47 protein-coding genes, 1 other RNA gene and 1 pseudogene (1 of these 49 running past the window's edge) are annotated in these 57,671 nt (G+C 65.4%); 16 read left to right on the top strand and 33 right to left on the bottom strand.

Annotation, left to right across the window (positions count from 1 at the left end; genetic code table 11):
- Both ettA and EO156_RS17245 read left to right on the top strand, forming a co-directional pair.
- Positions 1-413, top strand: partial view of an energy-dependent translational throttle protein EttA gene (gene ettA / locus EO156_RS17250; RefSeq protein WP_005910999.1) — the end only. It extends 1,249 nt beyond the left edge of the window; 413 of the gene's 1,662 nt are visible here — the last part of the coding sequence; its start codon lies off the left edge, out of view; its stop codon occupies positions 411-413.
- Between the two features lie 187 nt (positions 414-600).
- Positions 601-939: a hypothetical protein gene (locus tag EO156_RS17245; RefSeq protein WP_005925258.1), complete on the top strand. Its 339-nt coding sequence runs from the start codon at positions 601-603 to the stop codon at positions 937-939.
- 37 nt (positions 940-976) lie between these two features.
- On the opposite strand, the pseudogene EO156_RS17240 reads toward EO156_RS17245, so the two are convergent.
- Positions 977-1,887, bottom strand: a pseudogene (locus EO156_RS17240) (DMT family transporter).
- On the bottom strand, positions 1,884-2,675 hold the full coding sequence (locus EO156_RS17235; RefSeq protein WP_003490299.1) for a PhzF family phenazine biosynthesis protein: 792 nt from the start codon (positions 2,673-2,675) through the stop codon (positions 1,884-1,886). The pseudogene EO156_RS17240 and the gene EO156_RS17235 overlap by 4 nt, the downstream one beginning before the upstream one ends.
- 126 nt (positions 2,676-2,801) lie before the next feature.
- On the opposite strand from EO156_RS17235, the gene EO156_RS17230 reads away from it, so the two are divergent.
- Entirely contained in the window at positions 2,802-4,202 is a 1,401-nt protein-coding gene (locus EO156_RS17230) for a PLP-dependent aminotransferase family protein (protein WP_029828068.1), read from the top strand.
- Positions 4,203-4,278: 76 nt separating this feature from the next.
- Here the strand turns inward: EO156_RS17230 and EO156_RS17225 are convergent, their stop codons facing one another.
- The 7 genes from EO156_RS17225 to EO156_RS17195 form a co-directional block, all read right to left on the bottom strand.
- On the bottom strand, positions 4,279-4,692 hold the full coding sequence (locus EO156_RS17225; protein WP_016850123.1) for a hypothetical protein: 414 nt from the start codon (positions 4,690-4,692) through the stop codon (positions 4,279-4,281).
- A 49-nt stretch (positions 4,693-4,741) separates the two neighbouring features.
- Positions 4,742-5,572 carry an S-formylglutathione hydrolase gene (fghA, locus tag EO156_RS17220; protein ID WP_016850124.1) on the bottom strand — a complete coding sequence of 277 codons (831 nt, stop codon included), beginning with the start codon at positions 5,570-5,572 and terminating at the stop codon, positions 4,742-4,744.
- A gap of 58 nt (positions 5,573-5,630) precedes the next feature.
- Positions 5,631-6,206: an S-(hydroxymethyl)glutathione synthase gene (gfa, locus tag EO156_RS17215; RefSeq protein ID WP_005911015.1), complete on the bottom strand. Its 576-nt coding sequence runs from the start codon at positions 6,204-6,206 to the stop codon at positions 5,631-5,633.
- Between the two features lie 68 nt (positions 6,207-6,274).
- Positions 6,275-7,384, bottom strand: coding sequence for an S-(hydroxymethyl)glutathione dehydrogenase/class III alcohol dehydrogenase (locus EO156_RS17210; RefSeq protein WP_003482588.1), 1,110 nt, complete (start codon positions 7,382-7,384; stop codon positions 6,275-6,277).
- Between the two features lie 66 nt (positions 7,385-7,450).
- Entirely contained in the window at positions 7,451-7,726 is a 276-nt protein-coding gene (locus EO156_RS17205; protein WP_005911021.1) for a metal/formaldehyde-sensitive transcriptional repressor, read from the bottom strand.
- A gap of 334 nt (positions 7,727-8,060) precedes the next feature.
- A complete protein-coding gene (locus tag EO156_RS17200) occupies positions 8,061-8,459 on the bottom strand; it encodes a hypothetical protein (RefSeq protein WP_033482916.1) in 399 nt (132 codons plus the stop codon).
- Positions 8,460-8,897: 438 nt separating this feature from the next.
- Complete coding sequence (locus EO156_RS17195; RefSeq protein ID WP_005925236.1) at positions 8,898-9,998, bottom strand: glycosyltransferase; 1,101 nt, start codon at positions 9,996-9,998, stop codon at positions 8,898-8,900.
- 137 nt (positions 9,999-10,135) lie between these two features.
- Between EO156_RS17195 and EO156_RS17190 the strand changes: the two genes are divergently transcribed.
- On the top strand, positions 10,136-10,855 hold the full coding sequence (locus EO156_RS17190) for a response regulator transcription factor (protein WP_011050505.1): 720 nt from the start codon (positions 10,136-10,138) through the stop codon (positions 10,853-10,855).
- Positions 10,852-12,360: an ATP-binding protein gene (locus EO156_RS17185; protein ID WP_029996013.1), complete on the top strand. Its 1,509-nt coding sequence runs from the start codon at positions 10,852-10,854 to the stop codon at positions 12,358-12,360. Before EO156_RS17190 ends, EO156_RS17185 begins: the two co-directional genes overlap by 4 nt.
- A gap of 192 nt (positions 12,361-12,552) precedes the next feature.
- Here the strand turns inward: EO156_RS17185 and EO156_RS17180 are convergent, their stop codons facing one another.
- Complete coding sequence (locus EO156_RS17180) at positions 12,553-13,917, bottom strand: glutamate--cysteine ligase (protein WP_016850319.1); 1,365 nt, start codon at positions 13,915-13,917, stop codon at positions 12,553-12,555.
- 286 nt (positions 13,918-14,203) lie between these two features.
- On the opposite strand from EO156_RS17180, the gene EO156_RS17170 reads away from it, so the two are divergent.
- Entirely contained in the window at positions 14,204-15,052 is an 849-nt protein-coding gene (locus EO156_RS17170; RefSeq protein WP_016850320.1) for a helix-turn-helix transcriptional regulator, read from the top strand.
- A gap of 104 nt (positions 15,053-15,156) precedes the next feature.
- Positions 15,157-16,137, top strand: coding sequence for an MBL fold metallo-hydrolase (locus tag EO156_RS17165; RefSeq protein ID WP_015472584.1), 981 nt, complete (start codon positions 15,157-15,159; stop codon positions 16,135-16,137).
- Positions 16,138-16,379: 242 nt separating this feature from the next.
- Here the strand turns inward: EO156_RS17165 and yihA are convergent, their stop codons facing one another.
- Positions 16,380-17,024, bottom strand: coding sequence for a ribosome biogenesis GTP-binding protein YihA/YsxC (gene yihA / locus EO156_RS17160; RefSeq protein WP_016850321.1), 645 nt, complete (start codon positions 17,022-17,024; stop codon positions 16,380-16,382).
- Positions 17,025-17,167: 143 nt separating this feature from the next.
- On the opposite strand from yihA, the gene EO156_RS17155 reads away from it, so the two are divergent.
- The 9 genes from EO156_RS17155 (at position 17,168) to EO156_RS17115 (ending at position 27,359) form a co-directional block, all read left to right on the top strand.
- On the top strand, positions 17,168-17,965 hold the full coding sequence (locus EO156_RS17155; RefSeq protein WP_016850322.1) for a c-type cytochrome: 798 nt from the start codon (positions 17,168-17,170) through the stop codon (positions 17,963-17,965).
- 93 nt (positions 17,966-18,058) lie between these two features.
- Positions 18,059-18,709 carry a thiol:disulfide interchange protein DsbA/DsbL gene (locus tag EO156_RS17150; protein ID WP_016850323.1) on the top strand — a complete coding sequence of 217 codons (651 nt, stop codon included), beginning with the start codon at positions 18,059-18,061 and terminating at the stop codon, positions 18,707-18,709.
- 91 nt (positions 18,710-18,800) lie between these two features.
- Complete coding sequence (locus EO156_RS17145; RefSeq protein ID WP_003482613.1) at positions 18,801-19,619, top strand: thiol:disulfide interchange protein DsbA/DsbL; 819 nt, start codon at positions 18,801-18,803, stop codon at positions 19,617-19,619.
- A gap of 49 nt (positions 19,620-19,668) precedes the next feature.
- The gene (locus EO156_RS17140; RefSeq protein WP_003482614.1) at positions 19,669-20,406 is read left to right on the top strand and encodes an endonuclease/exonuclease/phosphatase family protein; all 738 of its coding nucleotides are present in this window, start codon (positions 19,669-19,671) and stop codon (positions 20,404-20,406) included.
- A 60-nt stretch (positions 20,407-20,466) separates the two neighbouring features.
- Positions 20,467-20,543, top strand: a non-coding RNA gene (locus tag EO156_RS17135) — sX9 sRNA.
- Positions 20,544-20,686: 143 nt separating this feature from the next.
- Positions 20,687-22,666: a choline BCCT transporter BetT gene (gene betT / locus EO156_RS17130; RefSeq protein WP_016849392.1), complete on the top strand. Its 1,980-nt coding sequence runs from the start codon at positions 20,687-20,689 to the stop codon at positions 22,664-22,666.
- 40 nt (positions 22,667-22,706) lie between these two features.
- Positions 22,707-24,179 carry a betaine-aldehyde dehydrogenase gene (betB, locus tag EO156_RS17125; protein ID WP_016849393.1) on the top strand — a complete coding sequence of 491 codons (1,473 nt, stop codon included), beginning with the start codon at positions 22,707-22,709 and terminating at the stop codon, positions 24,177-24,179.
- A 121-nt stretch (positions 24,180-24,300) separates the two neighbouring features.
- The gene (gene betA / locus EO156_RS17120; RefSeq protein ID WP_016849394.1) at positions 24,301-25,971 is read left to right on the top strand and encodes a choline dehydrogenase; all 1,671 of its coding nucleotides are present in this window, start codon (positions 24,301-24,303) and stop codon (positions 25,969-25,971) included.
- A gap of 155 nt (positions 25,972-26,126) precedes the next feature.
- The gene (locus EO156_RS17115) at positions 26,127-27,359 is read left to right on the top strand and encodes a multifunctional CCA addition/repair protein (protein WP_005911052.1); all 1,233 of its coding nucleotides are present in this window, start codon (positions 26,127-26,129) and stop codon (positions 27,357-27,359) included.
- Between the two features lie 180 nt (positions 27,360-27,539).
- On the opposite strand, the gene EO156_RS17110 is transcribed toward EO156_RS17115, so the two are convergent.
- The 22 genes from EO156_RS17110 to EO156_RS17005 all read right to left on the bottom strand — a co-directional run bounded on the left by EO156_RS17110 (position 27,540) and on the right by EO156_RS17005 (position 57,653).
- Positions 27,540-30,209, bottom strand: a complete 2,670-nt coding sequence (locus EO156_RS17110) for a TonB-dependent receptor (RefSeq protein ID WP_016849395.1) — start codon at positions 30,207-30,209, stop codon at positions 27,540-27,542.
- Between the two features lie 919 nt (positions 30,210-31,128).
- Positions 31,129-32,283 carry an N-acetylglucosamine-6-phosphate deacetylase gene (gene nagA, locus EO156_RS17105; RefSeq protein WP_011050497.1) on the bottom strand — a complete coding sequence of 385 codons (1,155 nt, stop codon included), beginning with the start codon at positions 32,281-32,283 and terminating at the stop codon, positions 31,129-31,131.
- 2 nt (positions 32,284-32,285) lie between these two features.
- The gene (locus EO156_RS17100) at positions 32,286-33,314 is read right to left on the bottom strand and encodes an SIS domain-containing protein (protein WP_003482628.1); all 1,029 of its coding nucleotides are present in this window, start codon (positions 33,312-33,314) and stop codon (positions 32,286-32,288) included.
- Positions 33,315-33,320: 6 nt separating this feature from the next.
- The gene (locus EO156_RS17095; protein ID WP_003482633.1) at positions 33,321-34,388 is read right to left on the bottom strand and encodes a LacI family DNA-binding transcriptional regulator; all 1,068 of its coding nucleotides are present in this window, start codon (positions 34,386-34,388) and stop codon (positions 33,321-33,323) included.
- A 40-nt stretch (positions 34,389-34,428) separates the two neighbouring features.
- Positions 34,429-35,706: a sugar MFS transporter gene (locus tag EO156_RS17090; RefSeq protein WP_016849396.1), complete on the bottom strand. Its 1,278-nt coding sequence runs from the start codon at positions 35,704-35,706 to the stop codon at positions 34,429-34,431.
- Positions 35,707-35,749: 43 nt separating this feature from the next.
- Entirely contained in the window at positions 35,750-36,472 is a 723-nt protein-coding gene (locus EO156_RS17085; protein ID WP_005925199.1) for a GntR family transcriptional regulator, read from the bottom strand.
- A gap of 256 nt (positions 36,473-36,728) precedes the next feature.
- Positions 36,729-37,895 carry a heparan-alpha-glucosaminide N-acetyltransferase domain-containing protein gene (locus EO156_RS17080; protein ID WP_026006899.1) on the bottom strand — a complete coding sequence of 389 codons (1,167 nt, stop codon included), beginning with the start codon at positions 37,893-37,895 and terminating at the stop codon, positions 36,729-36,731.
- A gap of 115 nt (positions 37,896-38,010) precedes the next feature.
- Positions 38,011-40,407, bottom strand: coding sequence for an alpha-N-acetylglucosaminidase (locus EO156_RS17075; RefSeq protein WP_016849398.1), 2,397 nt, complete (start codon positions 40,405-40,407; stop codon positions 38,011-38,013).
- Positions 40,404-43,298 (bottom strand): beta-galactosidase GalA, encoded by a 2,895-nt coding sequence (gene galA, locus EO156_RS17070; protein ID WP_016849399.1) that lies wholly within the window; start codon positions 43,296-43,298, stop codon positions 40,404-40,406. The genes EO156_RS17075 and galA overlap by 4 nt, the downstream gene beginning before the upstream one ends.
- A gap of 117 nt (positions 43,299-43,415) precedes the next feature.
- Entirely contained in the window at positions 43,416-46,124 is a 2,709-nt protein-coding gene (locus EO156_RS17065) for a TonB-dependent receptor (RefSeq protein WP_016849401.1), read from the bottom strand.
- A gap of 719 nt (positions 46,125-46,843) precedes the next feature.
- A complete protein-coding gene (gene gspN / locus EO156_RS17060) occupies positions 46,844-47,554 on the bottom strand; it encodes a type II secretion system protein N (protein ID WP_005911079.1) in 711 nt (236 codons plus the stop codon).
- 5 nt (positions 47,555-47,559) lie between these two features.
- Positions 47,560-48,036, bottom strand: a complete 477-nt coding sequence (gene gspM / locus EO156_RS17055; RefSeq protein WP_003482652.1) for a type II secretion system protein GspM — start codon at positions 48,034-48,036, stop codon at positions 47,560-47,562.
- Positions 48,033-49,121, bottom strand: a complete 1,089-nt coding sequence (gene gspL, locus EO156_RS17050) for a type II secretion system protein GspL (protein ID WP_005911083.1) — start codon at positions 49,119-49,121, stop codon at positions 48,033-48,035. The genes gspM and gspL overlap by 4 nt, the downstream gene beginning before the upstream one ends.
- Complete coding sequence (gene gspK / locus EO156_RS17045; RefSeq protein ID WP_016849402.1) at positions 49,118-50,107, bottom strand: type II secretion system minor pseudopilin GspK; 990 nt, start codon at positions 50,105-50,107, stop codon at positions 49,118-49,120. The genes gspL and gspK overlap by 4 nt, the downstream gene beginning before the upstream one ends.
- Positions 50,107-50,709 carry a type II secretion system minor pseudopilin GspJ gene (gspJ, locus tag EO156_RS17040; RefSeq protein WP_016849403.1) on the bottom strand — a complete coding sequence of 201 codons (603 nt, stop codon included), beginning with the start codon at positions 50,707-50,709 and terminating at the stop codon, positions 50,107-50,109. The genes gspK and gspJ overlap by 1 nt, the downstream gene beginning before the upstream one ends.
- Positions 50,706-51,086, bottom strand: coding sequence for a type II secretion system minor pseudopilin GspI (gspI, locus tag EO156_RS17035; RefSeq protein WP_016849404.1), 381 nt, complete (start codon positions 51,084-51,086; stop codon positions 50,706-50,708). The genes gspJ and gspI overlap by 4 nt, the downstream gene beginning before the upstream one ends.
- The gene (locus tag EO156_RS17030) at positions 51,070-51,540 is read right to left on the bottom strand and encodes a GspH/FimT family pseudopilin (RefSeq protein ID WP_087944845.1); all 471 of its coding nucleotides are present in this window, start codon (positions 51,538-51,540) and stop codon (positions 51,070-51,072) included. The genes gspI and EO156_RS17030 overlap by 17 nt, the downstream gene beginning before the upstream one ends.
- Positions 51,541-51,594: 54 nt before the next feature.
- Complete coding sequence (gene gspG, locus EO156_RS17025; protein ID WP_016849406.1) at positions 51,595-52,059, bottom strand: type II secretion system major pseudopilin GspG; 465 nt, start codon at positions 52,057-52,059, stop codon at positions 51,595-51,597.
- Positions 52,060-52,087: 28 nt separating this feature from the next.
- Complete coding sequence (gene gspF, locus EO156_RS17020; RefSeq protein WP_026006901.1) at positions 52,088-53,290, bottom strand: type II secretion system inner membrane protein GspF; 1,203 nt, start codon at positions 53,288-53,290, stop codon at positions 52,088-52,090.
- A complete protein-coding gene (gene gspE, locus EO156_RS17015; protein WP_026006902.1) occupies positions 53,277-54,824 on the bottom strand; it encodes a type II secretion system ATPase GspE in 1,548 nt (515 codons plus the stop codon). The genes gspF and gspE overlap by 14 nt, the downstream gene beginning before the upstream one ends.
- Positions 54,769-56,847 (bottom strand): type II secretion system secretin GspD, encoded by a 2,079-nt coding sequence (gene gspD, locus EO156_RS17010; RefSeq protein ID WP_016849408.1) that lies wholly within the window; start codon positions 56,845-56,847, stop codon positions 54,769-54,771. Before gspD ends, gspE begins: the two co-directional genes overlap by 56 nt.
- A complete protein-coding gene (locus EO156_RS17005) occupies positions 56,844-57,653 on the bottom strand; it encodes a type II secretion system protein N (protein ID WP_016849409.1) in 810 nt (269 codons plus the stop codon). Before EO156_RS17005 ends, gspD begins: the two co-directional genes overlap by 4 nt.
- Positions 57,654-57,671: the final 18 nt, after the last annotated feature.

The following is a 57,671-nucleotide window of genomic DNA, read 5'->3' as shown; positions in this document are numbered from 1 at the left end:
TCAACGGCATCGAGATCCAGTCGCGCGCCTACATCGGCCGCTTCAACTTCAAGGGCCAGGACCAGCAGAAGATGGTCGGTTCGCTGTCCGGTGGTGAGCGCGGTCGTCTGCACATGGCCAAGACCCTGCTGCAGGGCGGCAACGTACTGCTGCTCGACGAACCGTCAAACGACCTGGACATCGAAACCCTGCGTGCGCTGGAAGATGCGTTGCTGGAATTCCCTGGCAATACCTTCGTGATTTCGCATGACCGCTGGTTCCTGGACCGCATCGCCACGCACATCCTGGCCTTCGAAGGCGATTCGCACGTGGAGTTCTTCCAGGGCAACTATCGCGAGTATGAAGAAGACAAGCGCCGCCGCATGGGCGACGACGCCGGCCCCAAGCGCCTGCGCTTCAAGGCGTTGAAGTAAGTCGTCGTCGGAGTAGAAAAAAGGCGCCGAAAGGCGCCTTTTTTATCTGCGATGTCATCGGACGGATGCTTGGCTGTTGGTTGCTATCGCCGTCCACCTGCGCCGGTGCAGTCGCCTGTTCGCCCGTCGACGGCATGCTCACTTACGCTGCACTACCGTGCCGGCGTCATCCATCTGAGCCTTGCACATGCCTGTCAGCTATTCGATCAGCCTGCCCGATCCCAAGCTCGCCCGCGGTAGCGCGCCCTCGGTGAGCTTCACCGCCAATGGCGCCGAAGCCTTTGCCGAGCAACTGCAGGCGGCGCTGCGCGACCCGGCCTGGTTCGATCGTTGGCGCCAGCTGCAGGCTGACCCGGACGAGGTGGACCCCAGCCTGGGCATTACCGACCCGGCCGCCACGGTCACCGGCAAGCAGCACGATCTGCGCATCGACCTGGTCGCCACCACCAGTCTCCCGGGCGAGCTCTTCAAGCAGCGCATGCAGGCACTGGCTGGCTCGCACTGGCAAATGCGCGACGTTCGCTGAAGCTGCATCGCCACGCGCCCTGCGTGGCAGGCCGAGGTCATGCCGCCGTCCCTGCGCGGCGTGGCCATCGCCATTTCAGATTCACCGCCAGCGTGCCGACCACGATCAGCGTCAGCCCCAGCCACTGCACCGGTACCAAGGCGTGGCCGTAGAGCAGGTAATCCAGTAGCAGCGTGACCAACGGGTACACAAACGCCAACACGGCGATCGTGGCCACGTGCAGATGGCGATACGACGAATAGAACAGCACGTACACCACGCCGCTGTGGATCACGCCCAACCCGACCAGCCAGACCCAATGCAGCCCTGGATGCAGCGCTGCACTGCTGGAGAAGCCGGCCAACAGCAGCGGCCGACCCAGCACTGCACGGTCACGACCGCCAGCGGGCGCTCGCGGCTGATGCGACGCGACATCAGCAGCGATGCGCCGCACAGCAAGGCTGCCAGCAGGGTCAGCGCGATGCCGAGCAGATAGCCGCGATCGGCCGCCTGCCACAGCCGCGCCGGATCGGCGGAGCACGCCACCCCGACGAATGCCAGCAGCGTCCAGCCCAGATCCGCGCGCCGCGTACGCTCGCCCTGTAAGACCGCCGCCAGGATGAGCATGACGAACGGGAACACGTGATAAACCATCGTCGCCACGCCGATCGACGAGCGCGCCATGCCGGCGAACAATGCCACCCAGTTGAGCACCAGCAATACACCACTGATGGTCGCATCGCGCAGCAATGCGCGCTCGTGCCACAGACCCCGCAACTGGCCGCCGAACACACCGCACACGGTGAGAAACAGCGCACCGAACAGGCAGCGATAGAACACGGCGGTGACTGGATCCTGCCGGCTTTCATGCACGAACACACCGACCGAGCCGATCAGCACTTCGGCCACCAGCAATTGCCAGACGGCACGGCGCGCTACGCCGGTAGCAACGGCGACGGCCGCGCTCACAACGCGATCGTCCCATGCAGGTACTGCACCGCGCTGCCGCGCACATAGACATGCGGCCCCTCGACCCGACAGCCAAGCTCGCCGCCACGCGTTGAAGCTTGCAGCGCGGTCAGCTGCGCCTTGCCCAGGGTCTGCGCCCACAACGGCGCCAACGCCGCATGGATGGAGCCGGTCACCGGATCTTCGGCGCCGCCATTGGCCGGCCAGAAATAGCGCGATACGAAATCGTGGCCGCCGCCGGGCGCGGTCACCGCAACATCCCGCGGCGCCAACGCCAACATGCGCGTCAGATCCGGCACCACCTCGCGCACCTGGCGCTCGTCCGCGTACACCGCGATGTACGCCTGCCGGTTGGCGTAGACCGCCTGCGGCGCGATCGACAAGGCATCGAGCAGGGCCTGCGGTACCGCTGCCACCAAGGCCGGCGCCTGGTTCGGAAAGCGCATCTCGAAGCTGCCGTCGGCAAGCCGTTCCACACCCAGTTCGCCGACCGCGGCCGCACGCAAACGCAGCGGGAACGGTGCGAGTTGCTGGGTGGCGATCACGAACGCGCTGGCCAGCGTCGCGTGACCGCAGAAGCCGACCTCCTTCAGCGGCGAGAACCAGCGGATCGCGAACACGCCATCGGCATCGCGTACGAAGAATGCCGTCTCCGACAGGTTGTTTTCGCTGGCGATGGCCTGCATCAGCGCATCCGGCAACCAGGCCTGCAGCGGCACCACCGCAGCCGGATTGCCCTTGAAGCGGAGCGTGGTGAACGCATCGATGACGAACACGGAAAGCGGCATGACCGGCCTCGCACACAACGGGAACGCCGACACGCGGGCCGGCACAGCAGCAGTGTGCAGCGCTGCCCCCGACCAGTACAGATTCAGATACGCTACGAATCAACCAGTACAGATAAGGTGCCCTCAATGCTCTTGTACGAATCGCTCGCCATGCGGCTGCGCGAGCAGATCGAGCGTGGCACGTTGCGCGCCGGCGAGCGGCTGCCCTCGATCCGGCAGCTGGCCGCCAATCACGGCATCAGCGCGGCCACGGCGGTGCAGGCGTGTCTGCAACTCGAGCGCGAAGGACGCGTACAGGCGCGGCCGCGCGCGGGCTACTTCGTGCGCGCCACGGCCGTTGCATCGCCTGCCGCGCCACCTGCGCCGCGTCGACGCACGCCTGGTATGGTCGATCATCCGGCATTGCAGCGCGTGCTCGACACCGTGGCGCGCACCGACCTGTTGCCGCTGCACACCGCCACTCCTGCGCCGGCCCTGTTACCCGCCGCGCACCTGGCCGCCGCATTGTCGCGTCAGGTGCGGCGCCAGCGCACTGCCGCACTGGATTACGCGCCACCGCAAGGTCATGCCGCGCTGCGGCGGCAAATCGCACAACGCTACGCGCATTGCGCCACCAGCGTGGCTGCGGACGAAGTGGTAATCACCGCCGGCGCGATGGAGGCCATCAGCCTGGCATTGCGCACACTCACCATGCCCGGCGATGTCGTTCTGGTGGAAACTCCCACGTATCACGGCATTTTGCAGGCGATGGCCGCATTGCGTCTCAAGGTGCTGGAGGTGCCCAACCGCAGCGGCCAGGGGATCGATATCGCGCGCCTGGAGTCGCTACTGCAACGCACGAAGGTGCGCGCCGCCGTGCTGGTGCCCAATTTCAATAATCCCATTGGAAGCCTCACTCCCGACAGCGCCAAGCGCGCCCTGCTCGACAGCTGCGCGCGACATGGCACGGTGGTGATCGAAGACGATATCTACGGCGAGCTCGATTGGTCGGGTCAGCGCCCACGTCCGCTGCGCCACTTCGATACGCATGCCAACGTGATCACTTGCGGCTCGTTCTCCAAGGTGCTGGCCCCGGGCCTGCGCGTGGGCTGGTTGCTCGGAGGCGACTGGACCGACGCACTGGTGCGCGCCAAATATTTTTCCACAGTTGGCAGTGCCAGCCTGCCGCAACTGGCGCTGGCCGATTACCTGGCGCATCACGATCTGGAACGCCACCTGCGCAAGCTGCGGCGCACACTGGCCAACAACGGGCAACGCCTGCGCGATGCGATCGTGCGGTACTGGCCACACGGCACGCGCGTCGGCGACCCCGCTGGCGGATTGTCGCTCTGGCTGCAATTGCCCGCAGGCGGCAGCGGCCAGGCGTTGTTCGAAGCGGCACTGACCGAACGCATCGGCACCTCGCCAGGGCATTTGTATTCCAGCCGTGGCGACTACGCCGATCACCTGCGTCTGAGCTGCGGCCAGCCGTGGAGCGACACCCTGGAAGCGGCAATGCGCCGGCTGGGCAAACTGGCTACACGATGATCGCGTTGAAACGCCGCCCGCGGACGTTCACAGGCATCACGCAGATGGCTGGTTCGCACCGACACTGCGTTGTCCATCAAACTGCGTTTTCGATCAATACGCGACTGCTGCAAAGGGCCGCGCTCGGCGGACTGGCAGAACGACTGCGCTCGCCGCCAGGCGGCTGTGGCCGGCCCTCGGTGCGGCGTGCATCAAGCTTACATTCTGTCGCCCAAGCGCGGCCCATGCGGACGTAACGACGACTCGCAACGTTCTGGCAGCCGCTCCAAAACAGATCCACGTTGCAAAAACTCCTGGCATCCCAGCGCGCGCGATCGACGCTTTTGATCAGCGGCCACTGGCACGGCGTCGTTTCGCCAACCAGCACCGGCAACACAATGCCCGGCGTGATCATCGCAGCGAAACCCGGAGCCAGCAGTTCGGCGAACGCGGCGATGAGATAGCCCGGGTGCGGCAGCGTACAGGCGCAACCGATGTCTGTGTCATGCAACTCCCAGCTGCGCTGCGCGTCTTTAGGTCATGCACGCGAGCGCCTGCACTCACCCACGCACGGCCGCAGCGTGATACGCAATATGCTCGCCGATGAAGCTGGAAATGAAATAGTAGCTGTGGTCATAACCGGGCTGCAGCCGCACCGTCACCGGATAGCCCGCGGCCTTGGCGGCGCCTTCAAATAGCGCGGTTTTCAGCTGGTTTTGCAGAAATTCGTCCGCATCGCCCTGATCGATCAGCAGCGGCAAACGCTCCTGAGCGTCGGCAATCAATGCGGTGGCATCGTAGGCTTTCCAGGTCGCGCGGTCGTTGCCCAGATACTGGCCAAATGCTTTCTCGCCCCACGGCACCTGGCTGGGCGCCACGATCGGCGAAAACGCCGACACGCTGCGATAGCGGCCCGGGTTCTTCAGTGCGATGGTCAAGGCGCCGTGCCCACCCATCGAATGGCCACTGATCGCACGCGCACCGGTGGTGGCGAAAGTCGCTTCGATCAACGCCGGCAATTCGTTCACCACGTAATCGTACATGCGGTAATGCGCCGCCCATGGCGCTTGCGTGGCATCGACGTAGAAGCCGGCGCCCTTGCCGATGTCGTAACCGTCCGCATCCGCCACATCCTCGCCCCGTGGGCTGGTGTCGGGCGCAATTAGGATCACGCCATGTTCGGCCGCATAGCGCTGCGCGCCGGCCTTGCTGATGAAATTCTGTTCGGTGCAGGTCAAACCGCTCAACCAGTACAGCACCGGCAACGGGCCGTCCGCGGCTTGCGGCGGCAGGTAAACGCCCACCTGCATGCTGCAGTTCAAGGTGTGCGACTGATGCCGATAGACATCCTGCCAGCCGCCGAAGCAGGCGCGGTGTTCGATACGTTCCATGAGATTCCTTACGAAGAGAAAACCCTGCAGCCGGATCGCCGGTTGCAGGGTTGGACCATCAATGCAACAGACCCTTCTTGCGTGCCACATGGGCCGACAGGGCATCCATCAACGCTGGGGAGAGGCAGTCGTAGGGCGGCAACCCCAGTTCGGTCAGACGCGCGCGTACCTCATCCATCTGCTCCGGCGGCGTGCCGGTTTCGATGATCGACGAGACGAACGCGGCAAAGCCCGGTGCCGACCAGCCCTGTTGTTTCGACAACTCGGTGTGCACAAAATCCAGACCGTAGAACGCATGGTCCTTGTTTTCGATCCGCCCGTACAGGTGTACGCCGCAACCGGTGCACGCATGGCGCTGGATCGTCGCGCTTTCGTCGACGATCTTCAACTTTTCCTGGTGGGCGGTGACCTCGACGTTGTCGCGCGGAACCACCGCCACGACCGAGAACTTCGCGCCATCGGGTTTCCAGCATTTACTGCAACCGCAAGCATGGTTATGCGCGGTCTGCGCAGACACCTCGACGGTCACCTTGTCGCTGGCGCAGTGGCATTCAAGCGTGCCGCCTTGAAAATGTTCTGCACCATCTCGCGCAACACCATCATCTACCGAAGGATGAATCGACACGTTAGTCATTACGCTCCTCCCGGAGTGTCGGGTACCACGTGCGCGGAAGCGGCCGCGCGCCGCTCCTGGCCGCCTGGTCAGAAATGGATCACGGTGCGGATCGACTTGCCCTCGTGCATCAGGTGGAAGGCCTCGTTGATCTCTTCCAACGGCATGGTGTGGGTGATGAATGGGTCCAGGTCGATCTCGCCCTTCATCGACTGCTCCACCATGCCCGGCAATTGCGTACGTCCCTTGACGCCACCGAAGGCGCTGCCGCGCCATACGCGACCAGTCACCAGCTGGAAGGGACGCGTGCTGATTTCCTGGCCGGCGCCAGCCACGCCGATGATGACGCTCTCGCCCCAGCCCTTGTGGCAACACTCCAGCGCCGAACGCATCACATTGACGTTGCCGATGCATTCGAAGCTGAAGTCCACGCCGCCATCGGTCAACTCGACGATGACCTCCTGAATCGGCTTGTCGTAGTCCTTGGGGTTGATGCAGTCGGTGGCACCCATGCTGCGCGCCAGATCGAACTTGCCCGGATTGGTGTCGATGGCCAGGATGCGCCCAGCCTTGGCCTGTACCGCGCCCTGGATTACCGCAAGACCGATGCCGCCCAGGCCGAAAACGGCAACACTCTCGCCGGGCTTGACCTTGGCGGTGTTGTGCACCGCGCCGATACCGGTGGTGACGCCGCAGCCGAGCAGGCAGACCTTCTCCAGCGGTGCCTCCGGGTTGACCACGGCCAGCGAAATTTCCGGCACGACGGTGTATTCGCTGAAGGTGCTGCAGCCCATGTAGTGATAAATCGGCTCGCCGTTGTAGGAGAAGCGCGTGGTGCCGTCGGGCATCAGGCCCTTGCCCTGGGTGGCGCGCACGGCCTGGCACAGGTTGGTCTTGCCGGACAAACAGAATTTGCACTTGCGGCATTCGGCCGTGTACAGCGGGATCACGTGATCGCCGATCTTGACGCTGGTCACGCCTTCGCCGACCTGTTCGACGATGCCGCCGCCTTCATGCCCGAGCACCGACGGGAAGATGCCTTCCGGGTCGTCGCCAGACAGCGTGAAGGCATCGGTGTGGCACACGCCGGTGTGGGTGATGCGGACCAGCACTTCCCCGGCTTTCGGCGGCGCGACGTCGATTTCGACGATTTCCAGCGGCTTGCCGGGCCCAAATGCGACTGCTGCACGGGATTTCATGGGATGACGCTCCTGACGATGAGGTTCGAGGACGGGGGCGCGACCAGCGCCGACCCGGTGGGAGTTTTATTTGAGGTAGGACCGGACCAGACCGAGCAGGTCCTGCACCCGCTCGGCGCGTTGCGCATCGGATGCGGCGGCGTGCCCGAAATCTTCGCGGATATGCGCTTCAAGCACCTGCGACATCAGCCCGTTCACGGCACCCCGAATCGCGGCGATCTGCTGCAAGACCGGAGCGCAGTCTGCGCCCGCCTGCAGCGCCCGCTCCAGCGCGTCGCATTGCCCGCGCAACCGGCGCACGCGCGCCAGCGCTCGCTTTTTCTCGTGCGGCGAATGCGGCATGACGGCTCCAGCGAAATACTGGGGGGCAGTATATGGATTGTTTCGAAAAAAGCTATGCCCAGCGACCTGCTGACGGTCGTCTTGTTGAGCGCGATCACCGCCCCTCGTTGGCAGATGGGGGGATGCGCGAGTTGCGCGCTGTCAGCACATGGGTGAAGAGGCCACCTGTAGCCGCAGTGCAGCACGCACCACGCACGTTGCGCAGAGGTGGCGACACCTCGCACGCCGCAGACGCGCGAGATACCCAGCACAACGATGGCTGCGGGCCATGACCGCAACACCTGACCCTTCGATCATCCCTACCGTTGCCGACCGCCGACGTGGCGTCCCCGCATCAGCGCGGGGGCTGGAACGGCGGTAGCGGTAGCGGTGGCGGTGGCGGTGGCGGTGGCGGTGGCGGCGGCGGCGGCGGCGGCGGCGGCGGAGCAAATCCTGCGGCATCCAGGCATTCCGCCAGTAGGTCGGGCGGCAGGTCCGGCGAAGGCGCCTGCGGGAACGGCGCTGCGATGCCTTCGGCGGTAGCGCATGCCTGCAACGCTGCGTCGAATTCGGAATCGTCTGGCGGCAGGCCAGGCGGTCCATCTGCTGCATCCGGTGCGTCGAATGCGTCGCCATCGAAGGGCGGCGGCGGCGGTGGGACGCCCCTGTGCACCAGGCAGCCGTCGACGCTTTCCCGATCTTGCCGCTCCGGCGCAGCGCGGTGCGCGAGGTCGGCAGGCGGCGTTGGGACCACATCGTGTTCCGGCGCACAAGCCGGTACCGCATCGATGTTTCTTGCATCCGGCGGCGGCGGCGGCGGCTCACGATGCGCGTAGGGCACAGGCGCATGATGCGCAGCACCGCAGAAATTCGCACAACCTGCCAAGTTGAGCGCTGCGAATATTGCAGTGGTAACGATAACGCGTGGTGGTGCGTGGACCATCGTGATCTCCCTGGCTGGATGGCACATCTGCGCACGGCATGCAGACGGCGGACGCGGGCTGGGCCGCGCTCGTCCGGGAAGCGTTGCAGCTGACTGTGCTGCGCATTTGCCACCGCGCGCCGCGCGCCGGCGAGGATTGGCGCTTGCCGGCATGCGCAGCGCAGATGCAAGGTGCGTGCAACGCATGCTTCGGCTGACGCGTCGGAAGATGCAGCTGGTCCGACAATGGCGACGCAGATGCCGTCGCTGTCAGTTTTCGACGGCAGCCGGCGCCGCGGCGACCGCAGCGTCCACTGCATGCTCCGGTAGCGAGGCCAGCACCGCAGCGCGAAAGCGCGCGGCAAATGCCGCATCGTTGCCTTGGTAGAACGCGCGTGCGTTGGCCGACAACTGGTCCAGTTGGGCCTGTGGCAATGCCAGGGCGGTTTCCACTGCCTGTGCGATGCCTGCCGCGTCCACGTAGTAATACGATGCCAGACGGCGCTGACGCACCTCGGCCACCGGAATCAGCACCCCGTGTTCGGGCCTGATCAATTCATTCATCGGCTCGCCGTCGGTCGCCAGCGTCACCGCGCCCACGCTTAGCGCTTCCATCAGGTAATGCCCGAACCCTTCGGCCTCTGAGGGGCATAGATGGAACAGATGCGCGTTCTGCATGCGGCGCAGTTCGGCATCGTCCAGATACCCCACGCGGTGGTCGATGTTCGGGGCCACGACCGGTTTGCCGGCGGTACGCGGGTTCTGCACCACCGTCAGCAGCGGCCACTCCGGATGCCGCTGCCAGGTGTCCAGCAAGACGCGCGTGCCCTTGGCGGTACTGCGCCCGGCCAGGTGGAAGAAAGCGCGCTGACGAAACACGCGTGCGTCGTACCGATCCGGGCTGGTGAAGCCAATGAAGCGTGTGGCGCACCCGAGGCTGCGGAAGATTCGCTCGGCATGGTGGGTCTTGCACAGCACCGCATCGAAGCGCGGCAGCAATGGCAGCCACTTGGGCAGCAGCCACTCCGGGTTGGGCACCAGCAGGTTGATCTGCCCCAGCGGCAGGCAGCGCTTGTACACGCGCTCGGAAAAGATCTGCAGCGGCACCCGCCCGAACAGCATGCGGCTGGCCCACAGGCGCGCCTCGCGCCCAGTGTCGTGCAGGCGCTGACTGGTGAATCCCACTTCCTGCACCGGCACGCCGCCGGCGCGCAGCGTGTCGGCCATCAGCACCATGTCGCGGGTCAGCCCCACGCCGTTGTCGCGACTGATCACCCGCATCATTGGAAATGCCTTGTCATGCACGCACGCGCCAGTACAACGGCATAGTGTCGATGCCGTGGCTTCCTGCGCGATGTCTTGGTCTGTCATGGTGCGTTACACGTGTGCCAATGGTTGACAAATTCGATCATTATGATGCGTGCTCCAGCCCTGCAATTGCGAGCACCATGTATCCGGCAGCCACCACCTTGCGCGGGCCAAGCGCCGCGCCACAGACGATGATCCCTATGGACCTGCAACAACCCTGCGTTCTCGTGGTCGACGACGACCCGGACCTGCGCAAGCTGATCGGCGAATTTCTGAGCGCCCACGGCTACCAGGTGGATATGGCCGAAAACGTGGCGGAGATGCGCTCTGTCATGGCGCAGCGCCGCCCGGACCTCATCGTACTCGACGTGATGATGCCGGGAGAAGATGGGCTGAGTGCAGCGCGCGCCCTGGCCAGCGAGCGCGGTTCACCTGCGGTCATCATGCTCAGCGCGCTGGGTAACGACACCGACCGCATCATCGGCCTGGAAGTCGGCGCCGACGATTACCTCGCCAAGCCCTGCAATCCGCGCGAATTGCTGGCGCGTGTGCGCGCCCTGCTGCGGCGCAGCCAGGCCAGCAACGAACAGGCCGACCAGCGCGGAAACGTCTACGAATTCGCCGGCTGGCGGCTGGACGTGGTACGCCGCGACCTGCGCGACCCTACCGGCATCTTCATCAATCTGTCCGACGGCGAGTTCGCGCTGCTGCGCACCTTCGTCGAACACCCGCAGCGCGTGCTCAGCCGCGACCAGTTGCTGGACTACGCCCGTGGCCGCGACACCGACGTCTACGACCGCGCCATCGACAGCCAGATCAGCCGCCTGCGCCGCAAAATCAATGAGCGCGTCCATACCGAATTGATTCGCACCGTACGCAACGAGGGCTACATGCTGCTGCCGAGCGTCTCGCGCCTGTGAGCAAACCGGCACGGCGCGGGCTGTCGATCTTTGCGCGGACCTTTGTATTGTTGGCGGTGGCCCTGCTCACCGCCCAGGCGGTGGGCATCGCCCTGCTGGTGATGCGTACCCCCGTCTACGAGCCTCCCGTCCATCCGCCGGAAGTGGTGGCGCTGCTCTCCACCCGCATGCCGGCCGGGACCCAGACCCTGAAAGTGCATGAATCGGCGCAAGCCCCGGTGCCGCCGACAGGCCAGGTGCGCGACCCCTTCGCCGAAATGCTGCTTGCGCACTGGCTGGATGTGCCCGAACGCCAGGTGCGGTTCTATCGCAACGCCAATGATCGTGAAGGCCCGCAGCCAGGCATGCTGCCGCCGCAGCGTTGGTCCAACCGGGACCACGCCGGCGACGGCGGTGGCGGTGGCGGGGCGCACGAACGCCTGGGCACGCAACCTCTGCCGCCGTTTCCGGACGACTGGCCGCGCGACAGCCACCCCGCTGCGCTGTCCGGCGACGGGCTGCGGCCGGACGAGTTACCCGGCGCATGGGAAAGCGAGCGCCTGACCCCGGGCGTACCGCTGCTGGACGGGTTCACCGCCGCCCTGCAACAACCCGATGGCCGCTGGCGTACGGTGGAATCGCCGCGTCGACGCCTCTCGGGCGAGTTCAAGACCCATGTCGTGCTGCTGTTCCTGGCCGGCCTGCTGGCCAACGTGCCGCTGGCATGGTGGTTTTCGCGCGCGCTGTCGGCACCGATCAAGCGCTTTGCCGAGGCTGCCGACCGCCTGGGCCGTAATCCCGATGCCGCGGCCCTGCAACGCAGCGGCCCGCCGGAAATCGTGCGCGCGGCCGATTCGTTCAACGCGATGCAGGCGCGCCTGAACCGCCTGATCAACGAACGCACGCACATGGTCGCAGCGATCGCGCACGACTTGCGCACGCCGCTGGCGCGGCTGTCGTTTCGTCTGGATGGCCTGCAACCACCGCTGCGCGACAAGGCGCTGGCCGATATCAACGAGATGAAGGCGATGATTTCCGCAGCGCTGGACTTCATCCAGAACGACCGTCATCGCGGCGAACGCGCGCCGCTGGATCTGCGCTTGCTGGTGGAGAGCGTGGTCGACAACGCCACCGATATCGGCGCCGACGCCGAGCTGCTGCCCGGCCCGGAAATTACCCTGGACGGCGACCCGCTGGCATTGCGCCGCGCCGTCATGAATCTGCTCGAAAACGCGTTGAAATACGGCAAGCGCGCCCGTCTGCAACTGCAGCGCGACGGCGAGGACGGCGTGTTGTGGATCGACGACGACGGCCCCGGCATCGATCCCACCCAGCGCGAACAATTGTTGCTGCCGTTCGTGCGTGGCGAGTCCTCGCGCAATCGCGACACCGGCGGCATCGGGCTGGGCCTGTCGGTGGCGCACAGCATCGTGCTGGCGCACGGCGGCGACCTACGTCTGGACAATCGGCCGCATGGCGGATTGCGCGTGACCGTACGACTGCCCTGCATGCCGGAGCGACGCTGACCTGAGATGGAGTGCGGCCTGCCGAGCCGCGCAAGCGGCAGCTGTGCTGATACGACCCGACACAGCTGTTCCGGCACTAGCCTTGCGCGTGGGGCTACATCGGCTGACGCGGCGACACCGGCGCCGCCAGCCATCACCGACGCCCACCGGACCGCCAGCGCCAACACGCGCTGGCAACCGGCCAAGGCGCGCTCAGTAAGCGAACTCGCGGAACACGCGGTCGATATCGCCGTTCCATGCGCCGTGATACAGCGCCAGCTTGCGTTCGGCAGCGGTGACGCCGCTTTCGGCGATCTCGGCGATCACATCCAGAAAGCCGGTTTCGTCCTGCCCGTCGCGATTCAGGCGTGCGCGGCGACGCAGGCCTTCGCGCGCGATGTTGACCGCCTCCACTGCCAGATCGCGCGCGGTGCCATTGCGGAACGGCAGGCCCAGCGCATGCTTGGGCACGCCGTCGCGCAGCGCGTGCCGCTCGGTCGGGCTGAAATCCTTGACCAGGTCCCAGGCCGCATCCAGCGCGGTCTGGTCGTACAGCAGGCCGACCCAGAACGCCGACAACGCGCACAACCGATCCCAGGGGCCGGCATCGGCACCGCGCATTTCCAGATACTTCTTCAAACGCACTTCCGGAAATGCGGTGGTCATGTGGTCGGACCAATCGCGCAATGTCGGCAACGCGCCCGGCAGCGCAGGCAGCTTGCCCTGCATGAAATCGCGGAAGCTCTGCCCGCTGGCGTCGTGATACACGCCATCGCGGTAGGAAAAATACATCGGCACATCGAGCAGGTAATCGACGTAGCGGTCGTAGCCGAAGCCGTCTTCGAACACGAAATCCAGCATGCCGGTGCGATCGCCGTCGGTGTCGGTCCAGATGTGCGAGCGGTAGCTGAGATAGCCGTTCGGCTTGCCTTCGGTGAACGGCGAATCGGCGAACAACGCGGTGGCGATCGGCTGCAGCGCCAGCGACACGCGGAACTTCTTCACCATGTCCGCTTCGGTGGCGTAATCCAGGTTGACCTGCACCGTGCAGGTGCGCGTCATCATGTCCAGGCCGAGCGAGCCGACCTTGGGCATGTAGTTCTTCATGATCTGGTAGCGGCCCTTGGGCATCCACGGCATCTGGTCGCGACGCCACTTGGGCTGGAAGCCCATGCCCAGAAAGCCCAGCTGCAATTCGCCGGCGACCTGCGCCACTTCGTCCAGATGGGTACCGGCTTCCACGCACGTATGGTGCAGGGTTTCCACCGCCGCGCCGGAGAGCTCCAGCTGTCCGGCCGGCTCCAGCGTGACCGATGCGCCGTCGCGCAGCAGCGCGATGGTGCGGCCGTTTTCCTGGACCGGCTCCCAGCCGAAACGGGTCAGACCGGTCAGCAAGGCCTCGATACCGCGTGCACCGTCGAAAGTGGGCGCACGCAGGTCATCCAACTGGAAGCCGAACTTCTCGTGCTCGGTGCCGATCCGCCAGTCCGCACTCGGCTTCTCGCCGGAAGCCAGCACCTGGGCCAGCTCCGCACGTTCGGTGATCGGCGTTTCGGCAACGTGGCTAGGACTCGACAAGGGCAGGCTCGCAAACGAAAGGGGTGGGACGATGTGGGGATACTCCCCTGCCACCGCAAGGCCCGCACTATAACCCGCAGGGCATGGAAAGAATTGCCGCCATCGGCCACGTCTGAGATTTCCATCCATGCGCACTGGGTCGCCGACGCCGCAGCAGGCACGGGCGCGACCGCACCGCCCGATGTCGGGCGTCGCCTCGGGCTGCAGCACGCAGGCATCCACCGGCAGGAGATGCACCAGGTTCGCCCCCGGCCGCGCACCCGCAATCCTGTAGCATCGCCCAGCCATGACCGCTGCACCCACACCCACACCCACACCCACCGACACCCTGCTCGCGCAGATGACCAGCCTGATGCACTGCGAGCGCGCAGAAGGCTTCGCCTGCGTGAGCGCGCGGCGCGAACATGGGGCCCGTTCGGTGGATCTGATCCAGCCGCAGTTCGCGATTCTGCTGCAAGGCCGCCAGCAGGTGAGCAGCGCGACGCAATCGCTGCAGCTGCTGCCGGGCGATCTGTTTCTGGCGACGCGCCGTTGCCGGATCGATGTGATCAATACGCCCGACCCGCAGACCGGGCTCTACATGAGCGCGGTGGTCCCTCTCTGCGAAGAGGCGCTGGCCGCTGCGCGCGCCTTATGGACCGAGCCGCTGCCTGAGGCCGGCGCCGACATTGCACGGTTGCCGGCGATCGATTTCGAGTTGGCGCTGCGGCAATGGCGCGATGCGCTGCAACACGGTCTGTACACCGAAGCACGCCTGGCGTTGGCCGCATTGGTCGTCAATGTCTGTCGTCGCGGCCACGGCGGCCTGCTGCTGCCGCCGGCACCAGGCATCGCCGAGCAGGTACGCGCGCTGATCGCCGCGCAACCGCAGCGGGGGTGGCGCTCGCGCGATATCGAAGACCGCCTGGGCATCAGTGGCGCCACCTTGCGCCGCCATCTGGCCGCCGAACAACGCTCGCTGCGCGAACTGATCACCGACGCGCGACTGGCGCACGCGATGGGCCTGCTCTACAGCACGCGCTGGCCGCTCAAGACCGTGGCCGCGCGTGCCGGCTATCGCTCTACCCGCAGCTTCAGTCAGCGATTCCAGCAGCGTTACGGACTGGATCCTGCCAGCATCGGCAATAGCCGCTAGATCGCCGGAGCGAGCGCTTCGCGCAGCACAATGAGCGAAGCGCGCAGCTCGCTGGCGCCAACATGGCGACATCGCGGCGGTTGCCGCCTGCTCTGGAGTTGCTCATGTCCGTTTCCGCCCTGCGTGGGCTGGCGCCGCTGGTACTCGCCGTCAGCGCCACGCTCGCACACGCCGCTGCGCCCACCTCCCCCCACGCACAGGTTCCCGGCTTTTACCTGCAGCGTATCGGCAGCCTACGCGTGGCCGCCTTGTTCGACGGTCGCGTGGCATTGACGCGGCAAGAGCTGACGAATGTGGACCCGGCCGAGCGCGACCGTCTGCTCGCGCACGCTTACGTACCCGAAGACGAGAACGGCGTGCAGACTGCCGTCAACGCATACCTGATCCAGGATGGCAGCCACCTCAGCCTGGTCGACACCGGCACCGCGCAGTGCATGGGGCCCGGCCTGGGTCAGGTGCTGAGTCACTTGCGCGCGGCCGGTTACGACCCTGCCCAGGTCGACGATGTGTTGCTGACCCATGCGCATCCGGATCACCTGTGCGGCCTGCTCGATGCGCACGGCGCACCGGCGTTTCCCAACGCCACGGTGTGGCTGTCCGACGCCGATGCCGCGTACTGGCTGGATCCCGCTTCGGAGGCCGATGCCATGCCGATGGTGCGGTTCGCCTTCCCGTTGGCGCGTGCCGCGGTGGCGCCTTATCTGGCGCAGGGTCGGCTGCGCCGTTTCCAGCCGGGCAAGACCGCCTTGCCGGCCGGCATCACGGCCCTGGACAGCCGGGGTCACACGCCCGGCCACGTGTCCTATCGCTTCGACGGCGGCGCCGGCAACACACTGCTGGTGTGGGGCGATGTCCTGCACTATCACGCCGTGCAGTTTGCCCAGCCGGACGCGTCGTTCGAGGCCGACAGCGATCGCACCCAGGCCATCGCCTCACGCCGTCGCCTGCTGGTGCAGGCAGCCGACGGCCGCTGGTGGGTGGCCGGCGCGCATCTGCCATTTCCCGGTCTGGGTCATGTGCGCCGCGAGGGCAACGCGTTCGCCTGGGTGCCGACCGAATTCGGCCCGGTGCCGGCGACGCCTTGAAGGAGGTCGCCAGCGCAGATCGCATCGCCGCCCGATGCGCTGCGACAACCGGCGCGCAGACCGCGCCGGCACGAGGATCGAGCCGGTTCAGCGCATGAGAACCTGGCCGGCGACCGGTCGCAAGACGAACCAGTCGCGGCAGCCCGCTCCCTAGGCGCAACCCGGCCCCTGTGCCCACCGATGCCGCATCTGAAAACGACGAGCCCTGGCTCGCCGTCCTGAACTGCCCGCCGGGACGGGCGTCATGGCGCCTGGCCCGGTTCACCCTCCGCTGCAGGCGGTGCACCATCCAGGCCCAGCCAGCCACCGACGATCCCGCGCAGTTCGTCCACGCCCTGGCGCGATTCGCCCGAGTAGGTCTGCACGGTCACGCTGTCGCCAAAGCGCGAGGTCACTTCTTTCTTGACCTTCTGCAGGGTCTGCATCTGCTGGCCACGGCCGAGCTTGTCGGCCTTGGTCAGCAAGCCGTGCGCGGGCAGGCCGCGCTCGGCGGCGTAACCGAGCATCTGCAGGTCGTAATCCTTCAGTGGGTGGCGGATATCCATCACCACCACCAGCCCGCGCAAGGCCTCGCGGGTGCGGAAATAGCGCTCGATGAAGGCCTGCCAGTGCGCCTGCAGGTCCTGCGGCACCTTGGCATAGCCATAGCCGGGCAGGTCCACCAGGTAGCGCTCGGGCTGGATCTGGAAGAACACCAGCTGCTGGGTGCGGCCGGGCGTCTTGGACACGCGCGCCAGCGCGTTCTGGCGGGTCAGCGCATTGAGCGCGCTGGATTTTCCGGCGTTGGAGCGGCCGGCAAAGGCCACCTCGTAGCCGCCATCGTCGGGCAATTGCCGGGCGTTGTGGGCGGACAGGTGGTAGCGGGCTTGTTCGATAAGGAGCGACATCCCCTTAGGATCGCACGTTCGGGCCTGGCCGTTTTGCTGCACTGTTCGTTGACCCTGGCGCAAAGGCGTGTCGATAATCGAAGCACGCCTGCCACTGCCAGTACCCAACGCGCGCGGGCCGGGTCCATACGGAGCTTTAGCTGATGCGCCATGCTCGTGTGCTAGTCCTCGCCGCCCTCGCCGTCCCGGTCATTGCGGCCGTGGCGTTTGCGCAATCGGCAGTCACGCCGATCCCCGATCCGCCGCCGGTGCGCGTTGCGCCGCTGGAGGTGGACCTGACCAAGACCACCTGGGGAGATGCCAAGGCCGGCCAGACCAAGGCGGCTGCCTGCGCAGCCTGCCATGGGCCGGACGGCAATCCGGCAGTGGCGATGTACCCGCGCATTGCCGGGCAAACCGAGCGCTACGTCGCGCATCAGGTGGCGCTGATTGCCAGCGGCGAGCGTAATACCGGCATGTCGGCGGTGATGGTGCCCTTCGTCAAGGACCTCACCGCCCAGGACATGCGCGATCTGGGCGCCTATTTCGCCACCCAGAAGGCCTCTGCCGGTGTCGCCGACGACGCGGCGATCGCCGAGGGCCCCTACCAGGGCATGAAGTTCTACGAGGTCGGCGAAAAGCTCTACCGCGGCGGCGACATCGCCCGCGGTGTGCCGGCCTGCATGGCCTGCCATGGGCCGTCCGGCAGCGGCAATCCGGGCCCGGCCTATCCGCGCCTGGGTGGACAGCACGCCGAGTACGTGGCGCGGCGCCTGAAGGAATACCAGGCCGGCACCACCCAGGAGCGCAATCCAGCGCTGTTCAATATCATGGCGCAGGTGGCGCATCCGCTGACCGAGCAGGAGATCCAGGCGCTGGCCAGCTACCTGCAAGGCCTGCATGATCGTGCCGACGACGCGGCAGCGGCGCAGCCGCCTGCAGGAGCGCCCGCACGTTCGTGAGCTGATCCCTGCCGTCGCCACACCGCTCACGACGCCGGTCCCGCGACCGGCGTCGTCGTTTACCGCTCGCCCCTCGCCCCCCACGGAGCCCGCATGAAATTGCTTTCCCGTCTGCCCCTGCTGTTGTTGTTGCTGTTGCCGCTGGTGGCCTGCGCCGCCGACAAGAACGCCGCGCCGGTCGAAGGCGAGGACTACACCCTGATCGACGGCGGCCAGCCGTACGCCCCGCTTGCCGGCAAGGTCGAAGTGACCGAAGTCTTCGGCTACACCTGTCCGCACTGCGCGCATTTCGAACCGGTGCTGGAAGCCTGGGTGGCCAAGCAGCCGGCGTATGTGCGCTTCACCCCGGTGCCGGCGGCCTTTGGTGGCTTCTGGGACGCGTTCGCACGCGCCTACTTCGCTGCCGACATCCTGGGCGTGGCCAAGCGCAGTCACCGCGCCATGTTCGACGCCATCCATGAAAAGCAGACCGTGCCCACCCAGAACGTGGCGCCGGAAGAACTGGCCGCGTTCTACGCCAGTTACGGCATCCCGCAGCAGCGCTTCATCGAGACCTACAAGAGCGAGGCGGTGGATGCCAAGCTCAAGGCCGCGCGCGAGTTCGCGCTGCGCAGCAAGATCCCCGGCACACCGGCCATCATCGTCAACGGCCGCTACCTGATCGGCGCACGCAATTACCTGGACATGCTGCGCATTGCCGACTACCTGATCGCCCGCGAGCACGCCGCGCCGGCCAAGCGCTGAACCGCATAACCGCCAGCGACGGCCGCGCGTGGCATCATGCGCCCCGCGGCCGTCCGGCCCTTTTCTCGCCCCACGCTGGAGATCCAATCCGATGAAGACCCGCTTCGCCCTGACGCTGATGGCGCTGTTGCCGATCCTGGTCGCCTGCAAGGCGCAGGACGGTTCGTCCGACACCGCACCTGCCGCCACCACCCCAGCTGCCGAAACGGCGCCCGCCCCTCCTGCTGCCGCTACCCCGGCCGCAGACCCCGCCGCTCCGCCTGCAGTCGGCGAAAGCGCCACCACTCCGCCGCCCGCCGCCCCCAGCGCTGCCCCGCGCGCACCGAATGGCCCCGAGCCGGTCGCCGGCACCGATTATCTGGACATCGACGGTGGCCAGCCCTATCAGCAGGCCGCCGGCAAGATCGAAGTGGCCGAAGTCTTCGGCTATGTCTGCCCTGCCTGCAACGCGTTCCAGCCGCTGATCGGGCCATGGAAGGCGGGTCTGCCGTCGGACGTGCATTTCGTCTATGTGCCGGCCATGTTCGGCGGCCCGTGGGATGACTACGGCCGCGCCTTCTATGCTGCCGAGACGCTGGGCGTGCAGGAAAAGACCCACGAAGCCTTGTACAAGGCCATCCACGTCGACCAGACCCTCAAGGGCGAGCGCGGCAAGGATTCGGTGCAGGACATCGCCGCGTTCTACGCCAAGTACGGCGTGGACCAGAAGACCTTCATCGACACCATGAGCAGCTTCGGCGTCTCGGCCAAGACCAACCGCGCCAAGCAGTTCGCCACCCGCAGCAAGATCACCGGCACCCCGTCGCTGATCGTCAACGGCAAGTATCTGGTCAAGGGCCAGAGCTTCCCGGACATGCTGCGCATTGCCGATCACCTGATCGCGCGCGAACGCGCCACGCTGGCCAAGTGAGTCGCGCGAACGCAACGTCGTGAACGCTTCGGACTCGCGCACCCTGCGGGTGCTGACCGCCAATATCCAGGCTGGCTCCAGCACCCGCCGTTACAGCGACTATGTGACGCGTAGCTGGTCGCACGCGTTGCCGCTGGGCAGCAAGCGCACCAGCCTGGACAGTATCGCCAAGCTGGTCGGCGAACGCGACATCGTCGGCCTGCAGGAGGCCGACCCCGGCAGCCTGCGCTCGGGTTTCACCAACCAGACCCACTATCTGGCCGAGCGCGCCGGCTTCGATTACTGGAGCCACCAACCCAACCGTCGCATGGGTGGGGTGGCCTCCAGCGCCAACGGTTTGCTGAGCAAGCTCGAACCGGTGGAAGTGCAGGACCATGCCCTGCCCGGCCGCATCGGCGGACGCGGCATCCTGCTGGCGAAATTCGGTGAGGGCCGCGACGGCCTGGCCGTGGCGGTGGCGCACCTGTCGCTGGGCGCCAATTCGCGCATGGCGCAGCTGGCCTTCATCGCCGAACTGTTGTCCGACCATCCCAACGCCATGTTGATGGGCGATTTCAATTGCATGGCCGATCGACCGGAGATGCAGTCGCTCTATCGCCATACCCGTCTGCAACCGCCGAGCTGCGACGTGCACACCTTTCCCAGCTGGCGTCCAGACCGGGCGATCGACCACATCCTGGTCAGCGACAGCCTGGTGATCGAACATACCGAAGCGATTCCGGCCGCGTTTTCAGATCATCTGGCAGTGGGGATGGATATCCGCGTACCAACGCAATTGCTGCGTTAAGAGCAGCCAACAGAACTCCTGCGCAGCCGCCAGGCGGGCGCGGCCGGGCTCGGAATCCTCTTGTATCACTCGTCCACTCCGGTTCTGAGCGCGCCGCCCACACCCACCTAACGGCTGCTCGCCACGTTTTGTTGGCCGCTCCGAACAACCGGAAAAGTGACGCCCGGTTCGCATTGGCGAACTCGACCGCTGACGCCCCCTCGACACCGCCTGTGCGATAACGCAGGCGGTTTTTCGTTGGGAGCGCAGCACGTGATATGCAGCGTATGAGTGTGTCGCCATGAGTGCGACAGCGCCGCACACCTTGCCGATACGCACCCTGCGCCCGGTGTTCGTGCTGGCTGCCACTGTCGTGTGCACGTTTGCCTTGCTGGTGTCGTTGTTTCCGCTGGAATCAGGACGTGTGCTGCTGGATGCGCAGACCTGGGCGTCGCGCAATGTCGGCTGGTACTACCTGCTGGCGACGACGCTGTATCTGGTGTTCGTGCTGGCCACGGCCCTGTCCAGCTACGGCAACATCAAGCTCGGCGCCGATCACGACGAGCCGGAATTCAGTTACCTCTCCTGGGCCGGCATGCTGTTCGCCGCGGGCATCAGCATCACGCTGTTCTTCTTCTGCGTTTCCGAGCCGCTCACGCATTATCTGCAACCGCCACAGGGCGGCACCGGCAGTGGCGAAGCCTCCGCACGCCAGGCGATGCAGCTGCTGTTCCTGCATTGGGGCCTGCATGGTTGGGGCGTGTTCGCGCTGGCGGCCATGGCGCTGGCGTATTTCGCCTTCCGCCACAACCTGCCGCTGGCGCTGCGATCGGCGTTGTATCCGCTGATCGGCAAACGCATCAATGGGCCGATCGGCTACACCGTGGATGCGCTGGGCATCGTGGCCACCGTGTTCGGCCTGGGCGCTGACATGGGCTTTGGCGTGCTGCATCTCAACGCCGGCCTGAGCACCTTGATGGACGTGCCGCATACGCACTGGGTGCAGGTGGCGCTGATCGTGGCGATGATGGGCGCGGCCATTGTGGTGGCGGTCTCCGGCGTCGAAAAAGGCGTGCGCTGGATGTCGGACATCAACATGCTGCTGGCCATGGCGCTGCTGTTGTTCATGCTGTTCGCCGGCCCGACGCAGTACCTGCTCAATGCGCTGATGCAAAACCTGGGCGACTACCTGGGCAGCGTGGTCAACAAGAGTTTCGACGTGTATGCCTATGGTGGCCGCGCCGATTGGCTGGGCAACTGGACGGTGTTCTATTGGGCCTGGTGGATCGGTTGGGCGCCCTTCGTCGGGCTGTTCATCGCACGCATCTCGCGCGGCCGCACCATTCGCGAATTCGTGTTGGGGGTGTTGCTGATACCGCTCGGGTTTACGCTGGCATGGCTGTCGATCTTCGGCAACAGCGCGCTGGATCAGCTGCTGCATCACGGCCAGACAGCATGGGCGCAGCAGGCCATCGATGCGCCGCAGACCGTGTTGTATGCGTTGCTGCAGAGTTACCCGTGGAGCCGCACGGTCATCACGGTCACGGTGGCGATCAGTTTCGTGTTCTTCGTGACCTCCGCCGATTCCGGCACGGTGGTGTTGTCCACGCTCTCCTCTCACGGCGGTGAACCGCACGACGACGGCCCGCGCTGGCTACGTGTGTTCTGGGGCGTACTCACTGCCGTAGTCACGGCAGGCCTGTTGCTGGCCGGCAGCATGGACGCACTGAAATCGGCGGTGGTGCTGGCCTCGCTGCCATTCTCTGCAGTGCTGCTGCTGATGGCCTGGGGCCTGTCGCGCGCACTCAGCGAAGAATCGCAGCGCAAACGCGCGCAGCTTTACAGCCCCAGCCCGTTGATCGGGCAATCACGCCATCACGGCGGCTGGCGTCAGCGGTTGGGCCAGGCGATGCACTTCCCGGCGCGCGATGAGGTGTATCGCTTCATGCACGACCAGGTGCGCCCGGCGATCGAAGCGGTCACCGCACAACTGCAAGAGGAAGGCTGGAAGGTGAGCAGCCGCATCGACGACGGCGACATGGAAATCAGCGTCGATCACGGCGAACAGCAGGGCTTCCGCTATCAAATCGTGATGCGCGGGTATCTCACTCCGTCGTTTGCCGCGCAGCGCTTCCGTAACCAGCGCTACTACCGCGCCGAGGTCTACCTGTACGAAGGCAGCCAGGACTACGACCTGGTGGGCTACAGCCGCGAACAGATCATCAACGACATCATCGATCAATACGAACGTCACCTGCAGTTTCTGCATCTCACCCGCTAAAGGTGCTTCGCTGCGGCGACCGTCCCACAGGAGGTTTGTCATGCCACGTTTCCCCGACCAGTTGCTGTATATCGGCGGCCGTTATGTTCCCGCCCGCGGCGGCCACACGTTCGAAGTGGTCAACCCCGCTACCGGCGAGGTGCTGGCCAACGTGCACAACGCCGGCGTCGACGATCTGGATGCCGCCGTCGATAGCGCGAAGGCAGGCCAGCAACGATGGGCAGCCCTGACGACGGTGGAGCGCTCGCGCATTCTGCTGCGTGCGGTGGCGTTGCTACGCGAACGCAACGATGCACTGGCGCAATTGGAAACGCTCAACACCGGCAAGCCGCTGCGCGAGACACGCAGCGTCGATGTGGTCACCGGTGCCGACGTACTGGAGTATTACGCTGGCGTTGCGCAGGCGCTGCAGGGTGCGCAAGTGCCCTTGCGCGAAGGCAGCTTTTTCTACACGCGCCACGAACCGCTGGGCGTTGTGGGTGCGATCGGCGCGTGGAATTACCCCATCCAGATCGCACTGTGGAAAGCCGCGCCCGCCCTGGCCGCCGGTAACGCGATGATCTTCAAACCCAGCGAAGTCACCCCGCTCACCGCGCTGAAACTGGCCGAAATCTTTACCGAGGCCGGCCTGCCCGATGGCGTGTTCAACGTGTTGCCCGGCGATGGCGCCAGCGTGGGCACTGCGCTCACCGAGCATCCGCAGATCGAAAAGATCAGTTTCACCGGCGGCACCGCCACCGGCCGCAAGGTGATGGCCAGCGCATCGAGTTCGTCGCTGAAGGAGGTGACCATGGAACTGGGCGGCAAGTCGCCGCTGATTGTCTGCGCCGATGCCGATCTGGACGTTGCTGCCGACATCGCCATGATGGCCAACTTCTACAGCTCCGGGCAGGTGTGCACCAACGGCACGCGCGTGTTCGTGCCGCGCGCCTTGCGTCACGCATTCGAAGCGCGCCTGCTGGCCCGCGTGCAACGGATCCATATCGGCGACCCGCTCGATGAGCGCACCACCTTCGGTCCGCTGGTCAGCGCCGCGCATATGCAGCGCGTGCTGGAGCATATCGAACAGGGCAAGGCAGAAGGCGCACGTCTTCTATGCGGCGGCGAGCGCCTGCAAGATGGCGCACTGGCGCAAGGCTATTACGTGGCGCCGACCATCTTCAGCGATTGCACCGATGTGATGACCATCGTGCGCGAGGAAATCTTCGGACCGGTCTTGAGCCTGCTCACCTACGACGACGAAGACGAAGCGGTGACGCGCGCCAACGCCACCACGTATGGGCTGGCTGCAGGCGTGGTCACGCCGGACCTGGCGCGTGCACACCGGCTGATCCATCGCCTGGAAGCGGGCATCTGCTGGGTCAACACCTGGGGCGAGTCGCCGGCCCCGATGCCGGTGGGCGGCTACAAGCAGTCGGGCGTGGGGCGCGAAAACGGCCTGGCGACCTTGCAGGCCTACACGCGCACCAAATCGGTCCAGATCGAACTCGAACGTTACGCGTCGGTGTTCTGAGGGCGGGGAGCCGACGCAGGCAGGCGCGGCGGCAGCGACGCGATCGCTTCCCGCGCGCACGCCTGCGTCTGCGCCATCCGCCTCGATCGCCACCGCACCGTTACCGCATCAGGAGAACACCATGCAACGCGACTACGACTACATCATCATCGGTGCCGGCTCGGCAGGCAACGTGCTGGCGGCACGTCTGACCGAAGATCCCGGCGTGACCGTGCTGCTGCTCGAAGCGGGCGGGCCGGATTACCGCCTGGATTTCCGCACGCAGATGCCGGCAGCATTGGCCTTCCCGTTGCAGGGGCGCCGCTACAACTGGGCCTATGAAACCGAGCCGGAACCCTACATGGACAACCGGCGCATGGAGTGCGGTCGCGGCAAGGGCCTGGGCGGCTCGTCGCTGATCAACGGCATGTGCTACATCCGCGGCAATGCGCTCGACTTCGATCATTGGGCCAAGCACCCCGGCCTGGAGGACTGGAGCTACCGCGATGTGCTGCCGTACTTCCGCAAGGCAGAGACGCGCGATATTGGCGCCAACGACTATCACGGCGGCGACGGTCCGGTCAGCGTGGCAACGCCGAAGAACGACAACAACGTGTTGTTCCATGCCATGGTCGAGGCAGGCGTACAGGCGGGCTACCCGCGCACCGACGATCTCAACGGCTACCAGCAGGAAGGCTTCGGACCGATGGACCGCACGGTGACACCACGCGGGCGCCGCGCCAGCACCGCGCGCGGCTACCTGGACATGGCCAAGCCGCGCGATGGCCTGCATATCGTCACCCACGCCACCACCGATCGCATTTTGTTTGCAGGCAAGCGCGCCATCGGCGTGCATTACCTGGTGGGCAACAGCAGCGAAGGAATCGATGCGCATGCGCGCCGCGAAGTGCTGGTGTGCGCAGGTGCGATCGCCTCGCCGCAGCTGCTGCAACGCTCCGGCGTGGGCGCACCCGATCTGCTGCGCGCCCTCGATGTGCAACTGGTGCACGATCTGCCCGGTGTGGGCCAGAATCTGCAGGACCACCTGGAGGTGTATATCCAGTATGCGTGCACCAAACCGGTCTCGCTGTATCCGGCACTACAATGGTGGAACCAGCCGGCGATCGGCGCGCAATGGTTGTTCGCCGGCACCGGTACCGGCGCCAGCAATCAGTTCGAAGCCGGCGGCTTCATCCGCACGCGCGAGGAATTCGACTGGCCCAACATCCAGTACCACTTCCTTCCGGTTGCCATCAATTACAACGGCAGCAATGCGGTCAAGGAGCACGGCTTCCAAGCGCACGTCGGCTCGATGCGCACACCCAGCCGCGGCCGTGTGCACGCCAAGTCGCGCGACCCGCGCCAGCATCCTTCGATCCTGTTCAACTACCAATCCACCGACCAGGACTGGCAGGAATTCCGCGACGCGATCCGCATCACCCGCGAGATCATCGCGCAACCGGCGCTAGACGCTTACCGCGGCCGCGAGATCAGCCCCAGTGCGGACTGCAAGACCGATGCGGAGCTGGACGCATTCGTCCGCTCTCGCGCAGAAACCGCCTATCACCCCTCCTGCTCCTGCGCGATGGGCACCGACGACATGGCGGTTGTCGACGGCCAGGGCCGCGTGCACGGCATGGAGGGCCTGCGCGTGATCGACGCCTCGATCATGCCGCGCATCATCACCGGCAACCTCAACGCCACCACCATCATGATTGCCGAGAAAATCGCCGACCGCATGCGCGGTCGCGCACCATTACCGCGCAGTACTGCCGATTACTACATTGCCGGCGATGCCCCTGTGCGCGGGTGACTTTTCTCCGGGTCGAGCGTGCGGTGCGCTAACCCTTTGGCATGTACCGTGAACCCGTCCATGAGCGCGTTAGCGGCGTCCACGCCGCCGATGGTCCCGCAAGCAGCCGGGAGAGCGCACAGACAGGCGCATGATTGCTCGGGCATCATGCGCTGATGAAGATCTATCTTGTTGGCGGCGCAGTCCGCGATGCATTGCTTGAGCAGCCGGCTGGCGACCGCGACTGGGTGGTGGTCGGCGCCGATCAGGCGCAGATGGAGGCGCAGGGGTTCAAGCCGGTCGGCAAGGATTTCCCGGTGTTTCTGCACCCGCGCAGTGGCGAGGAATACGCACTGGCGCGTACCGAGCGCAAATCCGGCCGCGGATATCGCGGCTTCGTGGTGGACGCCGACCCATCGGTGACCCTGGAAGAAGACCTGCTGCGCCGCGACTTCACCATCAACGCGATCGCGCGCGATGAGGACACGGGCCAATTGTTCGACCCGTACAACGGTGTGCGTGATCTGCAGGCGCGCGTATTGCGGCATGTCGGTCCGGCGTTCATCGAAGATCCTGTGCGTGTATTGCGTGCCGCGCGCTTCATGGCGCGGCTGGCCCCGCTGGGCTTTTCGCTCGCTGCTGAAACTGCGGCATTGATGCGGGACATGGCCGCCAGCGGCGAACTCGACAGCCTGGTGCCGGAGCGCGTGTGGCAGGAGCTGCGGCGCGCATTGAGCTGCGCGCAGCCCTCGGCGTTCCTGCGCACGCTGCACGATGCCGATGCGCTGCGCGTCATCCTGCCGGAAGTCGATGCGCTGTACGGCGTGCCGCAGCGCGCCGATTTCCATCCGGAGGTCGACACGGGCATTCACCAGGAAATGGTCAGCGATATAGCGGCACGTCTGGCGCCCGGCGATGCGCTGGTGGGCTTTGCTGCGCTGACCCACGACCTGGGTAAGGCGCTCACGCCGCAAGCGCAATGGCCGCGACATGTCATGCACGAGCAACGCGGCGTTGCGCCATTGCAGGCGCTGTGCGAGCGGCTCAAGGTGCCGCAGGACTTTCGGCAACTTGCCATCATCGCCTGCCGCGAACACTTGAACGTGCATCGCCTGGCCGAGCTCCGCGACCGCACCCTGCACGAGCTGCTGGTGCGCTGCGATGCGTTTCGCCGGCCGGAGCGTATCGCGCAGCTGGCACTGGTCTGCGAAGCAGACAAGCGTGGCCGTCTGGGCAGTGAAGAAGCCGCGTACCCGCAGGGCGAAGCGCTCAAACGGCTGCACGCCGCCGCACTGGCGATCAATGCGCGGGATCTGGCGGCCGAGGGTCTGCAAGGGCCGCAGATCGGCGAGGCATTGACGAAGGCGCGCATTGCCGCGATTGCGGCAGCGCGAAACACTGGTGCATAGCGACGTCTCGCGCGCACCGTTTTCTGCATGCAACAGGATGCGGCAACGTTAAAAACAGCGACATTGCAGCGAACCGCACGGCTGACGGAATCTGCCCTTCGAAGCCAGGAACTCAAGCGAAATCTAGTTGTCCGCCACGAGATAAAGGCGGCTGCACAAAGCAGCCGCCCTGGCCGGGCATTACAGCTTGAAATTCAGGCTCAACATGAAAGAGCGACCGTTCTTGTAGATGTAGTACGGCTGGTTCTTGTTGCCGATGTAGCTGAAGTAGGTTTCGTCCAGCAGGTTGGTGGCTTCCAGCGCCACGCGCAGTCGCTCGGTGGCCTGGTAGCCGAATGACGCATCGACTTGCGTAAACGCGTCGGTCATCTGCTGCCCGTTGAGCCGGCCAATCTGGGTGAAGTATTCCGAGCGCCAACCCAGATTCACCCGCGCGCTCCACTTGCCTTGTTCGTAGTACGGGCTGACGTTGTAGGCATTGCGCGAGTTGTACGGCAGGCTGTAATCGCCGTCGGTCTTGGAATCGGAATAGGTGTAGTTGGCCACCACGCCGAAGCCATTGCCGAAATTGTGCTGCAGATTGAGCGCGACACCGCGCACCCTGGCATCGCCGGCGTTGGTAGGTACCGATGTCTGGTAGGTGCTCGAGCCGCCGGTGGCGTTATTGAAGAACACACGATCCTGCACCGTGGTCAGGATGTAGTTGGAGATGTCGCGCGAGAAGAATTCGCCGCTGAGCAGGCTGCTGTCGGAGAAATACCACTCCAGCGATGCACCGAGGTTGGTCGACTCGTACGGGCTCAGTCCTGGGTTGCCGGTCGACGCCGTCAGCGTGGTGTCGTCGGTGGCCACGTACGGCGTCATGTTGGTGTAGCGCGGCCGCGCGATCACTTTGGAGGCGGCAAATCGCAGCATCAGGTCGTCGCGCAGGTCGTAGGCGATATTGAACGAAGGCAACCATTTGCCGTAGCTGCTGAGAAAGTTGACCGGCGTGTAACCGCCGCCCGGCGCATAGCTGAAGCCATCTGTTGAATCGCGCGAATGCACATAGCGCACGCCGATGTTGCCGCGATACCGCTCGCCGGAGAAGTTGCCTTGCAGGAACCACGCACGGTTCTGCTCCTCGATGCTGTAGTTGCCGGCATAGCTGATCGGCAGACCGTCGTCGCCTTCCAGTCCGCTGATATACCGGCTGATCGCACCGCTGTCGATGGTCGACCAGCGTTGCATGTCGGCGCTGGTCGACAGCCCATCCAGATAGCCCGAGGGCGTGGTGCCCGGCGAGAATGCCGCCAGCGTGCTGCCATCGTTCGGGGTCCAGGTGCGGCTGTAGGACGATTGCCCGGTGGCGTGATTGGTGAGCTTGATGCCGGTGAGGATCTGCGTAAACGGCCCCCACTCCACCGCATGATCGAAATCCAGCTGCAGATAGCGCTCCTTGTCGTACTGCGGGCTGTGACTGGCCGAGGCGTTGTTGAGCTGCATCGCCGCCGCATTGGTGGGATCGGTACTGTAGTCCATCGCGGTACGGCGCCCGTCGATGGTGTAGCTGTAGCCGGCCAGATTGCGGAACTGGATGCCGTAGATACGCTCGGCGCCGCCTTGCGAACTGGTGTAACCCACCTGGCTGGAGGCGTTCCACCCATCGCCATGCCAGTCGGTGCGCAGGTGGATGCTGCCGGTGCTGACCTGGCTATTGCGCAGATAGCCGTCGAGATAGGTGTTGGACTGGTCGCCGAAGGTACCCGAGGTGGCGATACCGTTCTCGAAGCCCAAGGCCTGCGCATCGCCCGGCGTCGAGCCCCAGTAACCGTAGCGGCTCTGGTTGTAGTTATCGAAGCTTTCCTTGACATACAGGCCAGTCAGATTGAGCTCGAAATCGCTGTCCGGCTTCCACTGCAGCGCCGCGCTGACACCGTCGCGCTTGCGCGTTTGCTGGAACAACGCCGTGTTGATCGACGTCGGAAACACGCCGGTGTTGTTGCCGACCACACCCGGCGGAAACCCGGCGCCCTGCACATTGTCGTAGCCGAAAATTTCAACGCCGTCGCGGCGCAGTACACGCTGCGAATGCATCACCGAGGTAAGCACGCCCAGGGTTTGGTCCTGATTCTTCCAGCTATACAGCGCCGAGGCATTCGGCTTGCCTTCGTCGGAGCGATCGTTGTAGCCATAGCTCACGGTCCCGGTGAGCGTATTGCGATCCAGATCCAGCGGTTTGCGCGTATGCACGATCACGGTGCCGCCGATGGAACCCTCGTCGATGCGCGCTTCGGGCGTCTTGTAGACCTCCATCAAGCCCACCACTTCCGGCGCCAGGGTGCTGTAGTTGAACGAGCGGCTGTCCGGGTCGTTGGGGTCGCCGCCCCAACTGGTCGATGCAATGGTCTGGCCGTTGAGCAACACACGGTTGAGCGCCGGATCGGTGCCCAGGATGCTGACTTTTTCGCCTTCGCCGAACTGCCTGTCCACGGTGATACCGGACAACCGCGACAGCGATTCGGCGACATTGGTATCTGGAAACTTGCCGATGTCTTCGGCGCTGATGGCGTCGACGATCGCATCGGCGTTGCGCTTGACGTTGAGCGCCTTGCCCAGGCTGGCCTGGTAACCCACCACCTTGATTTCGTCCAGGGTGGAAACCGAGGGATCGGTTTGTGGTGGTGTCTGTTGCTGCGCGGGTGCGGGCTGCTCCTGCGCAAATGCGGGAAGGCTTGCGACGCAGGCCAAGCTGGCGCCACCTATGAGCAGACGCCTGACAGCCGCGCTCAATGGTGAGCGGCGCAGTGGGTTGACGGACGCAGATACCGGAACACAAGGGGACAAAGCGAACAGACGGGAAAACAGCATTGCGTGGACCTCATCACTGATGTCGGATGGCAACCGTCTGGTTGCACAACGGCGCGCGACGCGCGTGCCATGCCCGTGATCCGTCCCCTGTGCCGGATACGAACAGCCACCCGCATTGCGTGACGACATGCGGGTAAAAGCCGACCACTGGAACAACGGCCGGTTATCGTCTTCTCGAACGTCGAGCAGATGTTTCTTCGCTGAGAACGTTACCAGCGAAGGTGCCTTCCGTGGCTTGTAGTGTCAACCCGTTGCTGCATACGTCCATTTTTATGCGCTAAACAACGTCTTCCCTGCAGATATCGGGATGATGGCGTGATCGTTGTCTCACTGCCCTTTACGTCGATGCAGACCACTGCGCCCTATGCCCTGTTCGCACACGGTGGCACACCAAAATGTTGCGACGCAAAGTAGCTGCGCACGCGAAGTGTGCTGCGCATGCGCGCGTGGATGATGCGCATAAACTTGCGCAGGTTGGAACGCTGGGCTGTCGCCCGATGGCCGATGGCCCGCTGCACGCGTGTCGGGTTAGACAACAACCTGTCCACCGTAGGACTGGTTTCATCGCTGCCGTAGGGCGTGCACGGTGCCAGCGTCCGGTGCAGTTCCGTCGGTCCGGCAACAACACCTGTACATCACGTGCCGGCGGCGACCAGCGCGTTTGTTGGGTGAAGGCGAAGCATGCGACATGCGACGACTCACTGCATGGGCCGCTGCATGTCCCTGCATTTCAAGGATCAAACGCAACGCGCGCGCCGCATCACGCAATGCGGCGCGCACGACACGTTGGCCGGCCAAGATAGGTCTCAAGCAGCAGTTACCTGGGCACGGTCAGCGCACGGCAGCGGACCGGTGGTCGTGCCGCTCCGAGCACCGGCCGCGTTCCGCTGCGGCGACGCAGGCGTGTGGGCGGCGGCGCTTAGTCGCGCTGCCCAGCCACCCACGTGCTCAACACCTGCACATCGTCATCCACCAGCACCAGATCGGCTTGGTAGCCGGGGGCGATGCGTCCCAGGCGTTCGCCCAGGCCAATGCATTGCGCGGGGTAGGTAGAAGCCATGCGCGCGGCCTCGGCCAGGTCCACGCCCAGCCAGCGCACGCTGTTGCGCACGGCGGTGGCCATGTCCAATGCGGAGCCGGCCAGTGCACCATCGGCATTTCGCACCACGCCGTCCACGGCGGTGATGGTTTCGCCGTAGAGATCGAAGCTGGCGCTTTCGCTGCCGACCATCGGCATGGCGTCGGTGACCAGCAGCAACTTGCCGCGTGGCTTGGCCGCGAGCGCCACACGCAAGCTGGCCGGATGCACGTGCACGCCGTCGACGATGACGCCGCACCAAATCGTCGGGTCTTCCAGTGCCGCGCCCACCGCATTGGGTTCGCGGCCAGCCAGCTGCGACATCGCGTTGTACACGTGCGTGAAGCCGCTGACGCCGGCGGCAATGCCATCGCGGGCCTGCTCGTAGGTGGCCGCAGTGTGGCCGGCGAACACGAGCGCGCCGCCGGCAACGAAGGCACGGATATCGTCCAGCGGAACGCGCTCGGGTGCGAGCGTGATCAAGGTGACGCCATTGTCCAACGAGGTATCGACGGCAATCTCGTGCGCGTCCGGTACGCGGAACTTGTCCGCGTCGTGCGTGCCCTTGCGCGCAGGACTCAGGTACGGGCCCTCCAGATGGATGCCGAGCACGCCGGGTACGCCTTGCGCGATGGCCTGGCGAGTGGCATCGATCGCTTCGGCCATCACCTCAGCGGTGTCGCTGATCAAGGTTGGCAGCATGCCGGTAGTGCCGAAGCGACGATGCGCGGCGGCGATCGTGGCCAGTGCCTGGGGGTCGCGTGCGTTGTTGAACAACACGCCGCCGCCGCCGTTGACCTGGATGTCGATAAAGCCCGGCAACAAGCTGGCGCCACCCAGGTCCAGGCGCGTATCGGCCTGCGTAACGCGCGCATCGTCGGCCGGCACGATCGCCTGGATCTGCGTGCCAGCCAGCATCACGACCAGGCCGTCCTGCAATCCGTTGTCGGTGAGCACACGTGCATTGCACAGTGCCTGAGTCGTGAGAGCGTGCATGATCAGACGGTTTCCGTGACCTTGTTCAGATGCGGCGGCAGATCGGGATTGTTGCCGCGCTGCAATGCCAATGCGTTGATCGCGCGATAGAAGCTCTGCACGGTCAACAACGGCGCACAGGCCGGGTGCGCGGCCTCTGCCAGCGGCAAATCGCCACCGGGCGCGGCCAGCCACACCTGTGCGCCACGCGCGCGGAATTCTTCGGCCAGTGCGCGGGTACCGGCACCGGTTTCGTCGGGCTGTGCGAAGACCAGCACCGGGAACCCCGGCCCCACCAGGGCCATCGGCCCGTGCTTGACCTCGGCCGAGCTGTAGGCTTCGGCGTGCAGGCCGCAGGTTTCCTTGAACTTCAATGCCGCTTCCTGCGCTGCGCCCAGGCCCAGGCCGCGGCCGAGCACGAACAGGTTGTGCGCAGGCGCCAGGCCGGCGGTGAGCGCGGACCAATCGGCCTGCCACGCGCTGCGCAACTGCTGCGGCAATGCGTCGAGCGCGGCAAGCAAGGCGGGGTCGTTCTTCCACACCGCGCCCAGATGCAGGACCGCGGCCAGCGAAGCGAGATAACTCTTGGTGGCGGCCACGCTTCTTTCCGGGCCTGCGCCCAGCGGAATCACCACCTCGGCCAGTTGCGCCAGCGGCGAATCTTCCACGTTGACCAGGGCGACCACGCGCGCGCCGGCAGCCTTGGCGGCTTCGGCATTACGCAGCAGATCCGGGCTCTTGCCCGATTGCGAAATCACGATGTACAGCGCGCCACGCAGTTGCAGCGGCGCTGCATAGACCGAGCCCACCGACGGCGACGCAGATGCGGTGACGATGCCGAGCTGGGTTTCGAACAGGTACTTGGCATAGGTGGCCGCATGATCGGAGCTACCGCGCGCGCAGGTCACCACGAACGGCGGCGGCGTCTCGCGCAGCGATTGCACAAGCGCGGCGATGGTGTCGGCATTACGTGCGAACTGTGCAGCGACCACATCGGCGGTCTGCGCCGCTTCGCGGAACATCAAGGTCTCGGTTTCGGAGGGAAGGCTCATCGTGGCTCAGGCAGATTCAGGAGGAAGGGGTTTGCCGGTGGACGCAGGCGCCGGCGCGGTGGAGCCGCGCACCACCAACTGCGGCACGAAGCCGCGGCTCTGCAATTGCGCCGGTTGGTCGTCGTAGGCATCGCTGCGCAGCTGGCTGATCAACAAGCGTGCGGCATGCCGCGCGATGTCGTCGGTGGCCTGCTTGGCAGTGGTCAGTGCCGGCCACGACTGGCGCGAGAACGGGCTGTCTTCGAACCCGGCGATCGACAATTGATACGGCACGTTCATGCCGGTGGACTTGGCCGCGGCCAGCACGCCTGCAGCGATCTCGTCGTTGCTGCCGAAGATGGCGGTGGGCGGCTCGCGCAACGACAACAGCCGGCGTGCGCCACGGAAGCCATCGTCGAACGTGTAGTCGCCGGGAATCACCAGGTGCTTGTCCAGGCTGATGCCGTAATCCTTCAACGCCGCCTCATAGCCGGCGTAACGTTCGCCGCTGGAGCGATGCTGCGGGCCGCCCCACAGGAAGCCGATGCGTTGATGGCCGAGCTGGATCAGGTGCTCGGTGATTTCATACGCGGCATCGCGGTCGTCGATATACACGCACGGGCCATCGCCGGGGTCGTCGGTGGAGGCGATGATGCGCACGCTCTTGATGCCGCGCGCGGCCAGACCGGCCAGCAATTCCGGGCGCTCGGACATCGGCGCGGTCAACACCACGCCGGCCAGGCGCGAGCGCTGGACCCATTCGGCCAGTTCTTCGGCCAGCAACGGCGAGGTGGAATCGCAGGGATGGATCTGCAAGCCGAAGCCGGTTTCGCGGCACGCGGCCAGCACGCCATTCTGAATGCCGATGATGTGGTACGGGTTGGGGTTGTCGTACACCAGGCCGATCACGAACGGCGTGCCGCTGCGCAGATTGCGCGCGGACGGATCGGGTTCGTAGTCGAGATCGGCGATGGCGCGCAGCACGCGTGCACGCGTGGCCTGCATCACCGATGGCTCGTTGTTGATCACCCGCGACACGGTCTTCAACGAGACCTTGGCGCGCTCGGCGACATCTTTGATGGTGGGCCTGCGCATGGATGTACCTTGTCCGTCGGAACGCATCATGCCGCCGCGATCACTTGGCCTGGGCCGGCAGGCCCACGCGATGACCGCGCAGCGAATAGAACAGGATGTACAGATAGCACGGCACCATCAGTGCAGCGAACACGACCTGGAAGTCGTAGTGCTGCTTGAGGATGGCGAACAGCTGCGGAATGATCGCGCCGCCAGCGATGCCCATCACCAGCAATGCCGAGCCGATTTCGGTGAACCGGCCCAGTCCGCGAATGGCCAGCGGAAAGATCGCCGGCCACATCATCGCGTTGGCAAAGCCGAGCGCGGCGACGAAGCCCACCGACACGTAGCCGTGGGTGAACAAGGCACCGAGCGAGAACAGCACGCCCAGCACCGCCGACACGCTCAGGTAACGCGCCTGCGAGATCACGCGCGGAATCAATACCAGGCCGGCGATGTAGCCCAGCAACATCGCGCCCAGCGTGTAGGAGGTGAAGATCTTGGTGCTGTCCAACGGGAGATTGAAGCCGTGTCCGTAGGTGCCGATGGCATCGCCGGCCATCACTTCCACGCCCACATAGACGAACAGGCACAGCACGCCCAGCCATAGGTGCGGGAACTGGAAGATGCTGGATTTCTGCACGCCACCGGTCGCGCCCGGCGTAGCGTTGGCTTCGGAGGGCTTGAGCTCGGGCAATGGCGAGAACAGCACGCCAATGGCCAGCAACAGCAGGACGCCGGACATCACCAGATACGGCGCGTGAATCTTGGCGGCGAAGGCGGCGAGCAAGGTTTCCTTGGTCGTCGCATCGGCACTGGCCACCTGCGCGGACAGGTCGCCGATACCGTGCAGCACCAGCGAGCCGATCAGGATCGGCGCCAGGATGCCGGCAATCTTGTTGCAGATGCCCATCAAGGCGATACGCCGCGCGGCACTTTCGATCGGCCCGAGAATGCTGATGTACGGGTTGATCGCCGTCTGCAGCAAGGCCAGGCCGCTGCCGATGACGAATAGGCCGCCCAGCGCGCCGGGATACCAACGCTGCGTGGCGAACTGGCCGAAGCCTGCTGCGCCCACCGCCATCACCACCAGGCTCAGCGCCAGGCCTTTCTTCATGCCGGTGCGCTTGAGAATCCACGACGAGGGCAAGGCCAGAAAGAAGTACGACAGGTAGAACACCATCAGCACCAGGAATGCGTTGACCTCGTTGAGGTCGAACGCCAGCCGCACGAAGGTGATCAGCGGCCCGTTGATCCAGGTGAAAAAGCCGATGATGAAAAACAGCACGCCGACGATGGCGATCGAGACAACGGGGTTTGCGGGCCTGGCGGTAGTCATGGATCGGCTGGCTCTGAGGTTGTCGTAAGGAATGCCGTTGGCGTCAGCGGCGCAGTTCGGCGACGAAATCGTAGAAGTCGTTGTGGCAATAGGTGTCGGTCAATTCGATCGCGCTGCCATCGCGGGCATAGCCCACGCGCACCACATGCAAAATCGCCTCGCCGGTCTTCATGCGCAGGTGTTCGGCCAGCCGCGCGGGCAGATTGATGGCGCGGAAGTACTGCAGGGCACGCACCACCGGCGTGCCCTGCGCATCCAGATAGCTGTAGAGCGAATCGCCGATCTGCTGCGGGTCGGCGACGATGCGTTGCGGCAACACCGCGTGCTCGTAAGCCATGACCCGGTCGTCGGCACTGCGCAGCCGCGTCAGCGAGGCCACCGCGGCATCCGGCGACAGGCCCAGGCGCAGGATCTCTTCGCCATGCGCCGGGCGCAGCCGCCGCTCCAGCCAGCGCGTGCCCGGCTCATAGCCCTTGATGCGCAGCGTCTCGCTGAAACTGGTCAGGCCGCTGAGCTGATGCTGGATCTGCGTGGTGACGAAGGTGCCGGCGCCCTGCCGGCGCGAGACCAGGCCTTGTTCGACCAGCACATCCACCGCCTGGCGCAGGGTCACCCGCGAGATCTGCAGCCGCTCGCACAGCTGGCGCTCGGCCGGCAGCGCCTCGCCGGCCTTCCACTGCCCGCCACGGATGGCGTCGGTAAGCTTGGCGGCCAGTTGCAGATACAGCGGGGTCGGCGCGGACGCGTCCAGTGCCAGCGCGTCCATCCTGGGGTCGTCGTCCGTCCTGGCGTTGGTTTTCGGTTTGACCACTGCCTGTCCTCCGGACCGACGGGGATTCGTTAGGTCCAATATAGTACCAATTTACGCAACGCGCATCAGGCCGCGGCCGACCTCGACGCACGCAATCGCGTGAATTGCCTGGCCGCGCCACATTGACCGCTGCCACGGGTGGGCATCGTGCAGCCATGGCCGAGCTGGTCAGTGCGTTGCACCCTGGCCCGTCGCCGGATGGGCGATGCGATCACAGCCGCAGGTACCAGCGCCGCCGATCCATCCACCAACCCACCGCGCAGCACATCAGCGTGTAGCTCAGCGCGCACAGCAGCGAGCCGAGTGGTCCTGGCGCAATGGTCTGGAACACGCCGATGCCGGCCCAGGCGTACAGGTCCAGCCCGGAGCTTCCGGCCGGGATCAGCCGCAACACCACCACGAACAATTCGGAGAACAGGTAGATCGCCAGCGGGTTACGCCCCAGGACGGTGAAGAAACCGCTGCCGCCGGTCCAGCCGCGCAATTCCAGCAGGTATACCAGTGCACCCAGCGCCAGCAGATCCAGGCCCACCGTGCAGGCGACGAACGAGCCGCTCCAGAGCTTCTTCGACAACGGCCAGGCCGGTGCCCAGAGCAGCGCCAGCAGCACCAGACCTGCGCCCGCCAGCAACAAGCTGCGCGTGCTGGCAATGGTCTTGCCATGTCGCTGCAGGAAGCGCCCGCACAGATAACCGGCCAGCACATTGACCGTGGCCGACAGCGTGCCGAGCAAGCCTTCAGGATCGAAGCCGCCGTCCTTGCGGTACAGATGATCACGCCCGTACAGCCACAGATCCAGGCGAGTGCCGGCATTGCCGGTCTTGCTCAATTCCGCGCCAGGTTGGCCGAAGGCGTACAACAACGCCCAATAGCCCAGCAGCAGTGCTAAGCAGACAGGCGCGATGCCGCGCGGTGGCAGATAGCGCACCAGCAATGCCGCCGCCAGGTAGCACAGACCGATCCGTTGCAATACGCCGGTCAGGCGAAGTTGATCGACCGTCGTGAACGCCCATCCACCATCTGGCTGCAGATGGAAAAAAGGAAACCAGTACATCAGCACACCGCATAGCAGGATCAGCGCAGCGCGCCTGCTCACACGGCCGAGGAACTGCAGATGCGGCGTGTTGGTTGCCAGCGCAAAACTCATCGCGCTCCCAACCGCGAACAGGAACGAAGGAAACACCAGATCGGCCAGCGTGAAGCCGAACCAAGCCGCGTGGGTCAGCTGCGCGTACGCCTGCGCGCCCGGCCCTGCGGTGTTGACCAGAATCATCAGGAAGATGGTCAGGCCGCGGAACACATCCAGTGAGAGGAAGCGTTCGCGCTTTGACGGTGCGGCTGCAGCGGGAGTGGCAGCCGCGGGCGTGTGTGCGCTCATTGCACGCCCTCGCCCACGTCATAGAGGTGGATGCGACATGCACATCTGGTGGTCTGGGCTCTTGCATCGACGCCACTGCGCTCCGGCATGAACGCCATGCGCAACACGGATGCGTTCATTGAGCGACCCCTTGCGTGGTGCTGTGAACGCCAACGGATGCACTTTCCTGCCGCGCGTCTGGCCCGCGATCCTGCGAAGCGCGTTGCCTTGGATCGTGCGCATCCAACTGTGCCAGCAAGGTGTGCAGCAAGCTCAATGGCTCACGTGGCGGCTGACGCTTCGACATCTCGTCCTGCGCGGACCACTGGCGTTCCCATGTTGCAAGCTGGTGATCCATGGCCACCGCATCGAACGGCGTGCCGGCCTTGCGTGCAGCACGATACGCGCTGAGAAAGCGCGTCCAACGCTGCAGATAGAAGTCTGCGTACATGCCCTGCCACGCCTTGGACGCGTAATCAGCAAGGTTGCCGTCGCCGCCCCAGACACTGACCTGCGCTCGCGCATTGCCGACATAGGCGCGCCGCAATCCGGCATCGTGGCCGGCCGCAGCGGCGGCCTGGCCGGTCCAGTCGGCCAAGGTTTCGTATTGACCGCCAATCAGCGCATCCAGTCCCCGCACCAGTTGCGTGGTGCGCGCCAGCTGCGCATCGCCGCGCGCGAAATCGCCGGCATTATAGGCCTGCACCACTGCCTGCAATTGACGGTCGGCCTGCAGGCTCAGGTAGTGGCGTGCGTCTTCGATCAAATCGTAGCGATACAGCGGCGCATCGGCATAACGGTTGGCCTGCCGCAGCAACGCATCGATGGCGCGGCGCAGGCGTTGCGGGTCGCCAGGACGATCGTCGAAATCGACGATGTCGGCAGTCGGCCGCTTGAACAGCAGGTAGGCACCGGCACGCTTGTTCCACCAGCGTGGCGACCAGTAACGGGTCTGGTAGATGCCTGCTTCCAGATCAGACCATGCGCTCAGTAATGCAGCATCGCTGCGGCCGTAGCGCGCGCGCAGATAGTGCGTGAGCCACTGCGACCACGATTGTTGTGGGCCTTCCCAGGCCAGCGCGTAGAGATACTCGTAGATCACCGAGTTGCTGTGCAGGCCTTCCGGAAACACGCCGAAGCCGCGCAGATTGCGTTTGTCCGGATCGGCCAGCAAGGCTTGCAGATCGTGCCGATAGAACGCGAAATCGCCGTACAACGGATTGCTAGCGCCATAGTTGTGCACGTAGCCGTAGATCCACTGCTTGTTGTCGAAGGCCTGCGATGCCTTCCAGGTACCGGGATAGCGGTCGTTGCCGATGTCAAGCACCATCAAGCGCGCGTCGGGCACCTTGCCGAGAAATGCAGCGATCGCCTGCGCTTGCCAGAACTGGCGGTCGGCACCGAACAGCCAGCCCTGCATCACCCAGGTGGCCTTCGGATTCACCTGCGCGATGGAGCGATACAACGCCTGCCCGTACTCGGCCAGGCGTGCATCGCGTTGCGCTGGCGGTACCGCTTTTGCCCGCGCAGCATCGGAGTTGGCGATGCTGTCGCCGTACCTGGCGGCGGCCACGTCGCTGCCATCGTCGGCCACGGGTGGCAGCATTTCGTTGAAGGCATCGGCCAGGTAGAACTCGCCTGCGCCGTAGGTCTGGGCGTACAGCTCAAGGAAGCGCCGCGCGAGCTTGGCAAACAGCGGATCGCGCGGATCCAGCCAATAGGTCTCGTGAAAGCCTTCCCAGGCGCGCATGCGATAGATGCGCGCATGCGGATGGGCCTGCGCGAACGCCCTGGGCACGTAGCCGGCAAATGCGGGCAGCACCGGCTGCATGCCCAACTCGCGCATGCGCGTCAGGATCTGCTTCTGCAGCACGCGTTTGCTATCGATCCAGTGTTGCGGCAGCGGTGCGCGATAGCCTTCGATATTGCCCATGCGCTGCCACGGCGTGAATGCCGGGCCGGAAAAATACTCCGCCAGCGCGTCATCGCCGACATCGAACTCGCGCCACAACGCTTGCCAGATCGCTTCCTGGCCTTCCATCGCCAGCGGCATGTCGATGCCATGCAAGGCCATCCAGTCGATCTCGCGCTGCCAGCGCGGCCAATCCCAGAACGGCGTGGTGTAGCCGTAGGTGCAGGTATTGAGATAGGCGCGGTGGGCAAATGGCGTGCGCACTTGACCACTGCGGTAGGCCGGCCATTGCGCTGGCAGCGCCACGCGGTCGCCCTCCCAACTCATCGAGGCCGCTCCTGCTTGACCGAGATACGCATAGGCGCCACGCGCCAAGGCTACTTGCGAGGAGCCGGCAATGCGCACCGTGTCGCCGCCGGCGTCGATGCGATACCAGTCTGCACCATCGCCACGCGGTGCGACGGTCATGTCGAACTGGGCGGCACGCGCGCCGATCAGGCGCTGCACGACAGCCTGCGCGGGCGGTGCCGCCAGCACGGGGACCGGAGTGGCGAGCAACGCGCCCAGCACCACGGCGAACACGCGCGCAGGCGACGATGAGGAAAACAGTGAAAAGGTCATGGCGGGTTCCGATAATGCACGGTGACGACGTCGTGGAATCCAAATGGTTGATCGGCAGCGACCTGCAGAATCACCGCCAGGGTGCGCTCGCCGGCCGCGGGTGCAAGCGCCACGGTGACCGGTGTTCCGGCCGCTGCCTGGGCGACCGCGCGGCCGTCCAGAAATACCTGCGCCGGCCCGCTGAGGCGGCCCAGGTCGAGTATGCCGCCGCGGGTTTGCATGCCCTGCCACGGTGTGAATTGACTGCGATACAACACATAGCCGGCACGTTCGGGGGCGCTTTCCAAGGTGCCTGGCAACGTATTGCTCCAGCTGTTGTTGTCGTTAGGACGGCGCGGGAGGTCCGGTGCGGGCGGCTGCGCGAATGCAGCGGTGTGGCGCCAGCTTTCGACCACCATCACTGGCGCCGCGATCGGCACCGATGCCGGCAGCGGCGCCGACGTGCGGCCGATATCAAGCACTGCATCGCGCAATCCGGGGCTACTTGCCTGCAGGCGCAACACGCCCGCACCGCTCCCGGCTTGCACGATTGCCTGCGCCAGCCCGTTGAACAACGCCACCTGCGTGCTTTGATCCGCTGCATGCGAATTCGGGTCGCCATTGCCGATACCCAACAGCCGGCCGCCGCTGATCTGCAGCGTCAGCAGTGCATTGCAATCGGGCACGTGGCGCCCCTGCGCGTCCACCGCTTCCAACGTCACCGTTTGCGCATCGCGGCCATCGCCGTGTAGTTCGCTGCGGTCGGGGATGAGTTTGAGCGCGACCGGGGCACCGGTGGTTTCGACGCGCGTGCGCGCCACTTCGTGTCCCCCACGCCAGGCCACCGCTTCGAGCACGCCCGGCGCGTAGTCCACGTGCCACTGATTCGATTGCGCACGATCCACCGCTTGTTTCCCGAGCGAGCGGCCGTTGAGCCACAACTCCACCTGCTCGGCATTGCAGAACGCCATGACCTTGATCGGCTGACCTTCGCGGCCGGGCCAGTTCCAGTGTGGCAACAGATGCAGTACCGGCGCATCGTCGATCCATAAGGCGCGACGCAGCCAATAGGCGCCCTTGGCAAATCCGCATTGGTCCATGATGCCGAAGAACGACCCCACCGATGGCCATTCGAACGGCGTGGGCTCCCCGCGATAATCGAAGCCGGTCCACACGAAACTGCCGGCGACGAACGGGCGTTCGGCAATCAGCTGCCAGGCGCGGCGATGGGTATTGCCCCAGTCCGCGGCCAGGCTGTCGTCTTCGGCCACCACGTGCGCATCCAGATCGGTGAACCACGCACCACGCGTCTGAAACGCACTGGTGTCTTCGCTGGACAGCATCGGCGTGCGCGGACGCGCTGCATGCACGCGGTCGTAGTTGTACTGCCGATAGTTGAAACCGAGCACGTCCACCACATCGGCCGCGCCGCCGGTGGCGAACATGCCGTCGTTCATGCCGGCGGTGATTGGGCGCGTGTCGTCGAGCGCCCGCACCGCGCTGGCGGCGCGCGCCGTGATCGCGTAACCGGTGGCGGTGCCTTGCAGCGGCTCTTCGTTGAGCAGCGACCACAGAAACACGCTGGGATGATTGCGCTGGCGCCGCACCATGTTGCGCAGCAACGCCACATAGTCGGGTGCAGGATTGAACAAGCGGTTCTCGGCCATCACCAACATGCCGAGACGGTCGCAGGCCTGCAGCAGTTCCGGCGCCACTGCGTGATGCAGACGGATGGCGTTGCAGCCAATCGATTTCAGCCGCTGCAGACGAAACACATGCAGCGCATCGGGCAACGCCACGCCGACGCCAGCATGGTCCTGATGCAGGCAGACGCCCTTGATCTTGAGCGGACGTCCGTTGAGAAAAAACCCGTGATCAGCGTCGAAGCGCAGGCTACGAAAACCGACCTCGCATGCGGCACGGTCGCTGCGGCCATCCGCGCTGCGCACTTCGGCTTGCAGGCGATACAGCACGGGGGTGTCCACGCTCCAGCGCTGCGGCTGCGGCACTGCGATGCTGAGCGCCGCCTGTGCCGTGCCGAATGCGGCGACGCGTCGTTGTGTCTCACCATGCGCCACGACAGCGCCATGCGTGTCGCGCAAGACGACGTCGACCCACGCATCAGCGGGCTGTTCACCGCTGTTGACAAGGTCCAACTGCACCGGCACCTGCCAAACATCGTCTGGGCCTTCCCGCGGCACGGCTGCCAGGCCGTCGCCGGCGATATGCAGGGGCGCGCGCAGCACCAGCCAGGTGTGTCGGTAGATGCCGCCGCCTTCGTACCACCACCCATCCATGGCCTCGGCATCGACGCGGATGGCGATGCAGTTCAATGCATTGCCATAACGTGCGACGGGCGTGATGTCGATCACCAGCCCGTTGTAGCCGCTCCAACTGCGCGCCATCAGCATGCCGTTGACCCACACCGTGGCATGGCTGGCGACACCGTCCAGACGCAGTTCCACCGCCTGGCCGCGCACTGCCTCTTCCAGCCGAAACGTGCGCCGGTACCAGGCGATACCGCGCGGGCGATAGCCTTGCGCGACGTTGGCGTCGGCGCGCACCGGTTGCTCCAATACAAAATCGTGCGGGACTTGCAGCTGCCGCCAACCGGTATCGTCGAACTCCGGCGCCGCTGCGCCCCAGGCCCGGCCCGCCTTGCCATTGGCGTACGTCTCGTCCTGCCCCAGCAGGCGCGGAAATGGCACATCGCCGGCATGGAAGCGCCACCCATCGTCCAGATCCAGCCATTGGCCGCCGGCATCTGTCGCGGAGCCCTGTGGCCTGGGACGCGGATTGGCGCTGGTGCCGACACGTCTGGTGCCTGCGGCTGCCGCGCCAGAGACCAGCGCAGGCGCGCTAAGCAGCGATGAGGCGCAGACGCTGCCGGCTAGGAACTCACGCCTGCGCATGGCAGCGCCTGGTCAACTGCAGTGCATGGCACGCTTCCAACGAAACCGCAGTGTTGCCCTCACTGCTGGACGCCGCACGCAACTGTGCACGGCGGCCCGAGGCGCGCTGCCTCAGCATCAAAGCATGTCCCACTGCATCGACAGGTAGTAGCTTCGACCGGTGACGCCCGTCATCTGCCAGCGGCTGGGGATGTCCTTGTACGCTTCTTCCTTTCGGTTGGTGAGATTCAGGCCGCCCAGCTGGAAACTCAGCTTCTCGTTGACTTGGTAGCCAAGCACTGCATCCAGCTGCGTGCGTGCCTTCATGATGTGGCCTTCGCGCGCGAAGAAGCTGTCGCTGCTGTCCTGTTCGTACTCGCTGCGATGATTGAGCGACACGCGTGCCGAGTAATGCGCGCTCTCCCAGTACGCGGTCGCGTTCCAGGTCTGTTCTGACAGGTTGCGGATCTTGAAATCGGTATCGCGCTGCGGAATCACCCGGGTGAAATTGGTGGTGAACCCGAAACCATCGATCGGCAACCAGGCATCCAGCGATTGCGTCCAGCCCAGCTCGTAACCGCGAATCTTTACCTTGCTCGGGTCATTGGTGGTGGCGGTGATCTCGTAGATATCGCCGTTACTACTCACACAATCGCCGGCTGCATTGCTGGACAGCACGGTGCCGTTAAAGGCGGCCGGGCAAACGATGCTATTGAAGGTGCCGTTCTTGATGCTTTTCCAGAATTCGGCCACGGTCAGCGCGCCGCCGTTGCCGTAATACCACTCCAGGCTCAGGTCGGCTTGGTCAGCGGTCAATGCCTTCAGATCGGTCTGGCCCTGGGCGACGACATAGGTGGTGGTGCCGCCAGTATTGGTGCCGGTGGAAATCGTCGAAGCGATCGCGGTGTTGCTGTCCAGAATCGGCCGCACCAGGACCTTGGCGGCCGCAAAGCGCAGCAACAAGTCTTCGCGCATATCCAGCACCAGATTCAGGCTGGGCAACCAGTTGGAATACTCGTAGGGCGCGCGAGCGGTGCCGACCACGACATTGGCGTCGTCGCTGGCGGCTTGCGCCTGAGTCAGGTAGGTATCGGTGGTGCGTTTGGTATTTTCGTAGCGCATGCCGACATTGCCGCGCAGACGCATGCTGCCGATGTCGGTGTCGATGCGCGCCATCGCATACGCCGAAGAAATGTCGTTCTCGATGCTGTAGCTGCTCTGCGGTGCGAACAGCACCGGCACGGTGATGCCCGCGGCCGCCAGCGAGCGCGCATAAGCCGCCACGTCCGGGGTGACCCAGCTGTCCTGCGAGGCGAGTTGTCCGTCAAGGAAGTTGCTGACCGTGCTGCTGGCTGCGGACAGCTCCGGGAACATGTCGAAGCCGGACACCGCACCGGTCCTGAGCAGATACAAGAAGTCGCGCCGGCGCACATCGCGATCGAAGGTTTCGCGACGGTATTTGGCGCCGAAGCGCACAGCGTTCAACGCGCCCAGTTCAAGATACCGTTCGGCATCCAGTTGCAGCGACCATTCCTTGTTGCTGAGCGATTGGATGGAACCGTTGGGGTATTCGCTGCGCACCAGATTGGCCTTGTTCCATGCACTGGCGTCAGTGGCATCGGCATCGGTGGTCAGCGAGATCGCGTCGGGATTGGAGGTATCCAGCAGCGTTGCAGAGGGAATCCGTCCCAGGATCGCGGCGCGCTCGTTCTCCTCGGTCTTGCCCTGGGTGTAATTGGCCGCGCCACTCAGCGTCCAGGCATCGCCCTTCCACTTGAAGTCGTAGGTGAGCAACTGAGTGGACAGATTGTGCTGTTCGATCTGGTGATTATTTTCCAGCCAGTAATCCGACGCCGACACCTGTGTGGCGGTCAGCCCGTTGGTCTGCAGCACTGTCAGCGGACTGCGCTCGAACGAGTACACCAGCTGGTTCATGTCGTTGGCGGTCCTGTCCTGCGAATACAGCGCAGTGAGGTTCATCTCCAGCTGTTCGCTAGGCTTCCATTGCAGACCGCCATTGAACATCTTGCGCGTGGTCTCGCGCTCGATCGAGCGATAGCGCGGACGGCGTGGGATATACAACGTGCCGGCGTCGGTGGCCTGCGTGTACCAACGGTCGATCCACAGATAATCGGCGCGATCCTTGAGCTTCTGATAGCCGGCGCTGAGGAACACGCCAAGATCGCCGCCACCGAACTTGAACTGGTCGATATAGGTCAGCACGCCCTTGGGCGTTGGCGAACCGCCGGCAAACTCGGAGTACTGCGTTTTGGCTGAGAACAGCAGCTTGGTCTGCTGGTAGTCCAGGGGTTTGGTGGTGTTGATGTTGACCGTGCCCGACAGGCCACCGGCGTCCATGTCCGCCGACGGCGATTTGATCACCTCGATGCCGGCGGCCACTTCTGGCTGGATGATGTCGTAGCGGAAGCCATCGGTGAAATCGGCGCTTTTGATCACCTGGCCGTTGATGGTGGTGGCCGAATACTGCGGCCCCAGGCCACGCACGCTGATGGTGGAACCGCGCCCGTTGATAGTGGAAATCTGCACACCGGGAATGCGCTGGATCGCCTCGGCGATGTTTTCGGCAGGAAACTTGCCGATGTCCTGCGCAGAGATGCCGTCGGTCATGCGCACGTCGTCGCGCTTGTTGTCCATGGCCGTGATCAGGCTCTTCTGGTACGAGCTGGTGACCTTGATGGCATCGAGTTGGGAGATCTGCGCCGATGCCGCCGCCGATGCGTCCTGTGTCTGCGCGTTGGCGCCGCAGGCAAGCAGCGACAGCGCAATGGCAAGGGACAGCGACGAGGGCGAACAACAACGCAGCGAGGCACGCGGGAGAGGCGACATGAGAAATCCTGAAGTGGAATGGCTGGACGACAACGCGACTGGCGTTCCGATCGATCAGCGATGACAGATCCCGGCGCTGGCAACCCAACCACGCGCGCACAGGTCACCAGTTCCGGATGTCCGGAACCGCCTGCGATCTGTTGTCTGCGAGCACCCCGCAAGCCCCCCCGTGGGTGCCGATGCCGCGTCCGTCCCAGGACGGGCACGCATGCCATTGCTGATCAACGGCCCTGACTGGAAAGTACCAATTCAGTGGAGTTGATTCTTATGGTCTCTAAAAGATCGTGTCAACAGTCACTTTCGAAAGCGTTCGATAGCGCTCTGGAAGCGCACCCGATCCTTGCCGCCATTGACCTGCAACGGTGCGTGCAAAGATATCGGGAGCGCACTGGGCATCGTTGTCACATGACCAGTCACTGACCAATTCCTTGTGACCAGACCAATTCTGGGCAGTCCACGTCGCGGCCCCGACGTCGCAATCACTGCTGGCTGCGTCACCGTCCTTCGCAGCGTGCTCATGTGTATTCCAAAGCGCGTATCGCAGTACTTGCACAGGCGAACCCGTGCCGCGATGACTGCTTGCCGCGCCACGACGACAACGTTGTCAACGGATGAGCCTACACGCCATCCAATCGCCGCAACGAACATACCAGCCGCAACGCATGCACGATCATGGTGCAGAAGACGGGCGCTGTGGCACGTCGCCAGTCATAGCGTTTCTAGTGCAATCGACCTTCATCGTTGCGCAAAAACCCGCGCTCCGGAGTAGCAGCGAAGCCCAGCAATTGCAGCCCGACACCCAACACTGCGTCCTGCGCTGGATCCACGCGCGACTGCAGTTGCCAGCGTCCGTCGGGCCAGAGTTGCAGCTGCGCCTTGGCCTGCACGCCGGCGGGCAATGCGGTGTCGGGCAGCAAGGTCAGCACGGCGGTGTGATCCACGCACGCCGGCTGCCCGGACAAGCGCAGTGGCGGCAGACCGGGCAGCGCGCCCGCCCCGCTTGCCAGCAATTGCAGGCTGACACGCCCGTGCGCCTGCACGCAGCCGGTGGCATCGAATAGCAGATCGACCTGCTGCAGCTGCACCGCCAGATCGATCAGTGCCACGCCACCCGGCTGGCGCACCAGGAGTTGGCCCTGTGCATTGCGCATGCCGCGTTGCGCGCCGTCCACCAACAGCAGTTGCAACTGTGTGGACTGCAACTGCACCCGACGTTCGCCACGCAACAGCGGCCAGACCCGCGGCCGCACCGCCACATCGCCGAACACGATGCCTTGCCATTGCACCTGCCGCAACGTGCCGGCCCAGATCGGGCCCTCCACATCCAGCACCGAGAACGGCAGCCCCTCGCGCGGCAGCACCAGACGCAACGGGACAAATGCCAGCAGCGCGACGCCCGCCATCGACACCAAGATCAAGGCCCAGCGCATGCGTGTCACGGTCCCGATTCCGCAAACCCGCAGCGTACGCGGAGTTGGCCCTGCTCGCGTGCCACGCTCAGTTGTGTCGGCGCCAGGCCGTGCGCCTGTCGCAATCGCTCAAGCCAGCCGAACAGCGCGGCGGCGCCGACGGCCTCGATCTGCACGTCCACCCCGCCCACGGCGCTGCGCTGTTGGGAGGTGATGTTGACGCCGGCATCGCGTGCGCTGCTTGCGATGATCTCGGCCAGGGCCGCTGAGCCCAGTGCGGCGGCGCGTCTGGTCGACGCTGCCTGCGCAGATGCATCGAGCGCCAGCTGCGCAGCATCGGCATAGCGCGCCCAGGCCCGGTCATGCCAGTGCCGCAATGGGACGTAAAGCGCATACCAACCGACGAATGCCGCCAGTGCGGCGCACATCACGCCCAACATGCGCCGCTCACGCGGCGCCCGGGTCTGCCACCATTGCGTGCCGCGTTGCAGCGATGCCTTCATCGCAATGGCTCCAGCGCGAACGGTGTCCGCATGCGACCGTCCTCGACTTGGCTGCTGCCCGGATCAAGGTGCCATCCAGCATCCGCAAGCCGCGCCGAGAGCTGCTGCAGGCTGGCGTCATCGGTGTGCAGCAAGATCGCGCGCAACGGCTGTGCGGGGTTGTAGTCCAGCTGATCCAATTCTGCCGCTGGAAGGGTATCGACTGCGGCGAACAAGGTGCTCAGTTGCATCGCCAGGCGATCGGTCGCCGTGCCGGCCTGCCGACGCGCCTGCAATGCGGCTGGCACCGCCGCTGCATCGTGCACACCCAACTGCGTGGCGGTCCGCGCTTGCAGTACACGCGCACCGATCTCGTAGCGCAAGGTCTGCGCCAGCAACAGCAACACCGGCGATAGCAGCACCAGCGCAGCCAGCACCGCCAGACGGCGCGGAGCGCGCTTTTGCTCGGCAGCGGCCTTGTTCGCGAACGGGTGCTGCAGCAGATCGATCGGCACGTGCGCAGCGGAGCGCGCAAAGCCGGCGATGGAGTGCGTTGGGTCGGGCCCCGGCGGCACTGCCGGCACACGATCGCCCAGCAGCAGACGCGCTGCCTCTGGCTCCAGGCTGCAGGCCAGCTGTGCGCCACGGATCAGCCAACGGCCGTCCCAGTGCATCACTGCTGCCGTCGCATCGGCACCAGGCTCCAGCAACAGGCAATCCGGCACCACCGCATCGGGAGCGAAGCCGAGTTGCGTTGCGCGCGCCAACCACTGCTGCATCACCACGCTGTCCACTGCAGCGACCAGGCGCGTGCCATCGGCCTCAGCGCTATCGGCGATCACCACATGCAGGGCCTGCGTCTCAATCGCCAGATGCTCGGCCAGTTGCAGACGCGCAGCGGCCCGTGATTGCGCCATGCTGCGGCCAGGCAAGCGCAACCAGCGCAGATGCACATCCACACCCGGCACCACCAGGAGGGTGCGCGCGGATGGCTCGGGCGGTGCGGTGGCTTGACCCACCGATTGCACCTGCCCCTGCGCATCTGCACGCACCGCAATGGATTCGGCGGCTGCATCGGCTGGCAGCAACAACAACGTGGTGGTCATTGGTCAGAACTCCATTGGCGCGCGACCAGTCGGATCCGGCCGGCCGTTTCCTGTTGCAGCAACGCTTCCAGCATGACCTGCGCGCCGGCATGGTCGACCTGGCTGTAGAGAGAGAAATAGCGGGTGCGCAGTGCGAGTTGTTCCATCACCGCATTGGACAGCTCAGCCTGCATCAGCGCCGGCTGGCTGAGAAACAGCCGGATGTCGCGCCATCCTCCAGCCGGCCGTGCAGCGATAACGCGTCGCGCGGCCGGCAGCTCCAGCGCTCCTCCGGTCAACGCCACCAGCACCGGCGCATCGTCCAGGCGCAGCGTGTTGATATTGATCGGCGACAAGCGGCCCTCCGGCAATGCGCAGACATACGGCTGCAGTTGCGCAATCAGTTGCGGCGTATAACCGGCGATGGCGCGCAGTTCGCTGACGCCTGCCAGCAAGGTTGCACCGGTGCGCTGCGGTGCGGCCGCCTGCAGGTAGCGGTCGTCTTCGGCACCGTGCACGCCCGGCTGTGTGTCGGAGTCGATCCAGTCCACCAATGCGTCGGTCAGCGCATGCGCCTGTTGCGGGGCGATGCCCAACACGTCGAGCAATGCGCGATATTGGCGTGCGCCCTCATCGCTACGCTGCCATTGTTCGGGCGCACCAACGACCACGCTGTTGAGATTGAAGCAGCCGCCGCGATCGTGCAGACGCACGCTCACCGCACCGTCGTCCAGCGGAAAGCCGATCGGCTGGTCGTTCCAGCCGCCGTCCAGCGTAGTGCGCAGCGGATCCCGCTCGGACAGCGCCTGCAAGCGTTGCCGCGCAACGGCCTCGCTGCCCAGGGCGTACCACTGCGCTTGCGTCATGGCTTCGCCATTGCCGCTGCGGCGCAGACCAAAGCGCAGGTCTTCCAGCACGGCCGCCATCAGCAAGGTCATCACGGCAACCAGCAGCAATACCGTGAGCAAGGCCACGCCGCGTTGCCTGGCAGGTGCGTGCAGTGCCATCACGTACGCCCTTCCGGCAACAGGAACAGTTGGCGTACGCGCCCCCAGTGCTCCAGGTCCAACTCCAGCGCGATCGCATCCGGCAACGCTTCAAGCCCACCGCTCCAGCCATCGCTCCATTGCGCCCGGTAATGGAATGCCACCGCCGCCGAACGTACGCCGCGCAACAACACTTGCGGCGTGCCAGCTGCCGCGCCGTCGAGCGCAGAGCGTGCGCTGCGCTCCAGCCGCCCGTCCACGATGCGATATTCCACGTATTGCAGCGACGCACGCGGCGCCTGGTCCGGATTGCTCCAGCCACGTCGCACAAACCCGAACAAGGGCCCGTACGTCCCGGACGCACTCGCAGCAAAGGCGCTGCGTGCGGCGCTGCCCTCGCTGTTGCGGGTACGGCGCACCGCGGCCTGCTGCAGGTCGCTGCGCAGCAGGCCATGGGCCAATTGAAAGTCGCGAATCTGCTGCAGTCGCGCGCGCACGGCATCGCGCTGATCGATGCTCTGCCGCATCACCGCCACCGCAGCTGCGGCCACCAACGCGAATACCGCCAAGGCCACCAACAATTCGATCAAGGTGAAGCCGCGCGTGCGCTGTTTGCGGATCATTCTGCGCTCCGCAGCATGCTCAGGCTGGCAACTTCCTGCATTTGGCCTGCGGCACGCACGCGCACCTCGATCCGCAACAGGCCTGCCGCGCCGGCCGGCAGCGACTGGCGTTGCCACTCCCAGCTGCGCCCGCCGAGCATTACCCGCCCGTTCGCAGGCGCACGGATTGCCGAAGCCGGCGCCAGCGTCGCTTCAATCGCCTGGTTTTCTGCCACCACCGCGGCAAGCGCGCGCTCTTCCAACACCACCGCTGTGCGCGCGCTCTCGCCGGAAAGGTTCAACAGGCCGACCACCGCCATGCCGAAGATCGCCAGCGCGACCATCAGTTCGAGCAGCGAAAATCCACCCGATGCGCGTGCGTTAGCGAGAGGGCGCATCGACCTGCACCACGCCTGCGGCATCTACCACGATCTGCATCTGTTGCCGGCCATCGCCCAATGCGATGCGCTGCGGTGTGGCCGCGCCTGTGGGATCGAAGCGCACACTCAGTTGCTTGCTGCCGGCCGGCAGTTGCGCCTGGATGCCTTCCGGCCAACGCATCGTAGCGAATGGCGTTTCATCCAAGGCGATCCAACGCTGCTGCACCTGACGCCGGAACGCATAGCCGCCGGCATCGATGCTGACCTCCACCATGCGCAAACTCATGATCGCCTCGTCGCGTGCATGCATCAGCGCGCTGGCCAACGTGTCGGCATGATCGTGCAGATCGCGCCGCGTATCGGGCAAGGTCATCACCACCAGCGTGCTGGCAAGCGCGGTCATCACCAGTACGGCCAGCACCTCGAGCAGGGTGAAGCCACGCGCGCGCATTGGCGCCACGTGCATGCGCATGCGCATGCGCATCGACGATTGCCTTGTGGCCGGCATGAATGACATTGTCGGCACTCAGCGCCAGTTGCCGATATCGGCGTTGTCGGCGTCGCCGCCTTCTGCACCGTCTGCGCCTAGCGAATACACATCGAAGCCGCCATTGCGACCCGGACGCCGATATTGATACGCATGGCCCCATGGGTCTTCCGGCAGCCGGCGGATGTAGCCGCCGTGCCGATAGCGCTCCGGTCGCGTCAATCCGCTCGGCGGGTCGAGCAAGGCTTGCAGCCCTTGTTCGGTACTCGGGTAGCTGAGGTTGTCCAGGCGATAGGTTTCCAGCGCCTGCTCCAGTACCGCCACGTCGGCGCGGGCTTTTTCGATCATTGCGCGATCCTGGCTGGGCATCACATTGATCATCACCACGGTGGCGAGCAGGCCGATGATGACGACGACCACCATCAGTTCGACCAGGGTGAAACCACGCGTGCGTCGCTGTGCCGTCGGCGAGCCAAGGCGTGCACGAGAGTGGATGGACTGCATGACGGTCTCCAAAGATAAGCGGCTGCGCTCAACCAAGCGCGAGGGTGTTGAATTGCAGGATGGGCAGCAGGATCGACAATACGATCACCGCCACCACGCCGCCGAGCAGCACGATGATGGCCGGCTCCAGCAAGCTCATCGCGGCGGTGGTGAAGGCCTCGAATTCGCGTTCCAGGTAATCGGCCGCACGCTCCAGCATCGGCGCCAGACGCCCGCTGTTTTCGCCGCTGGAGGCCATGTACAGCAGCGTCGGCGGAAACACCCCCGCGCGCTTCATGGCCGCGGCCAGGCTGCCGCCCTCGCGGATCGCGGTGACCATGCTGTCGGTGGCCAGCCGCAGCGCGCGGTTGTCCACGGTGCGCGCAGCGATCATCAGCCCCTCCATCAATGGCAGGCCGCTGTTGACCATGATCGCCAGGGTGCGTGCCATGCGCGCGGCGTGCAGATCGCGGATCAACCGGCCCAGCAGTGGCGCGCGCAATAGCGCCCGGTCCGCTGCAAGGCGCAGCGCCGGGCGCTTGAGCAGCTGCACCGCTGCAACCAGCGCCACCACCAGGGCGATCAGCAGCGGGATGCCTGCGTGCAGCAGGAAATGCGACACGCCGATCACCACGCGCGTCAGCCACGGCAAGGCGCGGCCCATCGAATCGAACTGGTCCACCACCTTGGGCACCACGAAGGTCATCAGCACGATCACCACCGCACCGGCCGTCGCTGCAAGCGCTGTCGGATAGACCAATGCAGACTGCAACTTGCTGCGCACCTGTGCCTGGCGTTCGAGCAGATCGGCCAGTCGTTCCAGCACCTGCGGCAACGCACCCGCGCTTTCGCCAGCGGCCACCATCGCACGATACAACGCGGGAAACGCCTTGCCCTGGCGTGCCATCGCATCGGACAGGCGAAACCCTTCGACCACCAATGCATGCGTCTGGCTAGTGACCCGACGCACGCCGCGGCGTTCGGACTGTGTGCCGATGGTGCGCAAGGCTTCTTCCAGCGGTGCGGTCTCCACCAGCGTGGCGAGCTGGCGGGTGAACAGCACCAGATCCTTGCCACTGAAGCGCGCCGCGCGCACGGCCGTGCTGGCGGTCGCGGCCGCAACTTCCACACGCACCGGCACCCATTGGCGCTGTTCCAGCTGCGCACGTGCGCTGTTTATGCTGTCGGCACTGATCACGCCGTGCCGGTTGCGCCCATGCAGATCGAGCACGGTGTAATCAAACTGCGGCATGCGCATCGTCCTGTTGGCGGGTCACACGCAGCGCTTCTTCCAGCGTGGTCAGGCCTTGCAGCACGGCCGCCCGTGCCGCTTCGCCCAGCCGCGGTACGCGTGCGAAGGCGACCGCAGCCAGTGCATCTTCGTCGGCGTTGTCGCCGATCAAACGGCGCATCGCATCGTCTACCGCAATCGCTTCGTAGATACCCACGCGCCCGGCGTATCCGCTGTGGTGGCAGGCGTTGCAGCCGGCCGCTGCGTAGATCACTGCATCGGCCGGCGCCCGCAACAGGTGGGCCGTCCCAGCGTCCATCGGCCGTGCACTGCGGCACTGCGTGCACAAGCGCCGCACCAGCCGCTGCGCCAGAATCAGTCGCAGGCTCGATGCCAGCAGAAACGGCTCGATCCCCATATCGCGCAACCGCGTGACCGCACCCACTGCATCATTGGTGTGCACGGTGGAGAGCACCAGATGGCCGGTGAGGCTGGCCTGCACCGCAATCTGCGCGGTCTCGGTATCGCGGATCTCGCCGATCATCACCACGTCCGGGTCCTGGCGCAGGATCGCGCGCAGGCCGGCGGCGAAGGTCATGCCGACACGTGCGTTGACCTGGGTCTGGCCGACGCCGTCGATGGCGTACTCCACCGGGTCTTCCACGGTGAGGATGTTGCGCGAGCCATCGTTGAGCAAGCGCAGCGCCGCGTACAAGGTCGTGGTCTTGCCCGAACCGGTGGGCCCGGTGACCAGCACGATGCCGTTGGGCACCTGCAAGGCACGCTGCACGGTGTGCATCACCGCCGGTGGCATGCCCAGTTGCGCCAGCGACAGCGTGCCCTGTTCCTTATCCAGAATACGCAGCACCACGCGCTCGCTGCCGCGCGTGGGCAAGGTGGAGACGCGCACATCCAGCGCCTTGGCCCCCATCACCAGCGACACGCGCCCATCCTGCGGGATGCGTTTTTCGGCGATATCCAGCCGCGCCATCACCTTAACGCGCGACACAAGCAGCGGTGCGATGCGTCCGGGCAGCGTGGCCGCCTCGCGCATCACGCCATCCACGCGCAGGCGCACGCGCAAACGCGATTCGTAGGATTCCAGATGCACGTCGGATGCACCCAGCCGCGCGGCTTCGGCGATGATGCCGTTGATCAGGCGGATGATCGGCGCATCGTCCTGGCTGTCGAGCAGATCGGCGGTGGGGATGTCGTCGATCAACGAATCCAGGCTGCCATGCAGATCCAGCGCTTCCACCTGCACGCCTTGTTCCAGCCCGGCATCGGCGTAGATCTCCGACACATGCCGGTCGAACACCGACGGCGCCAGCGTGCGCACCTGCAATGGCAGGCCCAACGCGCGGCGCAACTCGATCAAGGCCTGCACATCGCCACCTTCGCGCAACCCGATCTGCGCTGTGGTGTCGCTGCCAAGCAGCACCACGCCGTGACGCTTGGCGAATGCATAGGAAATGCCGGCGCGCGCAGTGCTCATGGCGTCACCGCTGCACGGGACGTGCGCCGGGCGCAGGTGTCGTTGCCGGTGCCGGCGCAACTGACGAGGGACGTGCCGGCAACTGCGGCGGCTGAGCACGCAAGTAGTCGCGCACCAACGCATCCAGCGCCGCTTCCGGGTCGCCATCGGCCAGCTGACGCTCGCGCAGATAGGTGTAGCGCGGCGCGGTCATGCGCTGGGCATCGGCTGCATCGCGAATGATGGTGGGGCGAATGAACACCATCAGGTTGGTCTTGTCGCGGTTGCGCGACTTGTGCCGGAACAACGCGCCCAGGCCGGGTACATCGCCAAGCAGCGGCACCTTCTCCACGGTCTGGCGGTCGTTCTGATCGAGCAGGCCGCCAAGCGCCACGATGGCACCGTTCTCCACCACCACGCGCGTTTCGATCTGGCGCTTGTTGAACACCAGCTCCGACGATTGCGCGCTGACCGGCCCGGCAATCGCCGAGACCTCCTGCTTGATCGCCAGCGTGATGCCGCCGGCGGTATTGATCTGCGGGCGCACTTCCAGCTCCACGCCCACGTCCTGGCGCTGGATGGTGCGGAATGGGTTGTCGTTGGCCGCGCCGAGCACTTCGCCAGTGGTGATCGGCACTTCCTGGCCTACCAGGATGCGCGCCTGCTCGTTATCCAGGGTCATGATCGAGGGCGTGGACAACAGGTTTGAGCCGGTGTCGCTCTTGACCGCATCGATGATCATGCCGAACACCGCATCGTTGCTTTGCCCAGCCAGGCCGATCAAGCCGCCGCTCAAACCGAGCAGCGATTGCGCAGCCACGTTGCGCGCCTGTTCCAGCACCGAATCGTCGTCGGCATTGCCGCTGCGCGTGCCAGCCGCCGCCGCGGCCAGCGGCACGATGCCTGGCGATGCGCCGCTGTATTGCGTGGCGACCAACGGCACCGTGCCGTTGCGGCCGGCCAGCAGCAGCTGCACGCCCAGGCGCTTGGCGGCGGTGTCGGAAATCTCCACCACGATCGCTTCGACCAATACCTGCTCGCGATGCACATCCAGCTGCCGGATCACATCCATCAAGGCGCGCTGGGTCTCCGGGTCGGCGTTGATGATCAACGCGTTGGAGCCTGGGTAACGCACGATCACCGGGCGCTTGCCTGCCGCCGGCGCGATCACCTGCGTCTGCGCAGCGCCGCTCGCGGCGGCCACATCGATCGCAGCCAAACGTGTGTCCTGCCCGACCTGCGCCTCATTGCCTGGAGTCTGGCCGACCAATTGCTGCAACACCGGCAATAGTTGCTCGGCACTGGCGTGTTGCAAGCGCACCACGCTGACGTCGCCGCGGCGCTCGGCGCGCCCGTCCAGATCGACTGCGGTACGTACCACGCGCTGCACCAGCGCCGGGTCGCCACGCACGATCAAGGAATTGCTGCTGTCCACCGGCAACACCGACAGCACGTTGCTGCGCTCGCCGCCTTGCCCGAACAGCGAGGTCAAGGTGCGCGCCAGTTCCTGCGCCGAGCTATTGCGCAACGTCACCGTATCGATGGCCGCACGGTCGGTATCGATCTGCGCCACCAACGTGCGGATGCGTCGCAGGTTATCGGCGTAGTCGGCGATCAACAGGCTATTGCCTTGCGGCATCGCCATGATCACGCCACCGCGCCCGATCAACGGCTTGAGGATCTCGGCGGCGCTGCGTGCGTCCACGCGCTGCAGGGTGAAGACCTGCGTGGCGAAGCCCAGGTTGCCGTTGGCGGCGCTACCCGGCTGCTGCGCGGCGGTGTCGTCGGGAATGACGCGGTAGGTCGATGGCCCGGTGGACACCGCAATCAATCCATTGGCGCGTAGCACGGCCAGCAGCATGCCCAGCAGATCGGCTTCGGACATCGCCTGCGCACGCGCCACGTTGACCGAGCCCTGCACGCGCGTGTCCACGATGAAGGTGATGCCGGTGGCACGCGAGACGTCCTGGATGAAGGCGCGCAGATCCACGTCCTGCAGGCGCACTGCCGGCGCATCGGCGGCATGCAGCGCGGTCATCGGCACCGCGGGCAATGCGAGCAACAACGTGGCCGAGAGCAGCCAGAGCGGGCGAACAGCAATCATTGCGGGCGCTTCAAGGTCATGGTGTGGGTCTGGCCGTCGCGGCGGTAGGTCAGCGTGGCGCTCTGGCCATCGCGCAATTCGTCCTGCAGTTCGCGCAGATGTTCTGCATCGAGCGTGCGGCCATTGATCTGGGTCAGCACATCGCCCGGCGCCAAGCCGGCCTGACGCAGCAACGCGCCATCTCCGCGCGGCAGGAGGGTGAAGCCGCCACCCTCGGCGCTGGCCCGCAGACCTGCGCTGGCGAGCAACTGCTGCGGGTCGACGGCGGTGGCTGCGGTCGGGTCTGCTGCCGTGGCGACATTCGATTGCGCAGCTGCCGGGGCAATGGCTGGTGCGGTTGCGCTCGTTGCTGCAGCCGGGGGCGCTGCACCCGCAGCAGATGCCTCGCTCAATGCGATGCGACGCACGCTGCCGCCAGCGCGCAGCAACACATGATCGGCCGCGATCGCCTGCACCATCAGGCCGGGCGCCACCGTGTCGCCGACGCGGTACGCGCCTTGGCGGCCATCGCTACCGCTGAGATAGGCAGCCGCCTGGGTGCCGCCAACACGCACGCCATGCAGCACGATGCCATCGCGATTGGCGTCGGATGCGCTGCGATAGAACACATCGCGACGCAATGCGGACACGTCGAGAGTAGCGACCGCACCGGCCTGCGCAGTGCCCAACGGCCCGATCGGCGTCAGCACCAGCCACAACAGACGAACACCTTGCAGCACCAGCAATGCGGCCACACCGCCCGCCACCGCCGTGCGAACGCCCGGCGCCAGCAACAAGGAATTCAACGAGGGCCAGGCGCGTTGCAAAGCGGACGTCCGTCTCAG

This window comes from Xanthomonas sp. DAR33341, from assembly GCF_003992815.1.
In the GTDB taxonomy this organism is placed as follows: Bacteria; Pseudomonadota; Gammaproteobacteria; order Xanthomonadales; family Xanthomonadaceae; genus Xanthomonas; species Xanthomonas cissicola.
The sequence above is the reverse complement of the archived record's forward strand: the minus strand, read 5'-3'. Positions and strand labels throughout refer to the sequence as shown.

What these genes read in the sequence shown, in the direction of transcription:
- gspF (WP_026006901.1), bottom strand. Translation starts at nt 53,290, where the DNA reads ATGCCGCAGTTTGATTACACCGTGCTCGATCTGCATGGGCGCAACCGG.
- galA (WP_016849399.1), bottom strand. Translation starts at nt 43,298, where the DNA reads ATGCGCAGGCGTGAGTTCCTAGCCGGCAGCGTCTGCGCCTCATCGCTG.
- gspL (WP_005911083.1), bottom strand. Translation starts at nt 49,121, where the DNA reads ATGACCACCACGTTGTTGTTGCTGCCAGCCGATGCAGCCGCCGAATCC.
- fghA (WP_016850124.1), bottom strand. Translation starts at nt 5,572, where the DNA reads ATGGAACGTATCGAACACCGCGCCTGCTTCGGCGGCTGGCAGGATGTC.
- betB (WP_016849393.1), top strand. Translation starts at nt 22,707, where the DNA reads ATGCCACGTTTCCCCGACCAGTTGCTGTATATCGGCGGCCGTTATGTT.
- EO156_RS17145 (WP_003482613.1), top strand. Translation starts at nt 18,801, where the DNA reads ATGAAGACCCGCTTCGCCCTGACGCTGATGGCGCTGTTGCCGATCCTG.
- EO156_RS17085 (WP_005925199.1), bottom strand. Translation starts at nt 36,472, where the DNA reads ATGGACGCGCTGGCACTGGACGCGTCCGCGCCGACCCCGCTGTATCTG.
- EO156_RS17115 (WP_005911052.1), top strand. Translation starts at nt 26,127, where the DNA reads ATGAAGATCTATCTTGTTGGCGGCGCAGTCCGCGATGCATTGCTTGAG.
- EO156_RS17090 (WP_016849396.1), bottom strand. Translation starts at nt 35,706, where the DNA reads ATGACTACCGCCAGGCCCGCAAACCCCGTTGTCTCGATCGCCATCGTC.
- EO156_RS17165 (WP_015472584.1), top strand. Translation starts at nt 15,157, where the DNA reads ATGTCCGTTTCCGCCCTGCGTGGGCTGGCGCCGCTGGTACTCGCCGTC.
- EO156_RS17095 (WP_003482633.1), bottom strand. Translation starts at nt 34,388, where the DNA reads ATGCGCAGGCCCACCATCAAAGATGTCGCCGAGCGCGCCAAGGTCTCG.
- EO156_RS17170 (WP_016850320.1), top strand. Translation starts at nt 14,204, where the DNA reads ATGACCGCTGCACCCACACCCACACCCACACCCACCGACACCCTGCTC.
- gfa (WP_005911015.1), bottom strand. Translation starts at nt 6,206, where the DNA reads ATGACTAACGTGTCGATTCATCCTTCGGTAGATGATGGTGTTGCGCGA.
- EO156_RS17205 (WP_005911021.1), bottom strand. Translation starts at nt 7,726, where the DNA reads ATGCCGCATTCGCCGCACGAGAAAAAGCGAGCGCTGGCGCGCGTGCGC.
- yihA (WP_016850321.1), bottom strand. Translation starts at nt 17,024, where the DNA reads ATGTCGCTCCTTATCGAACAAGCCCGCTACCACCTGTCCGCCCACAAC.
- gspK (WP_016849402.1), bottom strand. Translation starts at nt 50,107, where the DNA reads ATGGCACTGCACGCACCTGCCAGGCAACGCGGCGTGGCCTTGCTCACG.
- EO156_RS17065 (WP_016849401.1), bottom strand. Translation starts at nt 46,124, where the DNA reads ATGTCGCCTCTCCCGCGTGCCTCGCTGCGTTGTTGTTCGCCCTCGTCG.
- EO156_RS17030 (WP_087944845.1), bottom strand. Translation starts at nt 51,540, where the DNA reads ATGCGCATGCACGTGGCGCCAATGCGCGCGCGTGGCTTCACCCTGCTC.
- betA (WP_016849394.1), top strand. Translation starts at nt 24,301, where the DNA reads ATGCAACGCGACTACGACTACATCATCATCGGTGCCGGCTCGGCAGGC.
- EO156_RS17080 (WP_026006899.1), bottom strand. Translation starts at nt 37,895, where the DNA reads ATGAGCGCACACACGCCCGCGGCTGCCACTCCCGCTGCAGCCGCACCG.
- gspG (WP_016849406.1), bottom strand. Translation starts at nt 52,059, where the DNA reads ATGCAGTCCATCCACTCTCGTGCACGCCTTGGCTCGCCGACGGCACAG.
- gspI (WP_016849404.1), bottom strand. Translation starts at nt 51,086, where the DNA reads ATGCGCCCTCTCGCTAACGCACGCGCATCGGGTGGATTTTCGCTGCTC.
- EO156_RS17155 (WP_016850322.1), top strand. Translation starts at nt 17,168, where the DNA reads ATGCGCCATGCTCGTGTGCTAGTCCTCGCCGCCCTCGCCGTCCCGGTC.
- EO156_RS17245 (WP_005925258.1), top strand. Translation starts at nt 601, where the DNA reads ATGCCTGTCAGCTATTCGATCAGCCTGCCCGATCCCAAGCTCGCCCGC.
- betT (WP_016849392.1), top strand. Translation starts at nt 20,687, where the DNA reads ATGAGTGCGACAGCGCCGCACACCTTGCCGATACGCACCCTGCGCCCG.
- gspJ (WP_016849403.1), bottom strand. Translation starts at nt 50,709, where the DNA reads ATGATCCGCAAACAGCGCACGCGCGGCTTCACCTTGATCGAATTGTTG.
- EO156_RS17100 (WP_003482628.1), bottom strand. Translation starts at nt 33,314, where the DNA reads ATGAGCCTTCCCTCCGAAACCGAGACCTTGATGTTCCGCGAAGCGGCG.
- EO156_RS17210 (WP_003482588.1), bottom strand. Translation starts at nt 7,384, where the DNA reads ATGAAATCCCGTGCAGCAGTCGCATTTGGGCCCGGCAAGCCGCTGGAA.
- EO156_RS17190 (WP_011050505.1), top strand. Translation starts at nt 10,136, where the DNA reads ATGGACCTGCAACAACCCTGCGTTCTCGTGGTCGACGACGACCCGGAC.
- EO156_RS17150 (WP_016850323.1), top strand. Translation starts at nt 18,059, where the DNA reads ATGAAATTGCTTTCCCGTCTGCCCCTGCTGTTGTTGTTGCTGTTGCCG.
- gspN (WP_005911079.1), bottom strand. Translation starts at nt 47,554, where the DNA reads ATGCGCTGGGCCTTGATCTTGGTGTCGATGGCGGGCGTCGCGCTGCTG.
- EO156_RS17235 (WP_003490299.1), bottom strand. Translation starts at nt 2,675, where the DNA reads ATGCCGCTTTCCGTGTTCGTCATCGATGCGTTCACCACGCTCCGCTTC.
- EO156_RS17230 (WP_029828068.1), top strand. Translation starts at nt 2,802, where the DNA reads ATGCTCTTGTACGAATCGCTCGCCATGCGGCTGCGCGAGCAGATCGAG.
- EO156_RS17195 (WP_005925236.1), bottom strand. Translation starts at nt 9,998, where the DNA reads ATGACAGACCAAGACATCGCGCAGGAAGCCACGGCATCGACACTATGC.
- EO156_RS17110 (WP_016849395.1), bottom strand. Translation starts at nt 30,209, where the DNA reads ATGCTGTTTTCCCGTCTGTTCGCTTTGTCCCCTTGTGTTCCGGTATCT.
- gspD (WP_016849408.1), bottom strand. Translation starts at nt 56,847, where the DNA reads ATGATTGCTGTTCGCCCGCTCTGGCTGCTCTCGGCCACGTTGTTGCTC.
- nagA (WP_011050497.1), bottom strand. Translation starts at nt 32,283, where the DNA reads ATGCACGCTCTCACGACTCAGGCACTGTGCAATGCACGTGTGCTCACC.
- EO156_RS17075 (WP_016849398.1), bottom strand. Translation starts at nt 40,407, where the DNA reads ATGACCTTTTCACTGTTTTCCTCATCGTCGCCTGCGCGCGTGTTCGCC.
- gspM (WP_003482652.1), bottom strand. Translation starts at nt 48,036, where the DNA reads ATGAAGGCATCGCTGCAACGCGGCACGCAATGGTGGCAGACCCGGGCG.